Annotated in this window: 51 protein-coding genes and 1 riboswitch (1 of these 52 cut by a window edge); of the genes, 38 read left to right on the top strand and 13 right to left on the bottom strand. The window is 70.7% G+C overall.

The window, feature by feature from the left end:
- Positions 1–162: 162 nt before the first annotated feature.
- Positions 163–663, bottom strand: coding sequence for a transcriptional regulator BldD (bldD, locus tag ACH4TV_RS19440; protein ID WP_019059743.1), 501 nt, complete (start codon positions 661–663; stop codon positions 163–165).
- A 265-nt stretch (positions 664–928) separates the two neighbouring features.
- Between bldD and pyrR the strand changes: the two genes are divergently transcribed.
- From pyrR to metK, 13 genes are all read left to right on the top strand, one after another.
- Complete coding sequence (gene pyrR, locus ACH4TV_RS19445; RefSeq protein ID WP_398399565.1) at positions 929–1,519, top strand: bifunctional pyr operon transcriptional regulator/uracil phosphoribosyltransferase PyrR; 591 nt, start codon at positions 929–931, stop codon at positions 1,517–1,519.
- A gap of 100 nt (positions 1,520–1,619) precedes the next feature.
- A complete protein-coding gene (locus ACH4TV_RS19450) occupies positions 1,620–2,597 on the top strand; it encodes an aspartate carbamoyltransferase catalytic subunit (RefSeq protein WP_164408620.1) in 978 nt (325 codons plus the stop codon).
- 5 nt (positions 2,598–2,602) lie between these two features.
- Positions 2,603–3,889: a dihydroorotase gene (locus tag ACH4TV_RS19455; protein ID WP_398399567.1), complete on the top strand. Its 1,287-nt coding sequence runs from the start codon at positions 2,603–2,605 to the stop codon at positions 3,887–3,889.
- A complete protein-coding gene (locus ACH4TV_RS19460) occupies positions 3,886–4,485 on the top strand; it encodes a hypothetical protein (RefSeq protein ID WP_398399569.1) in 600 nt (199 codons plus the stop codon). Before ACH4TV_RS19455 ends, ACH4TV_RS19460 begins: the two co-directional genes overlap by 4 nt.
- Positions 4,482–5,639 (top strand): glutamine-hydrolyzing carbamoyl-phosphate synthase small subunit, encoded by a 1,158-nt coding sequence (carA, locus tag ACH4TV_RS19465; protein WP_398399571.1) that lies wholly within the window; start codon positions 4,482–4,484, stop codon positions 5,637–5,639. The genes ACH4TV_RS19460 and carA overlap by 4 nt, the downstream gene beginning before the upstream one ends.
- Complete coding sequence (gene carB, locus ACH4TV_RS19470; RefSeq protein ID WP_398399573.1) at positions 5,632–8,940, top strand: carbamoyl-phosphate synthase large subunit; 3,309 nt, start codon at positions 5,632–5,634, stop codon at positions 8,938–8,940. The genes carA and carB overlap by 8 nt, the downstream gene beginning before the upstream one ends.
- A 79-nt stretch (positions 8,941–9,019) precedes the next feature.
- The gene (locus ACH4TV_RS19475) at positions 9,020–10,126 is read left to right on the top strand and encodes a quinone-dependent dihydroorotate dehydrogenase (RefSeq protein ID WP_398399575.1); all 1,107 of its coding nucleotides are present in this window, start codon (positions 9,020–9,022) and stop codon (positions 10,124–10,126) included.
- Complete coding sequence (gene pyrF, locus ACH4TV_RS19480; RefSeq protein WP_398399577.1) at positions 10,123–10,968, top strand: orotidine-5'-phosphate decarboxylase; 846 nt, start codon at positions 10,123–10,125, stop codon at positions 10,966–10,968. Before ACH4TV_RS19475 ends, pyrF begins: the two co-directional genes overlap by 4 nt.
- Before the next feature lie 277 nt (positions 10,969–11,245).
- Entirely contained in the window at positions 11,246–11,569 is a 324-nt protein-coding gene (locus ACH4TV_RS19485; RefSeq protein WP_003977346.1) for an integration host factor, read from the top strand.
- 36 nt (positions 11,570–11,605) lie between these two features.
- On the top strand, positions 11,606–12,199 hold the full coding sequence (gene gmk / locus ACH4TV_RS19490) for a guanylate kinase (protein ID WP_398399579.1): 594 nt from the start codon (positions 11,606–11,608) through the stop codon (positions 12,197–12,199).
- Positions 12,200–12,237: 38 nt separating this feature from the next.
- Positions 12,238–12,510: a DNA-directed RNA polymerase subunit omega gene (gene rpoZ / locus ACH4TV_RS19495; protein ID WP_006382157.1), complete on the top strand. Its 273-nt coding sequence runs from the start codon at positions 12,238–12,240 to the stop codon at positions 12,508–12,510.
- A 129-nt stretch (positions 12,511–12,639) separates the two neighbouring features.
- Entirely contained in the window at positions 12,640–13,842 is a 1,203-nt protein-coding gene (gene coaBC / locus ACH4TV_RS19500) for a bifunctional phosphopantothenoylcysteine decarboxylase/phosphopantothenate--cysteine ligase CoaBC (protein WP_398399581.1), read from the top strand.
- 281 nt (positions 13,843–14,123) lie between these two features.
- Complete coding sequence (metK, locus tag ACH4TV_RS19505) at positions 14,124–15,332, top strand: methionine adenosyltransferase (protein ID WP_398399583.1); 1,209 nt, start codon at positions 14,124–14,126, stop codon at positions 15,330–15,332.
- Between the two features lie 68 nt (positions 15,333–15,400).
- On the opposite strand, the gene ACH4TV_RS19510 is transcribed toward metK, so the two are convergent.
- Positions 15,401–15,694, bottom strand: a complete 294-nt coding sequence (locus ACH4TV_RS19510) for a hypothetical protein (RefSeq protein WP_398399585.1) — start codon at positions 15,692–15,694, stop codon at positions 15,401–15,403.
- Between the two features lie 103 nt (positions 15,695–15,797).
- Here ACH4TV_RS19510 and ACH4TV_RS19515 point away from each other — a divergent pair, with 103 nt between their 5' ends.
- A complete protein-coding gene (locus ACH4TV_RS19515) occupies positions 15,798–17,978 on the top strand; it encodes a primosomal protein N' (protein ID WP_398399587.1) in 2,181 nt (726 codons plus the stop codon).
- 734 nt (positions 17,979–18,712) lie between these two features.
- Here the strand turns inward: ACH4TV_RS19515 and ACH4TV_RS19520 are convergent.
- Positions 18,713–19,273, bottom strand: a complete 561-nt coding sequence (locus ACH4TV_RS19520; protein ID WP_398399589.1) for a hypothetical protein — start codon at positions 19,271–19,273, stop codon at positions 18,713–18,715.
- A gap of 294 nt (positions 19,274–19,567) precedes the next feature.
- Here ACH4TV_RS19520 and fmt point away from each other — a divergent pair, with 294 nt between their 5' ends.
- Together fmt and ACH4TV_RS19530 are read left to right on the top strand one after the other, a co-directional pair.
- Positions 19,568–20,500, top strand: coding sequence for a methionyl-tRNA formyltransferase (fmt, locus tag ACH4TV_RS19525; RefSeq protein ID WP_398399591.1), 933 nt, complete (start codon positions 19,568–19,570; stop codon positions 20,498–20,500).
- Between the two features lie 76 nt (positions 20,501–20,576).
- Positions 20,577–21,995, top strand: coding sequence for an RsmB/NOP family class I SAM-dependent RNA methyltransferase (locus ACH4TV_RS19530; protein ID WP_398399593.1), 1,419 nt, complete (start codon positions 20,577–20,579; stop codon positions 21,993–21,995).
- On the opposite strand, the gene ACH4TV_RS19535 is transcribed toward ACH4TV_RS19530, so the two are convergent.
- On the bottom strand, positions 21,976–24,132 hold the full coding sequence (locus ACH4TV_RS19535; RefSeq protein ID WP_398399595.1) for an MMPL family transporter: 2,157 nt from the start codon (positions 24,130–24,132) through the stop codon (positions 21,976–21,978). The two genes, ACH4TV_RS19530 and ACH4TV_RS19535, sit on opposite strands and share 20 nt — an antisense overlap.
- A gap of 125 nt (positions 24,133–24,257) precedes the next feature.
- Here ACH4TV_RS19535 and rpe point away from each other — a divergent pair, with 125 nt between their 5' ends.
- Together rpe and ACH4TV_RS19545 are read left to right on the top strand one after the other, a co-directional pair.
- Positions 24,258–24,944, top strand: coding sequence for a ribulose-phosphate 3-epimerase (gene rpe, locus ACH4TV_RS19540; RefSeq protein WP_398399597.1), 687 nt, complete (start codon positions 24,258–24,260; stop codon positions 24,942–24,944).
- A gap of 94 nt (positions 24,945–25,038) precedes the next feature.
- Positions 25,039–26,085, top strand: coding sequence for a sugar-binding transcriptional regulator (locus ACH4TV_RS19545; protein WP_398399782.1), 1,047 nt, complete (start codon positions 25,039–25,041; stop codon positions 26,083–26,085).
- An 88-nt stretch (positions 26,086–26,173) separates the two neighbouring features.
- On the opposite strand, the gene ACH4TV_RS19550 is transcribed toward ACH4TV_RS19545, so the two are convergent.
- Positions 26,174–28,426: an MMPL family transporter gene (locus tag ACH4TV_RS19550; RefSeq protein WP_398399599.1), complete on the bottom strand. Its 2,253-nt coding sequence runs from the start codon at positions 28,424–28,426 to the stop codon at positions 26,174–26,176.
- Positions 28,427–28,629: 203 nt separating this feature from the next.
- Here ACH4TV_RS19550 and ACH4TV_RS19555 point away from each other — a divergent pair, with 203 nt between their 5' ends.
- A complete protein-coding gene (locus ACH4TV_RS19555; protein ID WP_398399601.1) occupies positions 28,630–29,046 on the top strand; it encodes a barstar family protein in 417 nt (138 codons plus the stop codon).
- Positions 29,047–29,209: 163 nt separating this feature from the next.
- On the top strand, positions 29,210–30,652 hold the full coding sequence (locus ACH4TV_RS19560; protein WP_398399784.1) for a GuaB1 family IMP dehydrogenase-related protein: 1,443 nt from the start codon (positions 29,210–29,212) through the stop codon (positions 30,650–30,652).
- Positions 30,653–30,736: 84 nt separating this feature from the next.
- On the opposite strand, the gene ACH4TV_RS19565 is transcribed toward ACH4TV_RS19560, so the two are convergent.
- Together ACH4TV_RS19565 and ACH4TV_RS19570 are read right to left on the bottom strand one after the other, a co-directional pair.
- A complete protein-coding gene (locus ACH4TV_RS19565) occupies positions 30,737–31,054 on the bottom strand; it encodes a hypothetical protein (RefSeq protein WP_398399603.1) in 318 nt (105 codons plus the stop codon).
- Between the two features lie 297 nt (positions 31,055–31,351).
- Complete coding sequence (locus ACH4TV_RS19570; RefSeq protein WP_398399604.1) at positions 31,352–34,135, bottom strand: helix-turn-helix transcriptional regulator; 2,784 nt, start codon at positions 34,133–34,135, stop codon at positions 31,352–31,354.
- Positions 34,136–34,401: 266 nt separating this feature from the next.
- Between ACH4TV_RS19570 and ACH4TV_RS19575 the strand changes: the two genes are divergently transcribed.
- Entirely contained in the window at positions 34,402–34,854 is a 453-nt protein-coding gene (locus ACH4TV_RS19575; RefSeq protein ID WP_398399605.1) for an Lrp/AsnC family transcriptional regulator, read from the top strand.
- Positions 34,855–34,984: 130 nt separating this feature from the next.
- On the opposite strand, the gene ACH4TV_RS19580 is transcribed toward ACH4TV_RS19575, so the two are convergent.
- On the bottom strand, positions 34,985–35,725 hold the full coding sequence (locus ACH4TV_RS19580; RefSeq protein WP_398399607.1) for a GntR family transcriptional regulator: 741 nt from the start codon (positions 35,723–35,725) through the stop codon (positions 34,985–34,987).
- Between the two features lie 229 nt (positions 35,726–35,954).
- On the opposite strand from ACH4TV_RS19580, the gene ACH4TV_RS19585 reads away from it, so the two are divergent.
- The 7 genes from ACH4TV_RS19585 to ACH4TV_RS19615 all read left to right on the top strand — a co-directional run bounded on the left by ACH4TV_RS19585 (position 35,955) and on the right by ACH4TV_RS19615 (position 44,273).
- The gene (locus ACH4TV_RS19585) at positions 35,955–37,112 is read left to right on the top strand and encodes an ABC transporter substrate-binding protein (RefSeq protein WP_398399609.1); all 1,158 of its coding nucleotides are present in this window, start codon (positions 35,955–35,957) and stop codon (positions 37,110–37,112) included.
- Entirely contained in the window at positions 37,109–38,005 is an 897-nt protein-coding gene (locus ACH4TV_RS19590; RefSeq protein WP_398399611.1) for an ABC transporter permease, read from the top strand. Before ACH4TV_RS19585 ends, ACH4TV_RS19590 begins: the two co-directional genes overlap by 4 nt.
- Positions 37,993–38,808 (top strand): ABC transporter permease, encoded by an 816-nt coding sequence (locus ACH4TV_RS19595; RefSeq protein WP_398399613.1) that lies wholly within the window; start codon positions 37,993–37,995, stop codon positions 38,806–38,808. The genes ACH4TV_RS19590 and ACH4TV_RS19595 overlap by 13 nt, the downstream gene beginning before the upstream one ends.
- Positions 38,809–38,813: 5 nt before the next feature.
- Complete coding sequence (locus ACH4TV_RS19600) at positions 38,814–39,872, top strand: ABC transporter ATP-binding protein (protein ID WP_398399615.1); 1,059 nt, start codon at positions 38,814–38,816, stop codon at positions 39,870–39,872.
- A 110-nt stretch (positions 39,873–39,982) separates the two neighbouring features.
- On the top strand, positions 39,983–41,440 hold the full coding sequence (locus tag ACH4TV_RS19605; protein WP_398399786.1) for an HAD-IA family hydrolase: 1,458 nt from the start codon (positions 39,983–39,985) through the stop codon (positions 41,438–41,440).
- A 290-nt stretch (positions 41,441–41,730) separates the two neighbouring features.
- Complete coding sequence (locus tag ACH4TV_RS19610; RefSeq protein ID WP_398399617.1) at positions 41,731–42,519, top strand: carbon-nitrogen hydrolase family protein; 789 nt, start codon at positions 41,731–41,733, stop codon at positions 42,517–42,519.
- A gap of 56 nt (positions 42,520–42,575) precedes the next feature.
- Positions 42,576–44,273 (top strand): flavin monoamine oxidase family protein, encoded by a 1,698-nt coding sequence (locus ACH4TV_RS19615; protein WP_398399619.1) that lies wholly within the window; start codon positions 42,576–42,578, stop codon positions 44,271–44,273.
- Positions 44,274–44,487: 214 nt separating this feature from the next.
- Here the strand turns inward: ACH4TV_RS19615 and ACH4TV_RS19620 are convergent, their stop codons facing one another.
- Together ACH4TV_RS19620 and ACH4TV_RS19625 are read right to left on the bottom strand one after the other, a co-directional pair.
- Complete coding sequence (locus ACH4TV_RS19620; protein ID WP_398399621.1) at positions 44,488–45,417, bottom strand: LLM class F420-dependent oxidoreductase; 930 nt, start codon at positions 45,415–45,417, stop codon at positions 44,488–44,490.
- A gap of 128 nt (positions 45,418–45,545) precedes the next feature.
- A complete protein-coding gene (locus ACH4TV_RS19625) occupies positions 45,546–46,220 on the bottom strand; it encodes a DUF5995 family protein (protein WP_398399623.1) in 675 nt (224 codons plus the stop codon).
- 175 nt (positions 46,221–46,395) lie between these two features.
- Here ACH4TV_RS19625 and ACH4TV_RS19630 point away from each other — a divergent pair, with 175 nt between their 5' ends.
- A complete protein-coding gene (locus tag ACH4TV_RS19630) occupies positions 46,396–47,538 on the top strand; it encodes a glycoside hydrolase family 6 protein (protein WP_398399788.1) in 1,143 nt (380 codons plus the stop codon).
- Between the two features lie 20 nt (positions 47,539–47,558).
- Here the strand turns inward: ACH4TV_RS19630 and ACH4TV_RS19635 are convergent, their stop codons facing one another.
- Positions 47,559–48,770, bottom strand: a complete 1,212-nt coding sequence (locus tag ACH4TV_RS19635; RefSeq protein WP_398399625.1) for an MFS transporter — start codon at positions 48,768–48,770, stop codon at positions 47,559–47,561.
- Between the two features lie 151 nt (positions 48,771–48,921).
- Here ACH4TV_RS19635 and ACH4TV_RS19640 point away from each other — a divergent pair, with 151 nt between their 5' ends.
- The gene (locus tag ACH4TV_RS19640; RefSeq protein WP_398399628.1) at positions 48,922–50,112 is read left to right on the top strand and encodes an ROK family transcriptional regulator; all 1,191 of its coding nucleotides are present in this window, start codon (positions 48,922–48,924) and stop codon (positions 50,110–50,112) included.
- Between the two features lie 29 nt (positions 50,113–50,141).
- On the opposite strand, the gene ACH4TV_RS19645 is transcribed toward ACH4TV_RS19640, so the two are convergent.
- Together ACH4TV_RS19645 and ACH4TV_RS19650 are read right to left on the bottom strand one after the other, a co-directional pair.
- Complete coding sequence (locus tag ACH4TV_RS19645) at positions 50,142–50,915, bottom strand: SDR family oxidoreductase (protein ID WP_398399630.1); 774 nt, start codon at positions 50,913–50,915, stop codon at positions 50,142–50,144.
- Positions 50,916–51,011: 96 nt separating this feature from the next.
- Entirely contained in the window at positions 51,012–51,899 is an 888-nt protein-coding gene (locus tag ACH4TV_RS19650; protein WP_398399632.1) for an RNA polymerase sigma-70 factor, read from the bottom strand.
- A gap of 243 nt (positions 51,900–52,142) precedes the next feature.
- Positions 52,143–52,278: riboswitch (FMN riboswitch) on the top strand.
- Between the two features lie 147 nt (positions 52,279–52,425).
- On the opposite strand from ACH4TV_RS19650, the gene ACH4TV_RS19655 reads away from it, so the two are divergent.
- The 8 genes from ACH4TV_RS19655 to ACH4TV_RS19690 all read left to right on the top strand — a co-directional run.
- Entirely contained in the window at positions 52,426–53,028 is a 603-nt protein-coding gene (locus ACH4TV_RS19655) for a riboflavin synthase (RefSeq protein WP_398399634.1), read from the top strand.
- Positions 53,025–53,666 carry a nicotinamide riboside transporter PnuC gene (locus ACH4TV_RS19660; protein ID WP_398399636.1) on the top strand — a complete coding sequence of 214 codons (642 nt, stop codon included), beginning with the start codon at positions 53,025–53,027 and terminating at the stop codon, positions 53,664–53,666. Before ACH4TV_RS19655 ends, ACH4TV_RS19660 begins: the two co-directional genes overlap by 4 nt.
- Positions 53,663–54,958, top strand: coding sequence for a bifunctional 3,4-dihydroxy-2-butanone-4-phosphate synthase/GTP cyclohydrolase II (locus tag ACH4TV_RS19665; RefSeq protein ID WP_398399638.1), 1,296 nt, complete (start codon positions 53,663–53,665; stop codon positions 54,956–54,958). Before ACH4TV_RS19660 ends, ACH4TV_RS19665 begins: the two co-directional genes overlap by 4 nt.
- A gap of 46 nt (positions 54,959–55,004) precedes the next feature.
- Positions 55,005–55,490: a 6,7-dimethyl-8-ribityllumazine synthase gene (gene ribH / locus ACH4TV_RS19670; protein WP_053740326.1), complete on the top strand. Its 486-nt coding sequence runs from the start codon at positions 55,005–55,007 to the stop codon at positions 55,488–55,490.
- Positions 55,491–55,524: 34 nt separating this feature from the next.
- A complete protein-coding gene (locus ACH4TV_RS19675) occupies positions 55,525–55,797 on the top strand; it encodes a phosphoribosyl-ATP diphosphatase (protein WP_006378313.1) in 273 nt (90 codons plus the stop codon).
- A gap of 55 nt (positions 55,798–55,852) precedes the next feature.
- Entirely contained in the window at positions 55,853–56,701 is an 849-nt protein-coding gene (gene hisG, locus ACH4TV_RS19680; protein ID WP_398399640.1) for an ATP phosphoribosyltransferase, read from the top strand.
- 46 nt (positions 56,702–56,747) lie between these two features.
- On the top strand, positions 56,748–57,230 hold the full coding sequence (locus tag ACH4TV_RS19685; protein ID WP_398399642.1) for a PH domain-containing protein: 483 nt from the start codon (positions 56,748–56,750) through the stop codon (positions 57,228–57,230).
- Between the two features lie 201 nt (positions 57,231–57,431).
- On the top strand, positions 57,432–57,671 hold the 5' end (the start) of the coding sequence (locus ACH4TV_RS19690) for a hemolysin family protein (protein ID WP_398399644.1). 1,089 nt of this gene lie beyond the right edge of the window; the window shows 240 of its 1,329 coding nt (coding positions 1–240); the start codon lies at positions 57,432–57,434; its stop codon lies off the right edge, out of view.

Here is a 57,671-nt window from a genome sequence, read left to right on the forward strand (position 1 = left end):
GGGGGTGTTGGGGGGGGCCTGGGGGGGGGCTGGGGAGATTGGGCCCGGGGGGGGCCGGGGGCGCCCCCTCACCCGGCACAACCCCCGGCGGGGTGGCCGGAACCAACAGGTTCCGGCCACCCCGGCGGCACGTTTCTGCTCAACGGCCGGAGGCCGTCGGGCTCAGTTCTCCTCGTGGGAGACGGCGCGGCGCGCGTCCGCGTCCAGGACGCCCCAGCTGATCAGCTGTTCGGTCAGGACCGAGGGCGACTGGTCGTAGATGACGGCGAGAGTGCGCAGGTCGTCCTGGCGGATCGACAGCACCTTGCCGTTGTAGTCGCCGCGCTGGGACTGGATCGTCGCGGCATAGCGCTGGAGGGGGCCCGCCTTCTCGGCCGGCACATGGGCCAGCCGCTCAAGGTCGAGGACGAGCTTCGGCGGCGGCTCGGCGGCCCCGCCCGGCGTGGTGCCCGGCAGCAGCTCCTGCACCGGAACCCCGTAGAAATCCGCCAGCTCGGCGAGGCGCTGTACGGTCACGGCACGATCGCCGCGCTCGTACGAACCGACCACGACCGCCTTCCAGCGTCCCTGGGACTTCTCCTCGACACCGTGGAGGGAAAGGCCCTGCTGGGTGCGGATCGCCCGGAGCTTGGCCCCGAGCTGTTTGGCGTATTCGCTGGACATATAGCTCCCGGACACAGTGTCGACGTGCGGACGAGCCGCGCGGCTGGTGACTCACTGTGAGGTTACGCAGCGTTACTCTTCCCCGTCAAGCCGAACGGTGCGGCCCGGCTCCTCCACCGGAGTCGACATGCGGTTACGGCACACGGGTGACGCATGGCGCCACTGGGGTGATCAGGCGCGTTGCATGTACTGGTACCGTGGATGGCGCAATTCCGACGTCCTTTAATGATCCGTCCTGTGAGGCGGAGAAGGAGGTCCGTTTCCTATGGACTCAGAGCACGACAAGCAGCAGTACGAGGCCGGCGCACGGCCCGTTCTGGAAGCCCCCGACATCGCGCGGGTGCTGACCCGCATCGCCCACGAGATCGTCGAACGCGCCAAGGGCGCCGACGACGTGGTGCTCCTCGGCATTCCGACCCGGGGCGTCTTCCTCGCCCAGCGGCTCGCCGCCAAGCTGGCGGAGATCACCGATCGCAAGATCCCGGTCGGCTCGCTCGACATCACCATGTACCGCGACGACCTGCGTATGCACCCGCCGCGTGCGCTGGCCCGCACCGACATCCCGGGTGACGGCCTCGACGGCAGACTGGTCGTCCTCGTCGACGACGTGCTCTTCTCCGGCCGCACCATCCGCGCCGCCCTCGACGCCCTGAACGACCTCGGGCGCCCCCGCGCGGTGCAGCTCGCGGTCCTCGTCGACCGCGGTCACCGCGAACTGCCCATCCGCGCCGACTACGTCGGCAAGAACCTCCCCACGTCGCTGCGGGAGACGGTCAAGGTCCAGCTCGCCGAGGAGGACGGTCGGGACACCGTGCTCCTCGGTGTGAAGCAGACCGCTCCGGGCGCGCAGAAGTAGCACGCGGGCGTACGTCCCTTTCGTGCGCCCTGCTCCTGCGTCCCCGCCTGCCCGAATTCTCCTGTTCTCGTGCCCTGAACTTCCTTACGGAGCCTGAAAGATGCAGCGTCATCTCATCTCGGCCGCCGACCTCACCCGCGACGACGCCGTCCTGATCCTCGACACCGCCGAGGAGATGGCCCGGGTCGCCGACCGGCCGATCAAGAAACTGCCGACCCTGCGCGGCCGTACTGTCGTCAATCTCTTCTTCGAGGACTCGACGCGGACCCGGATCTCCTTCGAGGCCGCCGAGAAGCGCCTCTCCGCGGACGTCATCAACTTCACCGCCAAGGGGTCGAGCGTCTCCAAGGGCGAGTCCCTGAAGGACACCGCCCAGACCCTGGAGGCCATGGGCGTCGACGCGGTCGTCATCCGGCACGGCGCCTCCGGGGCCCCGTACCGGCTCGCCACCTCCGGCTGGATCGACGCGGTCGTCATCAACGCCGGTGACGGGACGCACCAGCACCCGACGCAGGCCCTGCTGGACGCCTTCACCATGCGGCGCCGACTGGTCGGCCGGGACGCGGGCATCGGCCAGGACCTCGCAGGCAAGCGGATCACCCTGGTCGGCGACATCCTGCACAGCCGGGTCGCCCGCTCCAACGTCGACCTGCTGCACACCCTCGGCGCGGAAGTCACGCTCGTCGCCCCGCCGACCCTCGTGCCGGTCGGCGTCGAGAGCTGGCCCTGCGAGGTCTCGTACGACCTGGACAGCACCCTTCCGAAGTCCGACGCGGTGATGCTGCTGCGCGTGCAGCGGGAGCGCATGAACGCGGCGTTCTTCCCGACCGAGCGCGAGTACTCGCGGCGCTACGGCCTCGACGGTGACCGTATGGCGCGAATGCCGGAGCACGCCATCGTGATGCACCCCGGGCCGATGGTCCGCGGTATGGAGATCACCGCGGAGGTCGCCGACTCTGAGCGCTGCACCGCCATCGAGCAGGTCACCAATGGGGTCTCCATCCGGATGGCCGTGCTCTATCTGCTGCTCGGCGGCAACGAACCCGCCGTCACCCACACCCGTACCGAGGAGAAGTAAGACACATGAGCAAGATCCTTATTCGTGGTGCGCGGGTGCTCGGCGGCGAGTCGCAGGACGTGCTGATCGACGGCGGGACCATCGCCGCCGTCGGCGCCGGTCTGTCCGCCGAGGGCGCTGAAATCGTCGAGGCCGACGGAAAGGTGCTGCTGCCGGGCCTCGTCGACCTGCACACGCATCTGCGGGAGCCGGGGCGCGAGGACTCCGAGACCGTGCTGACCGGGACCCGGGCGGCGGCGAGCGGCGGTTTCACGGCCGTGTTCGCCATGGCCAACACCTTCCCGGTCGCCGACACCGCCGGTGTGGTCGAGCAGGTCTACCGGCTCGGGCAGGAGCACGGCTACTGCGATGTGCAGCCCATTGGTGCGGTGACGGTCGGTCTGGAGGGCAAGAAGCTCGCCGAGCTGGGCGCCATGCACGAGTCGGCGGCCGGTGTCACCGTCTTCTCCGACGACGGCAAGTGCGTCGACGACGCCGTGATCATGCGGCGCGCGCTGGAGTACGTGAAGGCCTTCGGCGGGGTCGTCGCCCAGCACGCGCAGGAGCCGCGGCTGACCGAGGGCGCCCAGATGAACGAGGGCGTCGTCTCGGCGGAGCTGGGGCTCGGGGGGTGGCCCGCGGTCGCCGAGGAGTCGGTCATCGCGCGCGATGTGCTGCTCGCCGAGCACGTCGGGTCCCGCGTCCACATCTGCCACCTGTCGACCGCCGGGTCCGTCGAGATCGTCCGCTGGGCCAAGTCCCGGGGCATCGACGTCACCGCCGAGGTGACCCCGCACCACCTCCTCCTCACCGACGAGCTGGTCCGGACGTACAACCCGGTCTACAAGGTGAACCCGCCGCTGCGCACCGAGCGGGATGTGCTGGCCCTGCGCGAGGCACTCGCCGACGGCACGATCGACATCGTCGCCACCGACCACGCCCCGCACCCGCACGAGGACAAGGACTGCGAGTGGGCCGCCGCCGCCATGGGCATGGTCGGCCTGGAGACCGCGTTGTCAGTGGTCCAGGAGACGATGGTGGACACCGGACTGCTGGACTGGGCGACCGTCGCCGACCGTATGTCCTTCGCCCCCGCGCGCATCGGGCGGGCGACGGGCCACGGACGCCCCGTCTCGGCAGGTGAGCCCGCCAACCTCACGCTCGTCGACACGGCATACCGTGGGTCCGTGGACCCCGCGGGCTTCGCCTCCCGCAGCCGCAACACCCCGTACGAGGGCCGTGAGCTGCCGGGCCGTGTCACGCACACGTGGCTCCGGGGCAAGGCCACGCTCGTCGACGGGAAGCTCGCGTGACATCACTGCCGCAACTGACGTACATCGCCGCCGAACAGAAGTCGGCCGAGGTGACGGACTGGGCCGCCCGGGTGGGCTGGCTGGTCGGGCTCGCGCTCTTCGTCGCGCTCATCTACTGGCTGATGCGCGAGGGCTGGAAGTGGCGCGGCACGCTCCAGGGCGACCTGCCCGAGCTCCCCGTCGCGCCGGACGGGCCCGGCGAGGCGAGACTGACTGTGTTGTCGATGAGCGGGCGCTACCACGGCTCCACCACCGCGGGGCAGTGGCTGGACCGCATCGTCGCGCACGGCCTGGGCACCCGCAGCCGGGTCGAGCTGACTCTGACGGACGCGGGACTGGACGTCGTACGCCCCGGGGCGGCCGACTTCTTCGTCCCGCTGGCGGCGCTGCGCGAGGCCCGGCTCGACAAGGGCATCGCGGGCAAGGTCCTCACGGAGGGCGGCCTGCTGATCGTCACCTGGGCGCACGGCGACCGGCTGATCGACTCGGGGTTCCGCTCCGACACGGCGGCCGAGCACAACCAGTGGGTCGAGACCCTGACCCAGCTGATCGACACAACGGAAAACAACAAGCCGGAAACGGAAGGCGCACGATGACGACCTCCACAAGGGGGACCACCAAGGTTCCCGCCGTACTCGTCCTGGAGGACGGCCGGGTCTTCCGCGGCCGTGCCTACGGGGCCGTGGGGGTGACCTTCGGGGAAGCCGTCTTCTCCACCGGCATGACCGGCTACCAGGAGACCCTCACCGACCCGTCGTACCACCGTCAGGTGGTGGTGATGACCGCCCCGCACATCGGCAACACCGGCGTCAACGACGAGGACCCCGAATCGCAGCGGATCTGGGTCGCGGGCTATGTCGTGCGGGACCCCGCGCGCGTGCCCTCCAACTGGCGCTCCCGGCGCTCCCTGGACGAGGAACTGCGCAAGCAGGGCGTGGTCGGCATCTCCGGCATCGACACGCGCGCGTTGACGCGCCATCTGCGCGAGCGCGGTGCCATGCGCGTCGGCATCTTCTCCGGCAACGCCTTGCCCGACGAAGGCACGATGCTCACCGAGGTGCGCCAGGCCCCCGAGATGGCGGGCGCCGACCTCTCGGCGGAGGTCGCCACCAAGGAGGCGTACGTCGTCCCCGCGATCGGTGAGAAGAAGTTCACCGTCGCCGCCGTCGACCTCGGCATCAAGGGCATGACCCCGCACCGGATGGCCGAGCGCGGCATCGAGGTGCATGTGCTGCCCGCGACGGCGACCGTGGAGGATGTGTACGCCGTGAACCCCGACGGGGTGTTCTTCTCCAACGGGCCGGGCGACCCGGCCACCGCCGACCACCCCGTCGCCGTGATGCGGGCGGTCCTGGAGCGCGGTACGCCGCTCTTCGGCATCTGCTTCGGCAACCAGATCCTGGGCCGTGCGCTCGGCTTCGGCACCTACAAGCTGAAGTACGGCCACCGGGGCATCAACCAGCCCGTGCAGGACCGTACGACCGGCAAGGTCGAGGTCACCGCCCACAACCACGGCTTCGCCGTGGACGCGCCGCTCGACCGGGTCTCCGAGACGCCGTTCGGGCGCGCGGAGGTCTCGCATGTCTGTCTGAACGACCAGGTCGTGGAAGGGCTCCAGCTGCTCGACCGGCCCGCGTTCAGTGTCCAGTACCACCCCGAAGCGGCTGCGGGCCCGCACGACGCCGCCTACCTGTTCGACCGCTTCACGTCGTTGATGAGCACCGTCCAGATGGAGGGCCAGCGTGCCTAAGCGCACCGATATCCAGTCCGTCCTGGTCATCGGCTCCGGCCCGATCGTCATCGGCCAGGCCGCCGAGTTCGACTACTCCGGCACCCAGGCGTGCCGCATCCTGCGCGCCGAGGGCATCCGGGTCATCCTGGTCAACTCCAACCCGGCGACGATCATGACCGACCCGGAGATCGCCGACGCCACGTACGTCGAGCCGATCACCCCGGAGTTCGTCGAGAAGATCATCGCCAAGGAGCGGCCGGACGCCCTGCTGCCGACGCTCGGTGGCCAGACCGCCCTCAACACCGCGATCTCCATGCACGAGCAGGGTGTGCTGGAGAAGTATGGTGTCGAGCTGATCGGCGCCAATGTCGAGGCGATCAACAAGGGCGAGGACCGGGACCTCTTCAAGGGTGTCGTCGAGGCCGTCCGCGCCAAGATCGGGCACGGTGAGTCCGCCCGTTCGGTCATCTGCCACACCATGGACGACGTGATCGGGGGCGTCGAGACGCTCGGCGGCTACCCCGTCGTCGTCCGGCCCTCCTTCACCATGGGCGGCGCCGGTTCCGGCTTCGCGCACGACGAGGAGGAGCTGCGCCGCATCGCCGGCCAGGGCCTGACCCTGTCTCCCACCACCGAGGTGCTCCTGGAGGAGTCCATCCTCGGCTGGAAGGAGTACGAGCTGGAGCTGATGCGCGACAAGAACGACAACGTAGTTGTCGTCTGCTCCATCGAGAACTTCGACCCCATGGGTGTGCACACCGGCGACTCGATCACTGTGGCGCCCTCGATGACGCTGACCGACCGCGAGTACCAGCGCCTTCGCGACATCGGCATCGCGATCATCCGTGAGGTCGGTGTCGACACCGGCGGCTGCAACATCCAGTTCGCGGTCAACCCGGACGACGGCCGCATCATCGTCATCGAGATGAACCCGCGCGTGTCACGGTCCTCGGCCCTCGCGTCGAAGGCGACCGGCTTCCCGATCGCCAAGATCGCCGCCAAGCTGGCCGTCGGCTACACCCTCGACGAGATCCCGAACGACATCACGGAGAAGACCCCCGCCTCCTTCGAACCGACGCTCGACTACGTCGTCGTGAAGGCCCCGCGGTTCGCCTTCGAGAAGTTCCCGAGCGCCGACTCCACCCTCACCACGACCATGAAGTCGGTCGGCGAGGCCATGGCCATCGGCCGCAACTTCACCGAGGCCCTCCAGAAGGCGCTGCGGTCGCTGGAGAAGAAGGGCAGCCAGTTCACGTTCGTCGGCGAGCCCGGCGACAAGGCGGAGCTGCTGGCCGAGTCCGTGCGGCCGACCGACGGGCGCATCAACACCGTCATGCAGGCCGTCCGCGCGGGCGCCACGCCCGAGGAGGTCTTCGAGGCCACGAAGATCGACCCGTGGTTCGTCGACCAGCTGTTCCTGATCAAGGAGATCGCGGACGAACTGGCCGCGGCGGAGCGTCTGAACCCCGAACTCCTGGCCGAGGCCAAGCGGCACGGCTTCTCCGACCAGCAGATCGGCGAGATCCGCGGGCTGCGCGAGGACGTCGTACGCGAGGTGCGGCACGCGCTGGGCGTGCGCCCGGTGTACAAGACGGTCGACACCTGCGCCGCCGAGTTCGCGGCCAAGACGCCGTACTTCTACTCCTCGTACGACGAGGAGACCGAGGTGGCGAGCCGCGAGAAGCCGGCCGTCATCATCCTCGGCTCCGGCCCCAACCGCATCGGCCAGGGCATCGAGTTCGACTACTCGTGCGTCCACGCCTCCTTCGCGCTGAGCGACGCGGGCTACGAGACCGTGATGGTCAACTGCAACCCGGAGACCGTCTCCACGGACTACGACACCTCCGACCGCCTGTACTTCGAGCCGCTCACGCTCGAAGACGTGCTGGAGATCGTCCACGCGGAGTCGCTGGCCGGCCCGATCGCGGGCGTGATCGTGCAGCTCGGCGGTCAGACCCCGCTGGGCCTCGCCCAGGCCCTCAAGGACAACGGCGTACCGGTCGTGGGCACCCCGCCCGAGGCCATCCACGCGGCCGAGGACCGGGGCGCCTTCGGCCGGGTCCTGGCTGAGGCGGGCCTCCCGGCTCCCAAGCACGGCACGGCGACCACCTTCGCCGAGGCCAAGGCCATCGCGGACGAGATCGGCTATCCGGTCCTCGTACGGCCGTCGTACGTCCTCGGCGGGCGCGGCATGGAGATCGTCTACGACGAGACCCGGCTGTCGTCCTACATCGCCGAGTCGACCGAGATCAGCCCCTCCCGGCCCGTCCTGGTCGACCGCTTCCTCGACGACGCCATCGAGATCGACGTCGACGCCCTGTACGACGGCGAGGAGCTGTACCTCGGCGGTGTCATGGAGCACATCGAGGAGGCCGGCATCCACTCCGGCGACTCGGCGTGCGCGCTGCCCCCGATCACGCTGGGCGGCTTCGACATCAAGCGGCTGCGGGCCTCGACCGAGGCCATCGCCAAGGGTGTCGGGGTGCGCGGCCTGATCAACATCCAGTTCGCCATGGCCGGCGACATCCTCTACGTGCTGGAGGCCAACCCGCGCGCGTCCCGTACGGTCCCCTTCACGTCGAAGGCGACCGCGGTGCCGCTCGCGAAGGCCGCCGCCCGGATCTCGCTCGGCGCGACCGTCGCCGAACTGCGGGCCGAGGGACTGCTTCCGGCAACCGGTGACGGCGGCGAACTGCCGCTGGACGCGCCGATCTCCGTCAAGGAGGCCGTCATGCCCTGGAACCGCTTCCGCGACACCTCCGGGCGTGGCGTCGACACCGTGCTCGGCCCGGAGATGCGGTCCACCGGCGAGGTCATGGGCATCGACTCCGCCTTCGGTACGGCGTACGCCAAGTCGCAGGCCGGGGCGTACGGCCCGCTGCCGACGAAGGGGCGCGCGTTCATCTCGGTCGCCAACCGGGACAAGCGTTCGATGATCTTCCCGGCGCGCGAACTGGTCGCCCACGGCTTCGAGCTGCTCGCCACCTCCGGCACGGCCGAGGTCCTCAAGCGCAACGGCCTCAACGCGAAGATCGTCCGAAAGCAGTCCGAGGGCCCCGGTCCCAACGGTGAGAAGACCATCGTCCAGCTCATCCATGACGGCGAGGTCGACCTCATCGTCAACACCCCGTACGGCACCGGAGGCCGCCTCGACGGCTACGAGATCCGTACGGCGGCCGTGGCGCGGTCCGTACCGTGCCTCACGACCGTCCAGGCGCTCGCAGCGGCCGTCCAGGGCATCGACGCCCTCAACCACGGTGACGTGGGCGTGCGTTCACTCCAGGAACACGCCGAACATCTGACCGCGGCCCGCGACTAGCAGCCAGGAGGGGGACACCGGAAACGGTGTCCCCCTCTTCATGAGGCCTCACCGCGAGGCCGTAGCGAGGACACACACCATGTACAAGCTTTTCTTCCGACTGGTCTTCAAGCGGATGGATCCCGAAGAGGCCCACCACCTCGCCTTCCGCTGGATCCGCCTCGCCGTCCGCGTCCCCGTGCTGCGCACCTTCGTCGCCGCCGCCCTCGCACCGCGGTACGAGGAACTGCGCACCGAGGCCTTCGGACTGCGGATGCACGGGCCCTTCGGGCTCGCGGCCGGCTTCGACAAGAACGCGGTCGCGATCGACGGGATGTCGATGCTCGGCTTCGACCACGTCGAGATCGGCACGGTCACGGGGGAGGCGCAGCCAGGCAACCCCAAGAAGCGGCTGTTCCGCCTTGTGCCGGACCGGGCGCTCATCAACCGCATGGGGTTCAACAACGAGGGTTCGCTGGCCGTGGCGGCCCGTCTGGCGAGCCGTGAGGCGGTCTTCAGGACCGTCGTCGGCGTCAACATCGGCAAGACCAAGGCCGTCCCCGAGGACGAGGCCGTCGCCGACTACGTGAAGTCGACCGAGCGACTGGCGGCGTACGCCGACTACCTCGTCGTCAACGTCAGCTCGCCCAACACGCCCGGCCTGCGCAACCTCCAGGCCACCGAGGCGCTGCGCCCGCTGCTGAGCGCCGTCCGCGAGGCCGCCGACCGTACGGTGACCTCGCGCCGGGTCCCGCTGCTGGTGAAGATCGCGCCCGACCTCGCCGACGAGGACGTGGACGCCGTCGCCGACCTCGCCGTCGAACTGGGCCTGGACGGGATCATCGCCACGAACACCACCATCGCGCGCGAGGGACTCGGTCTGACCTCCGAGCCCACCCTGGTGAAGGAGACCGGCGGCCTCTCCGGCGCACCCCTGAAGACACGCTCCCTGGAGGTCCTGCGGCGCCTCTACGCGCGCGTGGGCGACCGGATCACCCTGGTGGGCGTCGGCGGCGTCGAGAACGCCGAGGACGCCTGGCAGCGCATCCTCGCCGGTGCCACCCTCGTACAGGGCTACAGCGCCTTCGTCTACGAGGGCCCGTTCTGGGGCCGGGCCATCCACAAGGGGCTCGCCGCCCGCCTCCGTACGAGCCCGTACGCCACGCTCGCCGACGCGGTCGGCGCCGACGTAAGGAAGACGCGATGACTGTCCTGGACCCCTTCGGCGCCCGCCTGCGCCGCGCCATGGACGAGCGTGGCCCGCTCTGTGTAGGCATCGACCCGCATGCCTCGCTGCTCCACGACTGGGGGCTGAACGACGACGTCGCCGGCCTGGAGCGGTTCAGCCGCACCGTCGTCGAGGCGCTGGCCGGGCGGGTCGCGGTGGTCAAGCCGCAGAGCGCCTTCTTCGAGCGGTTCGGGTCGCGCGGGGTCGCCGTGCTGGAGAAGACGGTCCAGGAGGCGCGGGAGGCCGGCGCGCTGGTCGTGATGGACGCCAAGCGCGGTGACATCGGCTCCACCATGGCCGCGTACGCCGCCGCCTTCCTGGAGAAGGGCGCGCCGCTGTTCTCGGACGCGCTCACCGTCTCGCCGTATCTCGGCTACGGCTCGCTGAAGCCGGCCGTCGACCTCGCGCGCGAGAGCGGCGCGGGACTGTTCGTGCTGGCGCTGACGTCCAACCCCGAGGGCGGCCAGGTGCAGCACGCCGTCCGCGAGGACGGTCTGAACGTCGGCGCGACCATGCTGGCGTACCTCGCAGCGGAGAACGCGGGGGAGCGGCCCATGGGTTCCTTCGGCGCGGTCGTCGGCGCCACGCTCGGCGACCTCTCGTCCTACGACCTCGACATCAACGGACCTCTTCTCGCGCCCGGAGTCGGTGCCCAGGGGGCGTCTCCGGCCGATCTTCCCGGCGTGTTCGGGGCTGCCCTGCGCAACGTGGTTCCGAACATCAGCCGAGGTGTTCTACGTCACGGTCCGGATCCGGCCGCGCTGCGCGACGCCTCGGACCGCTTCGCGGACGAGATTCGCGCCGCTGTCGCGGCCGCCTGAGGTGTTCGCACAGGTCGGCGGAGTCCTCCGATGAGTGACTTCAGGCCGCGTTGAGCCTGAATACATTCTCAAATCCGGGGCAATATGCCCGAAATATCCGACCTGGCGAAGGCTGACCAGGACTTTTCCGCTGTTCTCGCTGACTCTGGCGGACTTGGCCGCTAGTCTCCGACGAGAGTCAACGAGCAAGAGTGTTTGCTCGTAGCTCACCAGGTGTGGGGCGATCAGTTCCTCACCGGTCCGTATCCGACAGTTCGACATCCGAGGTGACGTAGGCGTGGCTCTTCCGCCCCTTACCCCTGAACAGCGCGCAGCCGCGCTCGAAAAGGCCGCCGCGGCTCGCCGGGAGCGGGCCGAGGTCAAGAATCGACTCAAGCACTCCGGCGCCTCCCTTCACGAGGTCATCAAGCAGGGCCAGGAGAACGACGTCATCGGCAAGATGAAGGTCTCCGCCCTGCTTGAATCGCTGCCTGGCGTGGGCAAGGTCCGCGCCAAGCAGATCATGGAGCGACTCGGTATCTCCGAGAGCCGCCGGGTGCGTGGCCTCGGGTCCAACCAGATCGCCTCCCTGGAGCGCGAGTTCGGCAGCACCGGCTCCTGAGTCCTGGCACCCCGGGATTCCTGGAATAATCGCCGCATGGCTGCAACATTCCGGGGGACGACCCCCGAGCCCCCGGACGTACGTCCGCGACTGACCGTGCTCTCCGGCCCCTCAGGGGTCGGCAAGAGCACGGTCGTCGCCCATATGCGCAAGGCACACCCCGAGGTCTGGCTCTCGGTGTCGGCGACGACCCGCAAGCCACGCCCCGGCGAGAAGCACAGCGTCCACTACTTCTTCGTCACCGACGAGGAGATGGACAAGCTGATCGCCAACGGCGAGCTTCTGGAGTGGGCCGAATTCGCCGGCAACCGCTACGGCACACCGCGTGCGGCTGTGCTGGAGCGGCTGGAGTCCGGTGAACCGGTCCTCCTGGAGATCGACCTCCAGGGCGCCCGACAGGTCCGTGAGTCCCTGTCGGACGCCCTGCTGGTGTTCCTGGCTCCTCCCTCCTGGGAGGAGCTGGTGCGCAGACTGACCGGGCGGGGCACCGAACCGCCCGAGGTGATCGAGCGCCGCCTTGAGGCGGCCAAGATCGAACTGGCTGCCGAGCCGGAGTTCGACGAGACCCTGGTCAACACCTCCGTCGAGGATGTAGCGCGCGAGCTGCTAGCCTTGATGGAAGTTGTGTGATCGTTTTCGATCCCATCCCACCTTTCGGAAGGCAGAGCGTGTCCTCTTCCATCTCCACGCCCGAGGGCATCATCAACCCTCCGATCGACGAGCTCCTCGAAGCCACCGACTCGAAGTACAGCCTGGTGATCTACGCGGCCAAGCGTGCCCGCCAGATCAACGCGTACTACTCGCAGCTCGGCGAGGGCCTCCTTGAGTACGTCGGTCCGCTGGTCGACACCCACGTCCACGAGAAGCCGCTCTCGATCGCCCTGCGTGAGATCAACGCGGGTCTGCTGACGTCCGAGGCCGTTGAGGGTCCCGCGCAGTAGTATTTTCAACTTTCGGTTGACTTATCCACAGGCCCGGCAGCGCAGCTGTCGGGCCTGTGGTGTGTCATAGACCCGTACGCCGGTGAGCCGTGGCGTGCGCGTTCCGCGTATCGAGTCAGGGGAGGCCCGGTGGGCAAGCCGAAGGTCGTACTGGGGGTCAGTGGCGGTATCGCCGCGTACAAGGCCTGTGAGCTGCTGCGGAGACTGACGGAGTCGGGCCATGACGTCCGGGTCGTCCCCACCGCCTCGGCTTTGCACTTCGTCGGCGCCGCCACCTGGTCCGCGCTCTCCGGCCACCCCGTCTCGACGGAGGTCTGGGACGACGTCCACGAGGTCCCGCACGTCCGCATCGGCCAGCAGGCGGACCTGGTGATCGTGGCCCCGGCGACGGCCGACACGCTCGCGAAGGCGGCCCACGGCCTGGCCGACGACCTGCTGACGAACACACTCCTCACCGCCCGGTGTCCGGTCGTCTTCGCCCCCGCCATGCACACGGAGATGTGGGAGCACCCGGCCACCCAGGAGAACGTGGCGACACTGCGCCGCCGGGGCGCCCTCGTCATCGAACCGGCCGTGGGGCGCCTCACCGGCGTCGACACCGGCAAGGGGCGCCTGCCCGACCCGGCCGCGATCTTCGAGGTCTGCCGCCGGGTGCTGGCCCGGGGCGTGCGAGAACCCGACCTCGTCGGCCGGCACGTCGTCGTCAGCGCCGGCGGCACCCGCGAACCCCTCGACCCCGTCCGCTTCCTCGGCAACCGCTCATCCGGCAAGCAGGGCTACGCACTCGCCCGTACGGCCGCCGCGCGGGGCGCCCGGGTCACCCTCATCGCGGCGAACACCGGAATGCCGGACCCTGCGGGCGTGGACGTCGTCCCCGTGGGGACGGCCGTCCAACTGCGCGAGGCCGTACTGAAGGCGGTCGCGGACGCCGACGCCGTGGTGATGGCCGCGGCGGTCGCGGACTTCCGCCCGGCGGCCTACGCGGCCGGAAAGATCAAGAAGAAGGACGGGAAGGACCCGGAACCCGTCACCCTGGTCCGGAATCCAGACATTCTCGCGGAGATCTCGACCGACCGCGCCCGCGCCGGCCAGGTGGTCGTCGGCTTCGCCGCCGAGACGGACGACGTCCTCGCGAACGGCCGTACGAAGCTGCGGCGCAAGGGATGCGACCTGCTGGTGGTCAATGAGGTGGGGGAGCGGCGGACCTTCGGTTCGGAGGAGAACGAGGCCGTCGTGCTGGGCGCCGACGGCAGCGAAACCCTTGTGCCGCATGGTCCGAAGGAGGCGCTGGCCGAGATCGTGTGGGATCTGGTTGCCGGTCGCCTGGACTGAATGGTTCATTCGCGCGCAGATCCCTCGTGACTGATCCTTGCTGTCCCCTATGACCCCTCCTGCCCCCTCCCACCTCGTACTTCGGGGCGTGGCGACCCTGGCGTACACCGCTCGGTATTGGACAGAATGCCCGTGCCGCAGGTCACAGCGCTTCCGAGAGGCGAGACGGAGGGGCCGATGACCGGGTGCGACCGATAAACTGTCCTCGGACGACGCCGGGCGCAGCTCCCGACCCGTCCGCCAATGATCAGCCAGCAGCCGCTGCAACCTCAGGGAGCGTTGTGTCCCGTCGCCTTTTCACCTCGGAGTCAGTGACCGAAGGTCACCCCGACAAGATCGCTGACCAGATCAGCGACACGATTCTCGACGCGCTTCTGCGCGAAGACCCCACGTCCCGCGTCGCTGTCGAGACGCTGATCACCACCGGCCTGGTGCATGTGGCCGGCGAGGTCACCACCAAGGCCTACGCGCCCATCCCGCAACTGGTGCGCGACAAGATCCTGGAGATCGGCTACGACTCCTCGAAGAAGGGCTTCGACGGCGCCTCCTGCGGCGTGTCGGTGTCGATCGGCTCGCAGTCGCCGGACATCGCGCAGGGCGTGGACACGGCGTACGAGCAGCGCGTCGAGGGTGATGAGGACGAACTCGACAAGCAGGGCGCCGGCGACCAGGGCCTGATGTTCGGCTACGCGACGGACGAGACCCCGGAGCTGATGCCGCTCCCGATCCACCTCGCGCACCGTCTCTCGAAGCGCCTGTCCGAGGTCCGCAAGAACGGGACGATCCCGTACCTGCGCCCCGACGGCAAGACCCAGGTCACCATCGAGTACGACGGCGACAAGGCGGTCCGCCTGGACACCGTCGTCGTCTCCTCGCAGCACGCGAGCGACATCGACCTGGACTCCCTCCTCGCCCCCGACATCCGCGAGTTCGTGGTGGAGGTCGAGCTGAAGGCCCTCCTCGACGACGGCATCAAGCTGGAGACCGAGGGCTACCGCCTCCTGGTCAACCCCACCGGCCGCTTCGAGATCGGCGGCCCGATGGGCGACGCCGGCCTCACCGGCCGCAAGATCATCATCGACACGTACGGCGGCATGGCCCGCCACGGCGGCGGCGCCTTCTCGGGCAAGGACCCGTCCAAGGTGGACCGCTCGGCGGCGTACGCGATGCGCTGGGTCGCGAAGAACGTCGTCGCCGCGGGTCTGGCCTCGCGCTGCGAGGTCCAGGTCGCGTACGCGATCGGCAAGGCCGAGCCGGTGGGCCTGTTCGTGGAGACCTTCGGCACCCACAAGGTCGACCCGGAGAAGATCGAGGCCGCGATCACGACGGTCTTCGACCTCCGCCCGGCCGCGATCATCCGCGACCTCGACCTGCTCCGCCCGATCTACGCCCAGACGGCCGCGTACGGCCACTTCGGTCGCGAGCTGCCCGACTTCACGTGGGAGCGGACGGACCGGGTGGAGGCGCTGCGGAAGGCTGTGGGGCTGTAAGGGTCCGGATCGCTTTTCAGTAGGTGTGCGAGGCCCGGTGCCCCTCAGGGGCACCGGTCCTTGGCGTGTCAGGTGGTGGGTTCGTCGGCGGGGGCGTTGCTTTCCGGCGGAGTAGGCCCGGCCCCGTTCGTGTGCGGTGGTACGGGTCGGCCGCCGAACCGGCGACGTCTCTCCTCGGCAGTCACGGCGTCCCTGGAAGCGATCGCCATCGCGACCTGGTCGGCGATGAGTGCGCTCTGCGCCTTGTTGATCGACTCCATGAGGCGTGCGGCGAACTCACGTGAAATGGCCCTGCATGCGTCCGAGTAGATGCGGCTGAGGACGGGATACCGGGCGTCGGACGCGTCGACCAGGATCTCCACGGCCGCGTCCGTCCGGTGATGATCTCCCGGTGCGTACGGTGCGGTTGCTTCGGTGGAGACTCGCCGCCGCCCGTTGTCAGTGGCGTTTGGTAAAAATGCAAGCGTGAGCAGCGAGAACGGGCAGGAGCGGGGGAGCGGGGGTGCCGACGGGGTGCCGCCCGAGCAGCTCGCGTTGATTCGGGAGAGTGTGCGGCAGGCCAAGGAGCCGCGGGCCAAGCCGCGGACCTGGCGGGGGGCTGCGCTGGCCAAGGAGTTGTCCGTCGCGCGGGTGCTGGTCGACAAAGGCGTGCTGCATCTTGACCGGTACTTCGACTATGCCGTGCCCGCGGAGCTGGATGCCGACGCGCAGCCCGGGGTTCGGGTGCGGGTCCGGTTCGGGGCCGGGCGGCATCGCGTGCGGGACGGGCGGCGTGAGGGTGGGGGGCTCATCGACGGGTTCCTTGTCGAGCGGCTCGCCGAGTCCGACTACTCGGGGCCGCTGGCCGCGCTGGCGCAGGTCGTGTCGCCCGAGGTCGTGCTGAGCGAGGACCTGCTGTCGCTGGCCCGGGCCGTTGCCGACCGGTACGCGGGCAGCCTTGCCGATGTGCTGCAACTGGCCGTACCGCCGCGGAACGCCCGGGCCGAGAAGGCGTCCTCGGCGGCTGCCCTCCCCGCGCCAGGGGTGCCTGACGCGGGGACCTGGGCGCGGTACGAGCGAGGGGGCGCGTTTCTTGAGGCGCTGGCCTCCGGGGGGGCGCCGCGTGCCGTGTGGAACGCGTTGCCCGGGCCCGAGTGGAGCGAGGAGGTGGCGCGGGCCGTCGGCGCGACGCTCGCCTCCGGGCGCGGGGCGCTCGTCGTCGTGCCGGACGGGCGGGCCGTCGGACGGGTCGACGCCGCGCTGACCGCTCTCCTGGGGAAGGGACGGCACGCGGTGCTCACCGCCGACGCCGGGCCCGAGAAGCGATACCGGGAGTGGCTCGCGGTGCGGCGGGGGGCCGTCCGGGCGGTGGTCGGGACCCGGGCCGCCATGTTCGCGCCCGTACGGGATCTGGGGCTTGTCGCGCTCTGGGACGACGGGGACGACAGCCACAGTGAGCCGCACGCTCCGCAGCCCCATGCGCGTGAAGTGCTGTTGCTGCGGGCCGCGCAGGACAAGTGCGGCTTCTTGCTGGGGAGTTGGAGCTGCACGGTGGAGGCCGCCCAGCTGGTCGAGAGCGGGTGGGCGCGGCCGTTGGTGGCGGGGCGGGAACAGGTGCGGGGGGCCGCTCCGCTCGTGCGGACCGTGGGGGACGGGGATTTTGCCCGGGACGAGGCCGCCCGGGCCGCCCGGTTGCCGTCCCTCGCCTGGCAGGTGGCGCGGGAGGGGCTGCGGCACGGGCCGGTGCTGGTGCAGGTGCCCCGGCGGGGGTACGTACCGCGGATGGCCTGTGCCCGGTGCCGGGAGCCCGCGCGGTGCCGGCACTGTGCCGGGCCGTTGGAGGCGCGGGACGCGGGGGCGCCGTGGTGCGTGTGGTGCGGGCTGGAGGAGACCGGCTGGCACTGTCCGGAGTGCGGCGGGTTCCGGCTGCGGGCGCAGGTCGTGGGTGCGCGGCGGACGGCCGAGGAGCTGGGGCGGGCGTTTCCGGCTGTGCCGGTGCGGACGTCCGGGCGTGAACATGTGCTCGACACGGTTCCGGGGACGCCCGCGCTCGTCGTCAGCACGCCGGGCGCGGAGCCCGTCGCCGAGGGCGGGTACGCGGCTGCCCTGCTGCTCGACGGCTGGGCCATGCTCGGGCGGCCCGATCTGCGGGCCGGGGAGGACGCACTGCGGCGGTGGATGGCTGCTGCGGCGCTGGTACGAGGGCAGGGCGTACGGGGGGAGGGGGCACCCGGAGGGACGGTGGTGGTGGTCGCCGAGCCCACCCTGCGGCCGGTGCAGGCGCTGGTGCGGTGGGATCCCGTCGGACACGCGGTGCGCGAGCTCGCGGAGCGCGCCGAGCTCGGGTTTCCGCCGGTGTCCCGGATGGCGTCGGTGGCCGGGTCGGCGGAGGCCGTCGCCGGGTTCCTCGCGGCGGCCGAACTGCCGCTGGACGCCGAGGTGTTGGGGCCGGTGCCGCTGCCCGTCACGCCGGCCGGGCGGCCCCGCCGGGCGGGGGCACCGCCGCCGGGGGAGCAGTGGGTACGGGCGTTGGTCCGGGTGCCACCGGGGAGCGGCGCCGCGCTGGCCGCCGCGCTGAAGGCGGCGCAGGCCGCGCGAATGGCCAGGGCCGGACGGGGCGGGGAGGAGAGCGTCTGGGTGCGGATCGATCCTCCGGACATCGGGTGAGGATCGGGCGTCCGGTGGAGGCTGGGAACGGGGCGCAGTCGGGGATCGGGTGGGGCTTGGACCGGGGTCTGAGGTGGGGAGTGGGGATCTGGTGGGAGTGGACCGAGTGGCACCGAGGCACCAGGTGGTTGGTGCTGGGTGGGAGGTCGGGACTGGGTCTGAGGTGGGAAGCGCGGACTTGGTGGGGCTGGTCCTGGGCCCGGGGTGGGCCGGGGACCCGGGGCGGTTGGGGCTGGGTATGAAGGTGGAACTTGACTCGGGGCGGGGCGGGGCGGGGCGGGGCGGGGCGGGGCGGGGCGGGGCGGGGAACGGGGAACGGGGATCTGGCGGGACTGGACCTGGGGCAGGCCGGGGGCCTGAGATTTGGTGGGTTGGTTGTGGAGGCGGAACAGGACCTGAGGTGGGATCCGGAGGTCTGGTGGGACTGGCACCTGGGGCGGGCCGGGGCCTGGGATCTGGTGGGTTGGTTGTGGAGGCGGAACAGGACCTGAAGTGGGATCCGGAGGTCTGGTGGGACTGGCACCCGGGGCGGGCCGGGGCCTGGGATCTGGTGGGTTGGTTGTGGAGGCGGAACAGGACCTGAAGTGGGATCCAGGGGTCGGGTCGGTACTGGACCCGGGGTGGGCGCCGGGCGTCGGATGAGGTGGTGGGGGCAAGTCGTTGGGGGCTTGCGTGGCTCTGCCCTCCCGGGTGTGGTGCGGGAGGGCAGAGGGTGAGGTGGGGCGTGGGTTGGGTCAGCCGTTGCGTGGGCCCGGGAATGCGGTGGGCCTGGCCTCGTCGCGGAGGGTCGGGCTGCCTGCCGTCGGCTGGGTCGGCATCGAACGGGCCGCGGGGACCGTCGGCACCGTGGGCATGCCGGTGCCGACGCCGGCGACCGTGCCGACGCTGACCGCGCGGGTGCCCGAGTTCTCCGTGGCGCGTTCGGCCTCGGCGGCTGCCTGGGCGGTGGCGCGGCGGGCGCCGTAACGGCGGTGGACCGCCTGCTTGGTGACCCCGAGCGCGGAGCCCACCGCGTCCCAGGAGAAGCCCAGTGAGCGGTCGAAGTCCACGGCGGCCGTGACGAGGGTTTCGACGCTGTCCCGGAGTTCCTGGGCGAGGCGGACGGTCGGGGCGGGGGCGCGTCCGTAGACGACGAAGCCCGTGGAGGGGCCGGAGCGGCGCGGGCGGTAGACGTTGCCCAGTTGGGCGGTCAGGGTGCGCAGTGCGTCCACCTGCCGGCGGACCCGCTCGATGTCCCGCACCAGCAAGTGCAGGCTTGCCCGAGCCTGGGCGTCGTGGGTTGCGTGGTCGGCCATGAACAAGCCTCTCGAACCGGCGTTGAAAAGGATCGGGCCGCGCGAGGTGCGGCCCGTTGTGGTCAACTCTTTCTTGACCAACGCGATTTTGCGTGAGTGGTCACGGTGCGGGGGCGTAGGGGCATATGCGTACGCCCCCTGGAGTGCGGTGCCCTCCTCTCCCACACACGCTTCCCAGGCACGCTCCACCGGTTGGTTCCGAGCGGCCGGCGCCCCCTCCCTGCTGCGCCCTTCCGCCCGCCATAGACTGGTGCGCTGCCCGCAGAACCCCGTCCGAGAGGCCCCCGCCCACCCATGAGGCTTGTCTTCGCTGGTACCCCCGAGGTCGCCGTTCCCGCTCTGGATGCCCTGATCGGGTCGGGACGGCATGAAGTGGTCGCCGTCGTCACGCGGCCCGACGCCCCTGCCGGGCGGGGGCGCAGGCTCGTCGCCAGTCCCGTGGCCCAGCGGGCCGAGGAGGCCGGCATCGAGGTGCTGAAGCCCGTGAAGCCCAGGGACGAGGCGTTCCTCGCGCGGCTGAGGGAGATCGAGCCCGACTGCTGTCCCGTCGTCGCGTACGGGGCCCTGCTGCCCCGCGTGGCCCTCGACATCCCCGCCCACGGCTGGGTCAACCTGCACTTCTCGCTGCTGCCCGCCTGGCGTGGGGCCGCGCCCGTGCAGCAGTCCATCATGGCCGGCGACGAGATCACCGGGGCCTCCACCTTCCTCATCGAGGAGGGCCTCGACTCCGGGCCCGTCTACGGGACGGTCACCGAGACGATCCGCCCCACCGACACCAGCGGCGACCTGCTGACACGGCTCGCCTTCGCCGGGTCCGGGCTGCTGGCCGCGACCATGGACGGCATTGAGGACGGCACCCTGAAGGCCGTACCGCAGCCCGCCGAAGGCATCACCCTCGCGCCGAAGATCTCCGTCGAGGACGCCCACATCGACTGGTCCGCGCCCGCGCTGCGGGCCGACCGGGTCGTGCGCGGGTGCACTCCCGCGCCCGGTGCCTGGACCGTGTTCCGGGGCGAGCGGCTCAAGCTCATCCAGGTCGCACCCGTGCCCGAGCGCACCGATCTCGCTCCCGGGGTGCTCTCCGTCGGCAAGAACAACGTGTACGTCGGCACCGGGTCGTACGCCGTCGAGCTGCTGTGGGTGCAGGCCCAGGGGAAGAAGCCCATGCGCGCCGCCGACTGGGCACGGGGCGTGCGGATCGCCGACGGCGAGGTTCTCGGGGCCTGACGCCCTCTCTTCCCCGGTCTGACACGACGTACGCTGGAATCCGTACCCCTTTTCCCGTATCCGGAGCACCTTTTTCGTGAGCGAGCAGCCCCGTCGGCCCCACAAGCCCGGCAAGCCCTACCGTCGGCCCCAGAAGGACCCCGTCCGCATGCTCGCCTTCGAGGCGCTGCGGGCCGTGGACGAGCGGGACGCGTACGCCAATCTGGTGCTGCCTCCGTTGCTTCGGGCGGCCCGGGCGAAGGGGGATTTCGACGGGCGGGACGCGGCTCTCGCCACCGAGCTGGTGTACGGGACGCTGCGCCGGCAGGGGACCTACGACGCCGTCATTTCCGCGTGTATCGACCGGCCCCTGCGGGAAGTTGATCCGCCGGTGCTCGACGTACTGAGCCTCGGGGTGCATCAGCTGCTCGGGACGCGCATTCCCACGCACGCCGCCGTGTCCGCCTCCGTCGAGCTGGCCCGGGTCGTCCTGGGCGACGGGCGGGCCAAGTTCGTGAACGCCGTGCTGCGCAAGGTCGCCCAGCACGATCTCGACGGCTGGATCGAGCGGGTCGCGCCGCCCTACGACGAGGATCCCGAGGACCATCTCGCCGTCGTGCACTCGCACCCCCGGTGGGTCGTCTCCGCGCTGTGGGACTCGCTGGGGGGCGGACGCGCCGGCATCGAGGAGCTGCTCGCCGCCGACAACGAGCGGCCCGAGGTCACCTTGGTCGCCCGGCCCGGGCGGTCCACCACCGAGGAGCTGCTCCTGGAGGAGGCCGCGGTGCCGGGGACCTGGTCGCCGTACGCCGTGCGGCTCTCCGAAGGCGGCGAACCCGGTGCCATCGACGCCGTACGGGACGGGCGCGCGGGGGTGCAGGACGAGGGCAGCCAACTCGTCGCCCTCGCCCTGGCCAACGTTCCGATCGACGGGCCCGACAAGGCCTGGCTCGACGGGTGTGCCGGGCCCGGCGGCAAGGCCGCGCTGCTCGCCGCTCTCGCCGCGGAGAGGGGCGCGCTGCTGCTCGCCTCCGAGAAGCTGCCGCACCGGGCCGGGCTGGTCGCGAAGGCACTGAACGGCAATCCGGGTCCGTACCAGGTCGTCGTCGGTGACGGGACCCGGCCGCCGTGGCGGGCCGGCAGCTTCGACCGGGTGCTGATGGACGTGCCGTGCACCGGGCTCGGGGCGCTGCGCAGGCGGCCCGAGGCACGCTGGCGGCGGCGGCCCGAGGACCTGGAGGGCTTCGCGCCCCTGCAACGCGCGCTGCTGACCACCGCGTTGGAGTCGGTGCGCGTCGGCGGTGTCGTCGGCTACGCCACCTGCTCGCCGCACCTCGCCGAGACCAGGGCCGTCGTCGACGACGCGCTCAAGCAGCACCCGCACACCGAACTCGTCGACGCCCGGCCCCTGTTGCCGGGAGTGACCGACCTCGGCGACGGTCCCGACGTACAGCTGTGGCCGCATCTGCACGGGACCGACGCCATGTATCTGGCCCTCATCCGCCGGACCGGGTGACCTCCGGGGTTGGTTCCGGGGGCGTGGCCCCGCCGTCCTCCTTGGCCAGCCGGTGCGGCCACCACACCTTCGGGCCCACGTCCAGGAACAGGGCCGGGACCAGCACCGACCGGACCACGAACGTGTCCAGGACCACGCCCAGGGCCACTGCGAAGCCGATCTCCGCGAACGCCACCATGGGCAGCGTGCCCAGGGCCGCGAACGTGCCGGCCAGGACCAGGCCCGCCGAGGTGATGACCGCGCCCGTCGTCGCCAGGCCCGTCACCACCCCCTTACGGGTGCCCTGGCGGGCCGCCTCCTCGCGGATACGGGTGGTCAGGAAGATGTTGTAGTCGATGCCCAGCGCCACCAGGAACACGAAGACGAAGAGCGGGAAGTCCGTCGACTCGCCCGCGTAGTCGAACAGGTGGCGGAAGGCGAGGGCGCTGATGCCCAGGGCTGCCGCGAACGACAGCACCACCGTGCCGATCAGCAACAGCGGGGCGATCAGGGCCCGGAGCAGGACGCAGAGGATCAGCAGGACGACCGCCAGGACCAGCGGGATGATCAGGATGTTGTCGTGGGTCGTCGCCTCGTCCATGTCCAGCAGGGCCGCCGTACCGCCGCCCACCTGGGCGTCCGCGTCCGGCACCGCGTGCACGGCGTCCCGGACCCGTTCCACGGTCTGCTTCGCGGCCTCGCTGTCCGCGGGGGCGGTCATCGTGGCCTCGAAGAGCACCTGGCCCTCGAAGGCGGGTTTCGTGCCCTCCGGTAGACCGAGGGAGGTCGGGACCACGCCTCGCGTGTCCGCGACCGCCTGGCCGACCTGCTGGGCCTGCGCCTGGTTGCTGATGATGACGAGCGGGTCGCCGCTGCCCGCCGCGAAGTAGCGCGCGGACACCTCCTGGCCGACGATCGAGTCCGGTTTGTCGGTGAAGGCGTCGGCGTTGCTCAGGCCCTCGGCGCGCAGCTGCAGAAGACCGAGGGAGCAGGCCACCAGCGCCGCCGCCGTGATGGCCCAGATCATGCGGGGGCGGGGGACGATGCCCCGGCCCATCCGGGCCCACAGACCGCGTTCGGTCGGGTCGGGCGAGCCGTTGTGCGGGATCACCGGCCAGAAGACCCAGCGGCCGAAGATCACCAGCAGGGCGGGGAAGAGGGTCATCATGGCCAGCAGGGCCACCGCCACCCCGATCGCTGCCACCGGGCCCAGGCCCCTCGTCGAGTTCATCTCGGCGGCCAGCAGCACCAGCATGCTGAGCACGACTGTCGCGCCGGACGCGATGACGGCGGGACCCGCGCGGTGCAGGGCCAGTGCCATCGCCTCGTGGCGGTCCTCGTGCCGGCGCAGCTCCTCCCGGTAACGGGCGACCAGGAGCAGGGCGTAGTCCGTCCCCGCGCCGAACACCAGCACCGTGAGAATGCCGGCGCTCTGACCGTTCACCGTCAGACCCGCGTGCTCGGCCAGGAAGTAGATGAGTGCCTGCGCGGTGAACAGGGCCGCGACCACGCCCAGCAGCGGCACCACCAGCAGGGTGGGGCTGCGATAGGTGAGCAGGAGCATCACGACGACCACGCCCATCGCCGAGAGCAGCAGCGTGGAGTCGATGCCCTCGAACGCCTCGGAGAAGTCCGCCGACGTACCCCCAGGACCCGTGATGTGCACAGACAGCCCCGCCGCTCCGGTACCGGTGGCGGCCCGGACGGAGTCGACGGCGGGGGCGATCCGCTCCCAGCCCTTCTCGTCCATCGTGATGGGGACGAAGATCTGCGCGGCCCGCGGATCGGAGGCACGGTCGTACACCGGCCCCCGGGTCTCCGCGCCCCGGATGCCATGGGCCCGCAGCTTCTCCAGCTGGGACACGTCCTCCGTGATCCGGGCCCGGTCCGCCGCGGTGAGGCCGCTCTCGCGCGCGTAGACGACGATCGCGGGGATCTGCTCCGGCCTGAAGTCCTCGGAGAGATGGAGGACCTGGGTGGATTCCGCCGACCCCGGCAGCCAGGAGGCGGCGTCGTTGTCCTGGGCGTCGGTGAGTTTCTGGGCGAAGGGCGCCGTGAGCAGCAGTACCACCAGCCACAGAGCCAGCACGACCCACTTGGCCCGCCGCCCGCAGACCAGGTGCCCGATTCCCCGGTTGCCCGTCCTGGTCTCCTTCATGGCCACCCCCACAGCCGTGTGCGGGATCTGTCTGCCGTGACCACAGACGACCCGCGGATCGCCCACCACCCTTGCCAGGGCGGACCCGCCCGCGCAACCCCCGGAGGACATGGCAGTCTTGGGGCATGGCCGTGCAGATCAACCCCAGCATCCTGTCCGCAGACTTCGCCCGACTCTCCGAGGAGGCGAAGGCTGTCGAAGGGGCCGACTGGCTTCACGTCGATGTGATGGACAACCATTTCGTACCGAACCTCACGCTCGGCGTGCCGGTCGTAGAATCCCTGGCACGCGCGACGGACACACCGCTGGACTGCCATCTGATGATCGAGGACCCCGATCGGTGGGCGCCGCAGTACGTGGAAGCGGGGGCCGGTTCCGTCACCTTCCATGTCGAGGCCGCCGCCGCTCCGGTACGGCTCGCCCGCGAGATCCGGGCCAAGGGTGCCCGAGCCTCCATGGCCCTCAAGCCCGCCACCCCGATCGAGCCGTACGAGGACCTGCTGCCCGAACTCGACATGCTGCTGATCATGACGGTCGAGCCGGGATTCGGCGGTCAGGCGTTTCTCGACATCATGCTCCCGAAGATTCGGCGCACCCGCGAGTTGATCAGCAAGCACGGTCTTGAGCTGTGGCTCCAGGTCGACGGGGGCGTCGCCGCCTCCACCATCGAGCGCTGCGCCGAGGCCGGCGCGGATGTCTTCGTCGCCGGATCGGCCGTCTACGGGGCCGCGGACCCCGCCGAGGCGGTACGTGCACTGCGCACCCAGGCACAGTCGGCGACCGCCGGAGCCTCCTGGGCGTGCGGCCACTGAGCCAAGGGAACGTGAACGACGTACTTCCGGGCAGATCAAGTACTCCGGATCTGCAAGGATGAACGGCGAGTCCAGAAATGTGAACAGCAGTGATGTGAAGAGCAGTGAGGAGATCGCCGTGTCGGGTATGTCGGCTGGCCGGTCAGCCATGCGGATGGGACCCGCTGAGCTGGTGCAGGCGGCGGCCATGGCCCGCCGCTTCTACCTGGAGGGCAAGTCCAAGATCCAGATCGCCGAGGAGTTCGGCGTCAGCCGCTTCAAGGTGGCCCGGGTCCTGGAGACCGCTCTCGAACGGGATCTGGTGCGGATCGAGATCCGTGTCCCGGCCGAACTGGACGCCGAGCGCTCGGACGCGCTCCGTGCCCGGTACGGCCTCAGACACGCGGTCGTGGTCGAGTCCCCGGCCGAGGCCTCCGAGGAGTCGCCCGATCCCGAGAACCTCGGTGAAGTGGCCGCCGACCTGCTCGGCGAGCTGGTCAACGAAGGTGACGTGCTGGGTCTCGCCTGGGGCCGGTCCACCATCCACATGGCGGCGGCCCTTGACCGGCTGCCGCCCTGCACGGTGGTCCAGCTGACGGGCGTGTACGACGCCGGGACCGCCGAGCGCGGCTCGGTGGAGGCGGTCCGGCGCGCCGCCCAGGTGTCCGGGGGCGACGCGCACCCCATCTACGCCCCGATGCTGCTGCCCGACGCGGCCACCGCCGCCGCGCTGCGCAGCCAGACGGGGATCGCCCGGGCCTTCGAGTACTTCGACAAGGTCACGGTCGCGTGCGTCTCCATCGGCTCCTGGGAGGCCGGTATCTCGACGGTGCACGACATGCTCAGCGACGAGGAACGCGGCCACTACGCGTCCCTCGGGGTTGCCGCCGAGATGTCCGCGCACCTCTTCGACTCCGAGGGCCGCCGGGTCGGCCGTGACCTCGGCGAGCGGTGCATCACGGTCAAGGCGGACCAGCTCCGCCGGGTCCCCGAGGTCGTCGCGATCGCGGGCGGGCAGCGCAAGGCCGGCGCGATCGACGCGGTGCTGCGGTCCGGGCTGGTCACCAGCCTGGTCACGGACACCGCGGCCGCGGACTACCTGATGACGGCGGGTCCGACGCCGAAGCCGGCGCTCAACAGGGCGGATCCGGACGGGATCTGACGGGTGTGAAGGTGCGGGCGATGCCCGGGTCCCCTTCAGGGCCCGGGCATCGCTCTGTTCAGGGGGGATGCGCACGGAACGTACGAACTCATCGGTCGTCCTTTCCGCCCTCCGGGTCCACGTGCGGCAGTATCCGGTCGAGCCAGCCGGGCGTCCACCAGGCGTGAGCGCCCAGCAGCGTCATGACCGCCGGCACCAGCAGCAGCCGTACGACCGTCGCGTCGATGAGCACACTCACCGCGAGCCCCAGGCCGAGCATCTTCACCACCACGTTGTCGCTCACGACGAACGCGGCGAAGACGCTCACCATGATGAGGGCCGCGCAGGTGATCACCCGGGCGGTGATCTCCAGGGCGTGGGCCACGGACGCCCGCGCGTCGCCCGTACGCAGCCAGGCCTCGTGGACGCGGGAGAGCAGGAAGATCTCGTAGTCCATGCTGAGCCCGAAGATGATCGCGAACATCATCATCGGTACGTAGCTCTCGATGGGAACCTTGCCGTTCACCCCCAGCGCGGGCCCGCCCCAGCCCCACTGGAAGACGGCCACGACAACGCCGTACGAGGCCGCGATCGACAGGACGTTGAGCACGGCCGCCTTCAGCGCCACCAGCAGGCCCCGGAAGACGGCCAGGATGATCAGGAAGGCGAGGGCGACGACCACGCCGATGATCAGCGGGAGGCGGCTCGCGACGATGTCACGGAAGTCGACCTGGGCGGCGGTCGTGCCGGTCACATAGCCGTGCGCCGCCGTTCCGGATACGGCCTCGGGCAGGGTGTCGTCGACCAGGCGGTTCGTCAGGTCGGTGGTCGTTTCGCTCTGCGGCGCCGCCTTGGAGTAGACCGTGCCGACCAGGACGTCCCCGTCCTTGGTCGCGGTGAGCGGGGTGGCGGTGGCGGCGCCCGGTACGTCCGTCAGCGCCTTGGACGCCTTCGAGGCGAGGTCGGAGCGCTGGTCGGACGGCACCTTCGTCTGGTCGATGACGATGGTCAGCGGGCCGTTGGAGCCCGGCCCGAACGACTGCGCCATGATGTCGTACGCCCGCCGGTCCGTGAACGACTTCGGATCGGCGCCGTCCCCGATGTGGCCGAGCTGGATGGACAGCACCGGGATCGCCAGCACCAGCACGGTCACGACCCCGCCGGCCAGGAACCACCAGGGGCGCCGCTCGACGCGCTGCGCGTAGCGGTGCCAGGTGCCGTGTCCCTCGGCATCGGCATCGCCGGTCCCGGCCTCGGCGACCGGGTGGCGCACCCGGTAGCGGTCGATACGGCGGCCGATGAGCCCCAGCAGCGCCGGGACCAGGGTGAGGGCGCCCACGACCGCGGAGACCACCGTCACGGCGGCGGCCACGCCCAGTTTGCCGATGAAGGAGACCCCGGAGACGGACAGCCCGGCCAGTGCGACGATCACCGTGCACCCGGAGACCAGGACGGCCCGCCCACTGGTGGCGGTGGCCCGGCCCGCCGCCCGTACCGGATCGTCGCCGTTCATCAGGTTCTGCCGGTGGCGGGTGATCAGGAACAGCGCGTAGTCGATGCCCACGCCGAGGCCGATCATGGTGGCCAGCGTGGGGGAGACCGTGGCGAAGGTGAACGCCGCCGCGAGCAGCCCGAGGGAGGCCAGTCCGCCGATCACGCTGATCAGCGCGGTCAGCAGGGGGATGCCGGCGGCGAGGACGCTGCCGAATCCGACCAGCAGGACGACGATCGCCACGGCGAACCCGATCAGCTCGCTGACCCGGTCGTCGGCGGCGGGCCGGGCCAGCTCGCCCAGCGGTCCGCCGTACTCGACCTGCACTCCGGCCGCCCGCAACGGCTTCACCGAGTCGTCGACGCCGTCGAGGTAGTCGTCGTGGAGGGTGGACGGCTGGACGTCGAAGCGGACGGTGACGTAGCCGGTCTTCGCGTCGCTGGACAGCGGGCCGACGCTCTGATTGCCGGTGGGCTGTGATCCCGGCGGTGGCAGCGGGTTCTGGACGGACAGGACGTGCGGGAGTTTCTGCAGGTCGGCGACCGTCTGGGACATCTGTGTGGACACGTCGGTCAAAGGCTTGGCCGAGTCCCGCAGCACGATCTGGCTGCCGTAGCCGCCGGCTGCCGGATCGTGCTTCTTCAGTACGTCGAGGCCCTGCTGCGACTGGACTCCGGGCAGGGAGAAGTTGTCGGAGTAGTCACCGCCGAAGGAACGCTCGAGGACCTGGAGCGCGGCGAGCGCGACCAGCCAGGCCACGATGACGATCACGAAGTGCCGGGCGCACCACTCGCCAAGCCGACGCAGTCTCCCGCGCGTGTCCTTGCGTCCCCCCGATGCTGGTGCTGGAGTTGCTGTCTGCGATGACATGCGCGGCTCCCGCCGGAGACTGGCCGGTCCTCTTCATTGAACGACTCGCCGATCAACGTGTCCTGTTGGGCGGCTGTCACCCAGGTCCTCGCAGGTTCTCGCCCAGGTTCTCACCCGGGTCCTCGTTGTCATGGGGCGGGAGGTGGGATCTACTACAGCGATGATCACTTCGACTCTCCGCGACTCCTCACGGCGGTACTGAGATGACCGACCACCCGCTCGCCCCGGTGCTCGCGGGCAGCGCGCCCGCCGGTGTCATCTCCTGGCCCGCCGCGCTGCCCGCGGAGCGCGCGCTCGACGCCGCCCGCGAGGCCGGCTGGGAGGCCGTCGACCTCGACCTCGCCGACGTGTCGGACAAGGCCGGGCTGATGACCGCCTGCGCCACCGCGATGCGGTTCCCGGACTGGTTCGGTGCGAACTGGGACGCCCTGGCGGACTGTCTCGTCGACCTGGAGTGGTGGCCCGCGACCCGTGGCCGGCTCCTCCTCGTCCGGAACTGGCAGGCGTACGCGGCGGCCCGGCCCGAGGAGTGGAACACGCTCCAGGAGATCTTCGCCGACGCCGCCGCGCACTGGCGGGAGACGGAGACAGGGCTGGTGGTGGCGATGGTGCTCGCCTGAGGCGGTGGTGGTCCGTCGGAGGATGCCACGAGCGGTCCCGCTGTCCGTCTGGACGATTCGACCAGGCGGTTTCAGGTCACCGGCATGGGACAATGAGGTACGTGCTCTTCCCCCTGGCTGTCCTGTCCGGGGGCCACCTCTGATCGACCGGGATGTGCAGCACGTGCGTTTCCTCAACGACATCCAGCCCCCGTACGACCTGACGTACGACGACGTCTTCATGGTCCCGAGCCGCTCCTCCGTCGGCTCCCGGCAGGCGGTGGACCTCAGCTCCCCGGACGGCACGGGGACGACGATCCCGCTGGTCGTCGCCAACATGACCGCCATCGCGGGCCGCCGTATGGCCGAGACGATCGCGCGCCGCGGCGGGCTCGTCGTCATCCCGCAGGACATCCCGATCGAGGTCGTCGCCGAGGTCGTCTCCTGGGTGAAGAGCCGGCACCTCGTGCTGGACACGCCGATCGTGCTGGCCCCCCACCAGACCGTCGCCGACGCCCTCGCCCTGCTGCCGAAGCGGGCGCACAACGCGGGTGTGGTCGTCGACGCCGAGCAGCGGCCCGTCGGTGTGGTCACCGACACCGACCTGTCCGGTGTGGACCGCTTCACCCAGCTCTCCGAGGTCATGTCGAAGGACCTGCTGCTCCTCGACGCGGACATCGACCCGCGCGAGGCCTTCAACCGCCTCGACACCGCCAACCGCCGGTACGCGCCCGCCGTCGACGCCGACGGCAAGCTGGCCGGCATCCTCACCCGCAAGGGCGCGCTGCGTGCCACCCTCTACACGCCGGCCACGGATGTGAACGGCAGGCTGCGTATCGCCGCGGCCGTCGGCATCAACGGCGATGTGGCCGGCAAGGCCCAGCAGCTGCTCGACGCGGGCGTCGACACGCTTGTCATCGACACCGCGCACGGCCACCAGGAGTCGATGATCGGCGCCGTCAAGCTGGTCCGCGACCTCGACCCGCACGTCCCGATCGCGGCCGGCAACATCGTCGCCGCCGAGGGTGTCAAGGACCTGATCGAGGCGGGCGCCGACATCATCAAGGTCGGCGTCGGACCGGGTGCCATGTGCACCACCCGCATGATGACGGGCGTGGGCCGGCCGCAGTTCTCGGCGGTCCTGGAGTGCGCGGCCGAGGCGAAGAAGTACGGCAAGCACGTGTGGGCGGACGGCGGGGTACGCCACCCCCGCGACGTCGCGATGGCACTGGCCGCCGGTGCGTCCAACGTCATGGTCGGCTCCTGGTTCGCGGGCACGTACGAGTCCCCGGGCGACCTTCAGCAGGACGCCGCCGGGCACCTCTACAAGGAGTCGTTCGGCATGGCGTCGGCGCGTGCGGTGCGCAACCGGACGTCGGAGGAGTCGGCGTACGACCGGGCCCGCAAGGCGCTGTTCGAGGAGGGCATCTCGACCTCCCGGATGTTCCTCGACCCGGACCGCCCGGGCGTCGAGGACCTGATCGACTCGATCATCGCGGGTGTCCGCTCCTCCTGCACCTATGCCGGCGCCAACTCCCTGGAGGAGTTCGCCGAGAAGGCCATCGTCGGCATCCAGAGCGCGGCCGGGTACGCGGAGGGCAAGCCGCTCCACGCGAGCTGGAGCTGACCCGACTCCCTTGCCCACGGCCCCTGTTGTCCACCCCCGTCGGACAACAGAGGCCGTTCGTGGCGGCGCTCTCACGCCGTCGGCCTAGGAGTCGCAGGATCCCGGGTAGTAGCTGTACCCGTCGAGGTAGAGAAGGCTGACGCCGAGTGCCTCCTCATAGCCCACGGCCCATGACGACTGCCAGGGGTCACTCCCGTCCACGTAGAAGGTCATGACGTCCGCCTGGGTGACGACATGCCCGGAGAAGCTGCCGGTCGTGTTCCCCGCCTCGACTTCGCCCGCCGAGGTGAAGACGTACGTCCAGTGACCGTCCGGGGTGTCATTCGCACCGCCGCACCAGACACCCACCACGCTGTCGGGAACGGACCACTCCATCAGGGCCTCGGCTTGCGTGGTTTCCACGATGGTTGCCGGGGTGGTCTCCGGTGATGGGGTGATCACCTCCTCCGTCCAGTCGGGCGGTTCCGGAGGCGCCGGTGAGGAGCAACCACTCGTCGCCACAAGGGTCAGGCCCAGCATCAAGGCGCCGAAGAACCTGGATGCCGAGACCGGCACAGAAGTCGCACGATCCCCCCTACAGATCAGAAACGCCCTGTTCGGCGCGGGTTTCATCTGTTCTGCACGCTACGGAGGAACGGCTGCTGGCACCCCGGTGAAAACCCGGGGGTTCAGCCCCGGGGTGTGCGGCGGGACCCGGCGTCAGCTCTCACCGCCCAGCTTGCCGAACAGCCCCGTCCGTGAGGTGATGCCGAGTTTCGCGTAGGCGTTGGCGAGGTGGTACTCGATCGTCTTGACGCTGAGGACCAGTTCTCGTGCGATGCCACGGTTCGACAGACCCCGCATGGCGAGCCTGGCGACGGTCAGCTCCTGCGCGGTGAGCCCGGCATGACGGGCGCCGGGGCGCGCTGCCGGGCGGCCGCAGCCCGCCAGCTCCCGGGCACACCGTTCGAGATGGGGTGCGGCCTCCAGACGAAGGAAGGTCCGGTGCGCGGCCTGCAGTTCGGCCACCGCTTTCCTGCGTTGGCCGACGCGGCGCAGAAACGTGCCGTAGGAGAGGTGAAGCAGCGCTTCCTCCCAGCACTGCTCTCCCCGCTCGCCCTGCTCTCCCTGCGCGCAGTGGCGCAACCCCGCCCGGAACGCCTTCTCTGCCGCCTCCTGGTCGCCGTACGCCTCCTCCAGGAGGCCCCGGCAACGAGCTGCGGACGCCTGTTCCAGCCAACGACGCCGCTCGGCCGCCCGGATCTCGTACGGGACGAGCACGTCGAGAGCCTCGTCCAGGCGCCCCAGGCGGGTCAGGGATTCGGCCAGAACGGGCCGCCAGGCGACGATCCCGACCTCGTCGAGGCCACTGCGATGAACGATGTCCGGACTCAGGAACGGAGTCAGCTCGGCGACCGCGCGCTCGTCGTCTCCGCGGCCGCTGTGCACGAGGGCGAGTGCCGTCGCGGCGAAGGCGGCGTCATTGACGTCACCGAGAACCTGGGCGTGCCGCATCGCTGTCCTGGCGTGTGCTTCGGCGGCTTCGAAGTCGCCCCGGCCGGCCAGGGGGAACGCCGTACAGGCGTGGACGACCGCCAGGATGGATATCTGGTCGGTGTCCTCGGCCAGCGAGACGGCCTGAGTGCCGTGCGCGACGGCCTCGTCCCACAGCCCTGCCCGGTATTCGGCGTCGGTGAGGAAGCCCAGCGCCACGAGAGCCGCGTACGGCAGCCCGCCGCGCCGGTGCGAGGAGAACGTCTGCTCCAGATCCCGGCGGGCCTCGCACAGCTGTCCGTTCCACAGCTGGAGCATGCCCCGAGCGAGCAGACCGTCCAGCTGCTCCGGGGTGGTACGAGGCCCCGAGAGCGGGAGATGGGCGAGGGACCGCATGCCTTCGTCGTAGTTGCCGGAGATCGCCAGCCCGATGGCCAGGGAGTCACGCAGGAAGGACGACCGCTTCGCCGGTGGGAGATCGAGCCCGCGACGCGCCCAGCTGACAATGCTCGGCGCGTCGCCCTGGATCAGGCACAGCCAGGCCAACTGCTCGGCGGCCTTGCGCAGGGTTTCGGCTCCCGTGGTCGCGTCGCCGCTCTCCCAGCAGGCGGCGAGCCTTCGGCGCGCTTCGTCCAGCCGCCCCGTGGTGAGGGCGAGATGGCCCAGGACGTACTGCTGTTCGGCGTCGGGCGGCATGTCATGGATCGTCGGCTCGAGTTCGGCGGCCTGACTGACATCACCGGCGAGCAGACGGTACTCGACGGCCTGGATCAGACAGCGCTCGCGCAGGCCGGAACGCGTGGACAGCCGGGCGGCGGTCGTCGACGCCGCCGCGGCCGCCGCCCAGGCGCCTGTCTCCGCCTGCCGTGCCGCGAGACGCACGAGTTCCCCGGCGAGGTCCCCGTCCGGCGCGACGGCGGCGTGCACCCGGTGCTGGAGCGCGGCGTACTGATCGTCCGAGCGGGCGGCCGCCAGATGGTGCAGACGGGAGCGCTCGGCCGGATCCAGCCCCCGGTACACGGCTGCCCGCAACAACGGATGCGGGAAGGCGACCCTGAGCATGGCACCGGCCGGATCCTCTTCCAGCAGTTCGTGTCTCATCGCCTCCGCCAGCGCGCCCAGCGAGTCCGGCACGGCGCCCACCTCGGCGGCCTGGTGCAGGGGACTCGACATCCCGAGGACACTGGCGGCTTCGACCAGGTCGCGCGCCGGAGCGCCGCACCGCGCCAGCTGCGCCGTGACCAGCCGCTCGTATCTGCGAGGGGCGGGCAGGACGGCGCTGCCGTCGAGGACGTCCGCGGGAAACTGCTGCAGGAGGGCCTTCGTGTGCAACGGGTTTCCGTGCGTGTGCTCCCGCAGTCGGGCGACCGCCCGGCGGGGAAGGGCCGACGAACCCAGGGCCGCATGGAGCGCGACGATGTCCGGGAGGCCGAGGCCCTCCAGCGTCAGCTGGAGCGTGGCCTCGTCGTGGAGGATGCGGTGCAGCCCCTGCGGGAGCCGGGGATCGTTCACGTCACGCGTCACCAGCAGCGCCAGGACCCGGTCTTGGCGCAGCCGCCGCAGCACGAAGGTGAGTGCGTGCAGCGAGGGTGTGTCCGCCCAGTGGACGTCGTCGATCAGCAGGACGACCGGCGCTCGCCCCTGGTGACCCAGGGCGTCGAGCAACAGGGCGCCGACAGCGATCGGGTCCTGTGCGGCGGGACTGTGCGGTGTGCCGAGGGCCGGCTCCCGCAACGCCTCGGCCGCAGCGGGCAGTTGCGGCACCAGCTGGGCGACGAGTCCGTACGCGAGTTCTGTCTCGAGTTCGTCGCCGCCGGCCTTCACGACTCGGCAGTCCGCGGCGGAACCGGACAGGAAGCGCCGTGCCAGTGAGGTCTTGCCGATCCCGGGGGGACCGTCGACGAGGACGACCTGGGGCGCGCCTCCGGCCGCCGCGTCCAGCCGGTTTCTCAGCTTCCTCAGTTCTTCCGCTCTGCCCATGAACAACGACTCGGGTGTCTGCCGCGGCAAATTCCTGCTCCTCCCCGGCCGAGGCCGAGGACCCGTCAGGCTCGGGCCTCCGACGTCCAGCCGTACGTCCAGCCGTATCCGTACGCCAACACGCGCAGCGGTCGGCAGGGGGTTCTCCGACCCTGGTGTCTTCACTCGACCGAGTGGCTCCGGCGCACGTTCCGTCGCGGACACGGCCGTGGTCGGGCTCGTGGTCTACTTCCTTTACGGCGACCGCCGCGCCCGATTCGAAGCGCCCGCACCATGTGAAAAGTGATGAACCCGCTGTGCTGAACGATCTCGATGAACGCATCGTGCACGCCCTCGCCGAGGACGCCCGCCGCTCCTACGCGGACATCGGGCAACTGGTCGGCCTGTCGGCGCCCGCCGTGAAACGGCGCGTGGACCGGTTGCGGGCGGTCGGGGCGATCACCGGGTTCACCGTGCGGGTGGATCCGGCGGCGCTGGGGTGGGAGACCGAGGGGTTCGTCGAGATCTACTGTCGGCGGAACACGTCGCCGGAGACGATTCAGCGGGGGCTGGAGCGGTATCAGGAGGTGGTGGCCGCGTCCACCGTGACGGGGGAGGCGGATGCGGTGGTGCAGGTGTTCGCCTCTGATATGCGGCACTTCGAGCGGGTGTTGGAGCGGATCGCGGGGGAGCCGTTTGTGGAGCGGACGAAGTCCGTGTTGGTGCTGTCGCCGTTGCTGCGGCGGTTTTCTTCCGGGTCGCCTACGTAGGTGTGGCTGCGGATTCGTTCGCGGGTGCGGGTCCGCTGTGGCTTGTCGCGCCCCGCTGCGGAGCCGCAGATATACACAGCCCCGCGCCCCTATCGGGCGCTTTTCGCCGGCGTTCCTCAGCAAGCCACCCTTACTCCGCTGTTTTCCTCGCCAGGGCGTTGTTGCCGATGGAGTTGAAGACGCTGAAGCTCACCGCGTCGCCGCGGTAGCGGTCGTCGGACCATTCGACCGGGCGGCCCTCCCTCGTCGTGGTGACCCGGCGGACCCGTAGGAGGGGGCTGGTGCGGCGGACGTCGAGGAGTTCGGCGTCCTGGGCGCCTGCTGCCACCGCGTCGATGACGTGTTCGCCGTATGCGAAGACCAGGCCCATGTCCTCGAAGAGGCGTTGGGTGACCGAGGGGCAGTCCGGTTCGATGGGTTCGACGGACGGGGCGATCCAGTCGGCGTAGACCGTGCGTTCCAGGAGGACCGGTTCGCCGTCCAGGCCTCGTACGCGCAGGACGTGCAACACCGGGGTCTTCTCGCGGAGTTGGAGGCGCATCGCGTCCTCTGCCGTGGCGGGGCGGTACTCCTGGTGGACCACCCGGCCCGTCGCCTCGCGGCCCATCGCGCGGGCCCACTGGGCGAAGCTGCGCAGTTCCTCGAAGGTCTGGCTGCGGCGGCTGGCCAGGACCACCCGGCGGGCGCCCTGGCGGGAGCCGATCAGGCCCTCGGCGGTCAGGGCCGCCACCGCCTGGCGGACCGTGCCGCGGGCCACGCCGTAGTGGGTGGCGAGTTCCGTCTCCGGGGGCAGGCGGCTGCCGACCGTGTACTGCTCGCGGTCGATCGCCCGGCGCAGCTCGTCGGCGATCTCTTCGTGGCGTGCCTTCATGCTCCCCCTCCGGGTCCGTCTCTGTGCACAGCGTGACCAGCCTAATCGACATCCACAATCCGTTGACGCCTGATGTGAATGTGCAGGAAATCAGGGGTCAGCGTTTCGCCAGTGTTTACGAGCGCGATACCAGCGGAAGTCGTACTGAGGCCAACTTGTTCAGACAAGTTCTCCGCACTACCAAGTTCTCCGCACCACCTCACCCCTCGTGCGCACCCCTGGAGAGACCGTGACCGTGTCCCTGCCGAGAACAGCCGTCCGCGGCGGCGCCCTCGCCGTCGTCGCCGCACTCGCCCTGAGCGCCTGTGGCGCGGCCCCCGACGACACGTCGACCACCGCGGGCGGCAGGAGTGCCGCCACCGCGACCTCCGCGGCCGACTTCGGCGGCATGGCCCAACTGGTCGCCGCCGCCAAGAAGGAGGGCACGCTGCACGCCATCGCGCTGCCCCGGGACTGGGCCAACTACGGCGCTCTGATCGACGGTTTCCAGAAGAAGTACGGCATCAAGATCGAGGTCGAGAACCCCGACGGGTCGAGCCAGGACGAGATCAACGCCGTCACCTCCCGCAAGGGGCAGGACCGGACTCCCGACGTTCTCGACCTGGGCAGTTCGTTTGCTCTGAGCGCTGCCCAGCAGGGGCTGCTCGCGCCCTACAAGGTCGCTTCCTTCGCTGACATTCCCGAGGGGCAGAAGGACCCTGAGGGGCGGTGGTTCAACGACTACGGCGGCTACATATCCATCGGGTGCGACGCCAAGCGGGTCAAGACCTGCCCCACCTCCTTCGCCGACCTGCTGAAGCCCCAGTACAAGGGCCAGGTCGCCCTCAACGGCAACCCCACCAAGTCCGGTTCGGCCTTCGGCGGCGTGTGGGCGGCCTCCCTCGCCAGTGGCGGTTCCTTCGACGACATCCAGCCCGGCCTCGACTTCTTCGCCAAGCTGAAGAAGAACGGCAACTACACGCCCGTCGAGTCGAGTCCGGCCACCGTCGAGAAGGGCGAGACGCCGATCAGCATCGACTGGGACTACCTCAACGCCGGGTACGCCGACGAGTTCACGTCCAAGGGCGTCGACTGGACGGTGGCCGTGCCCAGCGACGGCGAGTTCTCCCAGTTCTACTCCCAGGCCATCAACAAGGACGCCCCGCACCCGGCCGCCGCCCGGCTGTGGCAGGAGTACCTGTACAGCGCCGAGGGACAGAACCTCTGGCTCAAGGGATACGCCCGGCCGGCCCTGATGACCGCCATGGAGAAGGCCGGCACGCTCGACAAGACCGCCGCCGCCAAGCTGCCCGAGGTCTCCGGTACGCCCTCCTTCCCGACCGAGGCCCAGCAGAGCAAGGCCAAGACCGTGCTGGCCGAGGGCTGGGGCAAGGCCGTCTCCGGATGACCGCCACCCTCACCCGGGTCGACGTGACGCCCGCCGCTTCCGTGAAGCGGCGGCGCCGCGCCCCCGGCTGGCTCGCCGTACTGCCGCTGCTCGCCTTCGTCGCGGTCGCCTTCGGGGTTCCCGCGCTGGCCATGCTGAACGGCGCCTTCACCGTCAAGGACCAGGCCACCGGCGCCACTTCGTACACCACGGCCAACCTTGCCGACTCCCTCCAGGGCGCGTATCTCACCGCCCTGATCGGCAGCGTCAAGCTGTCCGCCGTGTCGGCGCTCCTCGCGACCGTCCTCGGACTGCTGCTCGCCCAGGCCGTGGTGAGCTCCCGGTTCCGGGCGCTGCGCGAGGCTGTGCTCACCGCGTCCGGGGTCCTCGCCAACTTCGGCGGGGTTCCGCTGGCCTTCGCCTTCGTCGCCACGCTCGGCAACTCCGGTGTGCTGACAAGGGAGTTCGGGCTGGCGGACAAGGGCTGGAGCCTCTACAGCTTCTGGGGACTGGTGATCGTCTACCTGTACTTCCTCATCCCGCTGATGGTTCTGACGATCACGCCCGCGCTCGACGGCCTGCGTTCCCAGTGGCGCGAGGCCGCGCAGAACAACGGCGCGACCGCTTTCCAGTACTGGCAGCACGTCGCCCTGCCCGTGCTGCTGCCCTCGCTGCTCGGCGGGTTCGTGCTGCTCTTCGGCAGCGCCTTCGCCGCGTACGCCACCGCCGCGGCCATGGTGGGCAGTTCGGTCCCGCTGGTCACCCTCCAGATCGCCGACGCCATCTCCGGCAACGTGCTCGTCGGCCAGGAGAACGTGGCGCTCGCCCTCAGCCTCGACATGGTCCTGATCGCCGGCCTGGTCATGGCCGTGTACCTGCCCCTGCAACGGAGGAGCGCGCGATGGCTCGCCTGAACCTGTGGCGCTGGGTCGTCCTGGCCGGCGCCGCGGTCTACTTCCTCGTCCCGCTCGCCGCATCGGTGATCTTCACCGTGGATGTGCCGGGCGAGGGCGTCACCTTCGACGCGTACGGCGAGATCGTCGGCGCCGACGGCTTCCTGCCCGGCCTGGTGCTCTCCCTGGAACTGGCCGCCGCCACCATCGCCGTGGTCCTGCTGCTGATGGTGCCCGCGATGGTCGCCCTGCGGCTCGGCGCACCCCGGCTGCGGCCGATCGTCGAGGTGATCTGCTCGCTGCCACTGGTCGTCCCGCCGATCGCGTTCGTCGCCGGGATCTCCACCGTCCTCAAGTGGGGCCCCGAACACCTTTCCCGTACGCCCCTGTTCCAGACCTTCGTCGCCATGCAGAACCCCGACTTCCCCGTCGTCCTCGTCCTCGCGTACGTCGTGATGGCGCTGCCCTTCGTCCACCGGGCACTGGACGCCGGGCTGCGCGCGATCGACGTCCGCACACTGGTCGAGGCCGCCCGCAGCTGCGGTGCGAGCCCGGTGCAGGCACTGGTGACGGCCGTGCTGCCCAACCTGCGCGGGGCGCTGCTCAACGCCTCCTTCCTGACCCTGGCGCTGGTGCTCGGCGAGTTCACGGTCGCCCAGTTGCTCGGCTTCCAGCCGTTCGCCGTGTGGATCTACAGCGTCGGTGGCTCGCAGGCCCAGCTGTCCGTCGCCGTCTCCGTGCTCAGCCTGCTCGTCACCTGGGCCCTCCTCCTCGCGCTCGCCGGGCTCGGCGGGCGTTCCCGAACCGCCGCCGCCAAGGGATGAACCACATGACGCTCGACAAGGCCGCCACCGTCGAATTCCGGGGCCTGCGCCGGGAGTTCGGCCCGACCGTCGCCCTCGACGGACTCGATCTGGACGTCCGGCCGGGGGAGCTGCTCGCGTTGCTCGGGCCGTCCGGCTGCGGCAAGACCACCGCGCTGCGCATGCTCGCCGGGTTCGAACACCCCGACTCCGGCGAGGTGTTGGTCGACGGGGAGGATGTCACCCAGGTCCCGGCCCACCGCCGGGACGCCGGGATGGTCTTCCAGTCGTACAGCCTCTTCCCGCACCTCAGCGCCCTCGACAACGTGGCCTTCGGGATGCGGATGCGCAAGGTGCGTACGTCCGAACGGCGGGTCCGGGCAGCCGAGTTGCTCGACCTCGTGGGCCTCGCCGACAAGGGCGCCAGCTTTCCGCACCAGCTCTCCGGCGGCCAGCAGCAGCGCGTCGCGCTCGCCCGTGCGCTCGCCCTGCGCCCGCGCGTGCTGCTTCTCGACGAACCGCTGTCGGCGCTCGACGCCAAGGTGCGGCTGAACCTGCGCGAGGAGATACGCCGCCTGCAACAGGAACTCGGCATCACCACCCTGTTCGTGACGCACGATCAGGAGGAGGCACTGTCCATGGCCGACCGGGTCGCCGTGATGCGGTCCGGGCGACTCGAACAGTGCGCCGCTCCCGCCGAGTTGTACGCCCGGCCCACCACCGCCTTCGTCGCCGAGTTCGTCGGCACGATGAGCCGGATCCCGGGACGCCTCTCCGGCGGCTCGGTCGAGGTGCTCGGGCAGCGGCTCCCGGTCGACGGCGAGGCGCCGGACGCCGTCGAGGTCGATGTGCTGGTCCGGCCCGAGGCGGTTCGGGTCGCCGCCGACGCGGCGGGCGAAGCGCGGGTCGTGGCCACGGCGTTCCTCGGCGCGGTCACCCGGATCACCGTACGGCTCGTGGACGGCACCGAGGCGAAGGCCGACCTGCCCGCGCACGAGGCCGCCACGCTCGGCGCCGGAGCCGCCGTACACGTGTCGCTGCCGGAGCGGCCGGTGCTGGTGGCCGAGCGCGCGAACCGCCCGTGAATCCGGGAGCCCGTGGATCCGTGAGTTTGCGGGCTCGTGAGTTTGTGAGAGAGAGAAACGTGTCCCCCCACATCCCCCGACGTCCACCAACCCACGGCGGCACCCCCCACCTGCCCCGACTCCCGCTCCAGGCCGTGCTGTTCGACATGGACGGCACGCTCGTCGACACCGAGTGGCTGTGGTGGGAGGCGGTGGAACAGGTCGCCGGCAGAACCCTGACCGAGGCGGACCAGCCGGAGGTGCTCGGCCGGCCCGTCGAGCACACGGCCGGCTGGCTGGCCGCCGCGACGGGCGCGGAGGCCGGACATCTCGCCGCCGAACTGCACCGGGAGTTCGCGGCCCGCGTCCGCACCGGCATCGTGCCCCGCCCCGGCGCGCTCGAACTGCTCGACGCGCTCGCCCAAGCCGGCACTCCCACCGCCCTGGTGACCGCCTCCCCCCGGGCCGTCGCCGACACCGTGCTCCAAGCGCTGGGCGCCGGCCGCTTCGCGGTCTCCGTGACCGCCGACGACACCGAGCACACCAAGCCCGCCCCCGACCCGTACCTCGCCGCCTGCCGCGCCCTCGGCGTCGACCCGGCCGCCTGTGTGGCCGTCGAGGACACCGAGACCGGCGTCAGCTCGGCCGAGGCGGCGGGCTGCGCCGTTCTCGCCGTGCCGTCGCTCGCGCCGATCGAGGCGGCGCCCGGCCGCACGGTACTGACCAGCCTGGCCGGGGTCACGGTCGAGCAGCTGAGCGCCATGGTCACCCCGGAACTCCGGGTGCTGAGCTGGAACCTCTGGCTCGGCGGCACGAAGGTCGACGACCACCGGGAGAAGCAGCTCAAGGTGATCGCCGAGACGGGCGCCGACGTGGTCGGCCTCCAGGAGACGGACGGCACCTCCGCCCAGGAACTGGCCGAGGCACTGGGGTGGCACCACCACCGGGCCGGCCCGAACCTCGGCGTCATCAGCCGGTACCCGATCACCGCCCGGCTCGGTGACCCGGACGTCGGCTTCTACGGGGCGACCGGGGTACGGATCCGGCTGGACGGCGGGCCGGAGGTGGACGTCTGGAGTGCGCATCTCGACTGCGCGCCGTACGGGCCCTACGAGGCTCGCTTCGACGGGCTCGGGGCGGATGAGCTGATCGCCCACGAGAACGGGCGGCTCGGACAGATGCGGGAGATCCTGCGGCGGATCGCCGAGTCCGTCGTCGACGACTCCACGCCCGTCGTGCTCGTCGGGGATTTCAATACGCCCTCGCATCTGGACTGGCCGGGCGTGGAGTGGCCGGTGACGAAGGCGGCGGCGGAGGCGGGGCTGCGGGACTCGTACCGGGAGGTGCACCCGGATCCGGTCCGGGACCCCGGTCATACCTGGTCGCCGGTTCATGTCGAGCACGAGGACGGCAGCGGGCGGGCGGAGCCGCAGGACCGGATCGACTTCGTGCTGCACAACGGGCGGGGGTTGCGAGTGCGGGATTCCCGGGTGGTGGTGAGCGGGGCGGTGCGGGTGTGGCCCGAGGTGGCCGACAACGTCTGGCCCTCGGACCATGCGGCGGTCCTGACGACGTTCGGGCTGAGCTAGGTTTCTTCGCCCCCGCCGCCCCTACCCGTCCCATCCCTGGGGGCTGCGCCCCCAGCCCCCGCTGTCGGCCCTGAACGGGCCTTGTCCTCAAACGCCGGACGGGCTGGAGGTGCCGGCCCGGCGCTGAAAATTGCGGCGGCGGGGGCGAGGACAACGAATCGCCGCCCCGCCCGCATCTCACGCAACGATTCGCCCACCGGTGCGCAACGGCTCCTCCTTGTCCCGCTGATCGCGCCGCCCGTACCGTCTATCCCTGGCCCCCAACCCTTCAGCCCCGGCAAGGACCCCGCATGCGCACCGCCCTGCTCCAGAGCTCCGGCCACCCCGGCTCGGTCGTCGAGAACCTCAAGGTGCTCGACGAGGCCGCGGGCCGGGCCGCCGCCGCGGGCGCCGGGCTGCTGGCCGCGCCGGAGATGTTCCTCACCGGGTACGCGATCGGCGACGGCATCGGCCACCTCGCCGAGCCCGCCGACGGAGACTCCGCCGACGCGGTCGCCGAGCTCGCCTCGCGGCACGGCCTCGCGATCGCGTACGGCTACCCCGAGCGCGACGGCGACCAGGTCTTCAATTCCGCACAGCTCGTCTCCGCCGACGGCACCCGTCTCGCCAACTACCGCAAGACCCACCTCTTCGGCTGCTTCGAGCGCGACCACTTCACCCCGGGCGAGCAGCCCGTCGTACAGGCCGAACTGGACGGTCTCCGGGTCGGTCTCCTGATCTGCTACGACGTCGAGTTCCCGGAGAACGTCCGCGCCCACGCCCTCGCCGGCACCGACCTCCTCCTGGTCCCGACAGCGCAGATGCACCCGTTCCAGTTCGTCGCCGAGTCGGTCGTCCCGGTGCGGGCCTTCGAGAACCAGATGTACGTCGCGTACGTCAACCGGGTCGGCCAGGAAGGGGAGTTCGACTTCGTCGGGCTCTCCACGCTCGCCGGACCCGACGGAGTCGCCCGCACCCGGGCCGGCCGTGGCGAGGAACTCCTCCTCGCCGAGGTCGACCCCGTTCTCCTCGCCGCCTCCCGCGAGGCGAACCCGTATCTCCAGGACCGCCGTCCCGGCCTCTACGGCTCCCTCGTCTGAGCCTTCTCTCCCACCTCTCTCCCTCACCTGCTCCACCCGCAAGGAGTCCGTACCCCATGACGTCCACGGTGCCCACCGCCGTCCAGCACGCCGACGCGCAGCAGCCGCCGATCACCATGTTCGGGCCGGACTTCCCGTACGCCTACGACGACTTCCTCGCCCACCCGGCCGGCCTCGGGCAGATCCCCGCCACCGAGCACGGCACCGAGGTCGCCGTCATCGGCGGCGGGCTCTCGGGGATCGTGGCCGCGTACGAGCTGATGAAGATGGGCCTCAAGCCTGTCGTGTACGAGGCCGATCAGATCGGCGGGCGGCTGCGGACCGTCGGGTTCGAGGGCTGCGACCCGTCGCTCACCGCCGAGATGGGCGCGATGCGCTTCCCGCCCTCCTCCACGGCCCTCCAGCACTACATCGACCTGGTGGACCTGGAGACCCGGCCGTTCCCCAACCCCCTTGCCCCGTGCACCCCTTCGACCGTCGTCGACCTCAAGGGCGAGTCGCACTACGCCGAGACCGTCGACGACCTGCCCCAGGTCTACCGGGATGTCGCCGCGGCGTGGAACAACTGCCTGGAGGAGGGCGCCGACTTCTCCGACATGAACCGGGCCCTGCGTGAGCGCGACGTTCCGCGCATCCGCGAGATCTGGGCGCGGCTCGTCGAGAAGCTCGACAACCAGACCTTCTACGGCTTCCTCTGCGACTCCGAGGCCTTCAAGTCCTTCCGGCACCGCGAGATCTTCGGCCAGGTCGGCTTCGGGACGGGCGGCTGGGACACCGACTTCCCCAACTCGATCCTCGAAATCCTGCGGGTCGTCTACACCGAGGCCGACGACCACCACCAGGGGATCGTGGGCGGCTCACAGCAACTGCCCCTGCGGCTCTGGGAACGCGAGCCGGGGAAGATCCTCCACTGGCCGTACGGGACCTCCCTCGCGTCCCTGCACGTGAACGGCGAACCGCGCCCGGCCGTGACGCGTCTCGACCGCACGGCCGGCAACCGCATCACCGTCACCGATGAGGACGGCGACATCCGCACGTACCGGGCGGCGATCTTCACCGCCCAGTCCTGGATGCTGCTCTCGAAGATCGCCTGCGACGACTCGCTCTTCCCGATCGACCACTGGACGGCCATCGAGCGGACCCACTACATGGAGTCCAGCAAGCTCTTCGTGCCCGTGGACCGGCCGTTCTGGCTCGACAAGGACGAGCACACGGGCCGGGACGTCATGTCGATGACCCTCACCGACCGTATGACACGCGGGACCTACCTCCTCGACGACGGCCCGGACAAGCCCGCCGTCATCTGTCTCTCGTACACCTGGTGCGACGACAGCCTCAAGTGGCTGCCGCTGTCCGCGAACGAGCGGATGGAGGTCATGCTGAAGTCGCTCGGCGAGATCTATCCGAAGGTCGACATTCGGCGGCATGTCATCGGCAACCCGGTCACCGTCTCCTGGGAGAACGAGCCCTACTTCATGGGTGCGTTCAAGGCGAACCTGCCCGGTCACTACCGTTACCAGCGGCGCCTGTTCACGCACTTCATGCAGGACCGGCTGCCCGCCGACAAACGGGGCGTCTTCCTTGCCGGTGACGACATCTCCTGGACGGCGGGCTGGGCCGAGGGTGCGATCCAGACCGCGCTGAACGCGGTCTGGGGCGTCATGCACCACTTCGGCGGGGCGACCGACCCGACGAACCCCGGCCCCGGGGACGTGTACGACGAGATCGCGCCCGTCGAACTCCCCGAGGACTAGGGCGCTTCTGATGGATCTCCGCGGCGTCGCGACGCCCGGCACGCTCCCCCACTGCCTTAAGGGCGTGGGAGGTGCCCCCACTCGCCGCACGGCGCAAAGGGACAGGTGGCTCCGCCACATGTCCCTTCACACCGCACGCCGAGCGCACGCACCGAACGCCGCTCCTTCTCCCACGGAGATCCATCAGAAGCGCCCTAGGCCCTGTCCGGACCGATCAGATACCGGCCGTCCGGGCCGCCGTGTACAACTCGGCGGCCAGGTCCTTGAGTTCGGCGGCGTCCCGCGGGGCGTCGCCGAAGTCGAGGAAGAACTCGTCGAGGCCGATCTCGGCGTGGGCGGCGAGGTCCGTCACGATCTGGTCGATGCTGCCCTGGAAGGGCTGGCGGTCGGCGCCGTCGTACGCCTTCGCCGTGTACGTGACGTTCACCCGCACCGCCGTCTCGATGGGCCTCGTGCGGCCCTTCTCCGCGGCGGCGTCCTTCACCTGCTGCCACTGGGCGGCGAGTTGCTCGACGCCCATGGCGATCGGGTTCCAGCCGTCGCCGCGTTCGACGAGCCGGGTCAGGGACTTCTTGCTGAAGGCGGGCAGGAAGACCGGGATCGGCCGGGCGGGCTTGGGGGCGACCACCGCCGACGCGATCTTCGTCAGGCGGCCCTCGTACTGCACCGGGTCCGGACCCCAGACCGCCCGGCACACGTCGAGGACCTCGTCCAGCACCTGGCCGCGCTCCGCGAACGGCGCCACCCCGGCGGCGGCGTACTCGTCGAGGGACCAGCCCGTGCCGAGGCCCGCCACCACCCGGCCGCCGCTCGCCGCGTCCAACGTGCCGAGCATGCGGGCCAGTTGGAAGGGGCCGTGCAGCGGGGCGACCAGCACGCTGGTGCCGAGGCGGGCGCGCTCGGTGGCCGCGGCGGCTAACGTCAGCGTCACCAGCGGCTCGGCGAGACCGCGGTACGAGTCGGGCCAGGGGACGCCCTCCATGCCGTACAGGCCCTGGGTCGCGGGCTCCGGGAACAGGGCGCGTTCGAACACCCACAGACTCTCGTAGCCGATGGCCTCGGCCGTGCGCGCCACGTCCGGCACGTCCCGTCCGATGTCGTACTGGCGTGTTTGAGGAAGACCCAGACCCAGGCGGACAGCCATGCTCGTGCTCCTTCGCAAGAGATCGCAAGAGATCGCAGGACATCGCGAGAATCGCGAGACGCGCTTTCGCCTTCGAACGTACAACGTTCATACAGGCATGGCGGAGGTCCCGGGCAGGAGTGGCCGGATCAGTCCGGCAGCGGTGTGAGAAGCATGCGGCTCGCGAAGCCGACCGCCGCGTCGAGGCGATCGGTGAATTCCTCGGCGACATCGGGCAGTCGGCGCAGCGCCCACAGCGCGCGGGCCGCCGACCAGGTGGCCGCCCGAGCCCGGTCCATGCTCCACGAGCCGAGCAGATGGGTGAGCGGGTCGGCGATCTGGAGAAGGTCGGGGCCCGGCATCAGCTCTTCGCGGATGCGCTCCTCCAGCGAGACGAGTAGATCGCCCACGTGCTCGAACTCGTCCTCCAGGTCGGCCGGTTCGCAGTCGAGCGTACGACAGGCGTCCACGACGGCGAGCGCCAGATCGTGTCCGATGTGCGCATTGATGCCCGCGAGCGCGAACTGCAACGGCCGTACGCCGGGATGGTGGCGGAACTGGAGGAGCGGGCGCCAACAGGAGGGGGCGTGGTCTTCCTCGGCGACCCGCAGATACAGCTCGGCGAACCGCACGTCCAGGGTGATCGCCGCCTGCGGATCGGGGAACACCCCGCGCTCCAGACGGTGGTCGACGGCCTCCGTGACGGCGAGGTAGACGCGGTTGAAGACCGCCAGCCCGTCACGCGGCGGCAGGTGTGCCTCCAGCGCACGCATCCGCGAGACGACCTGGTCGACAGGAGTGGTGAACTGTTCCCATTGCACCATGAGGGCAGGGTCCCAGTCCTAGGCTGGCGGACGTGCCGCCGGGCCGGACGCTTCCCCAGAACGGGGGAACGCGCCCACCGCGGCACAGGAGGGGGAACCGTACGTGTCAGGCTTGCGCGCCCAGCGACTGGCCTCGCGCCGGGCCGAACGAAGGCGCGCCGCCCGGCGTTCCGTCATGGTCGCCGCGGCCTCGGTCGTGGTCGCCGTGGGCACCGCCACGGGGCTGCTCTCCGGGCTCGACAACGGCGGTGGTTCCGACGAGGCCAGACCCGAGGTGACCAGCTCGCCCCTGCTCGCCCCGCTGCCGGCCGTGCCGTCGGCCTCGCCCACGCCGAGCGCCTCGACGTCGCCCTCCCCGTCCGCCCGTACGACGGAGGCGAGGAAATCGAGCCGCACGCCCTCCGCCTCGCCCACGAAGACGGCGACGGAGCCGGAGAAGAAGCAGCAGCCCGCGTCCGTCAGCCTCTACCGGCACCCCGAGTCCCAGGTTCTCGACTGGGTCCGCGACCACCGTGACGATCCGCGCCGCCCGGTCATCGAGGCGGAGATAGCCGACCGCCCGGCAGCGGTCTGGTTCGCCGACTTCACCCCGTCGACGATCGCCTCCCGCGTCCGCGCCGTCACCGCGGGCGCGGCGGACGCCGGCCGGGTCCCGGTGCTGGTGCCGTACGCCGTACCGGACCGCGACTGCGGCGGGGCGTCCCAGGGCGGCGCACCCGACCTCGGGGCGTACGACGGCTGGATCGACGCGTTCGCGGCGGGCCTCGGCTCCGGCGAGGTCATCGTGATCCTGGAGCCCGACTCGATCGCCCTGTCCGACTGTCTGTCGACCGGCGCCCGCACCGCCCGCTTCGCCTCACTGGCCCGCGCGGGCCGCGTCCTCAAGGCCGCGAACCCCGACGCCCGCGTCTACTACGACGCGGGCCACTCCGGCTGGAACGCCCCCGCCAAGCAGGCGGACCAGCTCCGCCAGGCGGGCGCCGCCTCGGCCGAGTCCTCCGACGGCGTCTTCAGCAACGTCTCCAACTTCCACCGCACGGCCGACGAGGTCGCGTACGTCCGGCAGATCCTCGACGCCCTCGGCGGCCCCGCCGGTCTCGGTGCCGTGATCGACACCAGCCGCAACGGCAACGGCGCCCCGGCCGACGGCGAGTGGTGCGACCCGGACGGGCGGAAACTCGGACAGGCGCCGACCACCGCCACGGGCGAGGCGCGGATCGACGCCTATCTGTGGGTCAAGCTGCCGGGGGAGTCGGACGGCTGCAAGGGCACACCCGGCACGTTCACCCCGTCGTACGCCTTCGAGCTGGCGCGCTGAGTCCACCCACGGCGATCGGTTCAGGGCCTCGGGCCGGGAACCGCTTCGCTCGGCGTCCCGACCTTCGGGCGCTCCCGGTCGGCGGTGCGCAGCACGCCCGCGAACCCGGCGAGCCCGCACGACAGCACCGTGACCAGCCCGAACGACACCACCAGACTCGTGGCCTGGGCCAACGTGCCGATCGCGCTCGGTGCGACGAGGCCCGAGGTGTACGTGATGGTCGCGACGCCCGCGATGGCCTGACTGGGGTTGGGCCCGCTGCGGCCCGCCGCCGCGAAGCACAGCGGGACGACCACGGCGATGCCCAGACCGAGCAGCGCGAAGCCCGCCATCGCCGTGGCGGGATGCTCCGCGACGACGATGAGCAGACCGCCGAACACGGCGAGGACGCCGCCCATGCGGACCGTACGCACCGAGCCGAAGCGGTTCACGACCGCGTCGCCGACGAGCCGCGCCAGCGCCATGGTCAGCATGAAGCCGGTCGTGGAAGCCGCCGCGAGACCGTCCGAGGTGCCCAGCTCGTCCCGCAGGTACACCGCCGACCAGTCCAGGCTCGCACCCTCCGCGAACACCGCGCAGAAGCCGACCGCGCCGATCAGCAGCGCCGACTTGGGCGGCAGCGCGAACCTCGGGGGCGCCTCCTCGTCCTCGGTGGGCTGTAGATCGAACACCCAGCGGCAGACGTACGCGCCGATGAGCGTGAGCGTCACCGAAGCCAGCGCGTGGTGGACACGTGCGTCCGAGCCCAGGTGCGCCGCGAGCGTGCCGCCTGCCGCGCCGATCAGGGCGCCCGCGCTCCACATGCCGTGCAGGCCGGACATGATCGACTTGCCCAGCCGGTTCTCGATCTCGACGCCCAGCGCGTTCATCGCCACGTCCCCCATGCCCGCCGTGGCGCCGTAGACGAACAGGGCCAGGCAGAGGGTGGGCAGGTTCGGCGAGAGGGCCGGCAGGACCAGGGCCAGGGTCCAGAGCGAGATCAGGCCGCGCAGGGCGGCGCGGGCGCCGAAGCGGTGCGTGATGCGGCCCGCGAGCGGCATCGCGAGGGACGCGCCGAGCGCGGGGAACGCGAGCGCCAGCCCCAGCTGGCCGGCGCTGACCCCGGCGTGGTCCTGGATCCAGGGCACGCGGGTCGCGAACGAGCCGGTGACGGCGCCGTGCACGGCGAAGACCGCGGCCACGGCGTACCGGGCGCGCTTCACCTCGTGTCGGTCGTACAGCACTGCACCCATTCTGCGGCCCCTCCCCGGTCGGCTCCCGCGCTTGCGTCACGGAGGCTTCCGTCGCGCGCTGCCGTAAACTATCAGGAAGCCTGCCTGATAGATAGCGAGATATCGGCCGTCCGCACCGGGAACGGCCCCGCCGATCTGGAAGGATCTCGGCATGCCCGCATCCCCGAGCACCGCCCGGGCCATCAACGACCGGCTCGCCCTGCGTCTGCTCCAGCAGGAAGGCCCGTTGACGGCCGGACGGCTGAAACAGCTCACCGGCCTGTCCCGCCCGTCCGTCGCCGACCTCGTCGAACGCCTCACCGCCGCCGGACTGGTCACCGTCGTGGGGGAGTCGGGCGAGCAGCGGCGCGGACCGAACGCGAAGGTGTACGGGATCGTCGCCGGCCTCGCGCACCTGGCCGCCCTCGACGTCCGTACCGAAGGCGTCTCCGTCGTCGTCGCCGACCTGCTCGGCGAGGTGCTCACCGAGGCGTCCGTGCCCATCGGGGACGACACCGGCACCGGTCCCGCGGTGGAACAGGCGGTCGCCCTCGTCGAGCGGGCCGCCAAGGAGGCCGGGGTCGAGCAGCTGTACACGGTCGGGATCGGCGCCCCCGGCCTGATCGACCCGGCGACCGGCGAACTCCGGGACTCCACGGGCCTGCCCCAGTGGCACCGCACGCTGGTCGCCGCGCTCCAGGAACGGCTTCCCGAGGCCCGCGTGATCGTCGAGAACGAGACCAACCTCGCCGCCCTCGCCGAACAGCGCGACGGCGCCGCCCGCGACCGGGACACGTTCGTGCTGCTGTGGCTCGGCCACGGCACCGGCGCGGCCGTGGTCCTCGACGGCACCCTGCGCCGGGGGGCCTCCGGCGGCACCGGCGAGATCGGCTTCCTGCCGGTGCCGGGCACGGCCCAGCTGCCGTCGGCGACCGACTGCGAGGGCGGCTTCCACTCGCTCGCCGGAGCGGTGGCGATCACCGAACTGGCGGACACGCACGGCCTGGTGGCCGACGCCGACGCCCACGAGCCCCACGCGGCGGCGCTGGTCCGGACCGCCGTGGCGACCCCCGGCACCCCGGCCCACGCCCGCTTCCTCGACACCCTCGCCGACCGTGTCGTCATCGCCGCCGCGTCCGTCGTCGCCGTCCTCGACCCGGGGTGCGTGGTCCTGGGCGGCGAGATCGGGCGGGCGGGCGGTGACGTACTCGCCGCGCGCGTCGAGGAGCGGCTGGCCCGGATGTCACCCCTCCCGGCGGAGGTGCGCGCGAGCACGCTGGGCGGCGGAGCGGTACTGCGCGGCGCGTTGCTCATGGCACGGGAGGACGCCCAGGAGGAGTTGTTCGGGCCGTCGGCCAGGTAGGGGGGTGGGGAGCCGGATGTCCGAGCGGCTCAGCGCTGCTCCGCCGTCCCGGCGGACCTCCCCCGGCCGCCGAACCGCGCCGCCAGATACTCCTCGAACGTCCCCTTCCCCACGGCCCGCCCCGGAGTGAGGTGCCCGCCGCTCCTGAACGCCCGGTACGCGCGCCCCGCGAGCCGTACGCCCAGCACCGGACGCCGTTTTCCGCTCGCCCGCAGATACGCCCGGGCCAGCTCGGGGAACGTCCGCACCTCCGGCCCGCCCATGTCCTCGACGCGTCCCGCCGGAGCGCCCGTCGCCAGCTCGGCCAGCCGGTCGGCGACCTCGGCGACCTCGATGGGCTGGTCGCTCATCCCGGCCGGCACCGGCATCACCGGCAACCTGGCGAGCCCGCCCAGCAGTTGGGCGACCAGATCGTGGAACTGGGTCGTCCGCAGCACCGTCCGGGGCAGCCCCGACTCCTCGATCAGCTTCTCGACGGCGAGCTTGGCCCGGTAGTAGCGCAACGGGACGACGTCCACACCGACGATCGAGATGTAGACCAGGTGCGGCACACCCGCCCGGCGTGCCGCCGCGATCAGGTTGCGGGCCGCCTGTTCGTCGCCGCGCGGGCTGCTCGCGCAGTGCACGATCGTGTCCGCCCCGGACACGGCCGCATCCAGCACCGCGCCGCCCTCGCGCAGATCGACGGCGTACGGCTGGGTGCGCCGGCTGAGCACCCGTACCGTACGGCCGTCCGCGCGCAGCCGTTCGGTGACGAGCCGGCCGAGGGTGCCGGTGCCGCCGGTCACCAGGATCGTGGTCATGCCGTTTCGGTCCCTTCGGGAGTCGGCCGCGCCCTCCTGGCACGCCCTACGTCAACGGGGACCGCACAGCCCGCGCGAATGTGACATCGCCTGCGGTCACGGAGGAGTGAGCTGGCGGCGTACGAACACCAGCTTGTCCGGGTTCACCACCGCCCGCGCGCCCGTGACCAGGCCGTCCCGCAGCTCGAAGGAGAGGACGGTGAGCAGTGTGCCGTCCGCCCACGCGGCCACCGCGGTCGCGCCGTTGATCTCGGCCGTCGTGAGGTCGATGCCCCGGGCCAAGCCGTCGAGGGCGCCGGCCAGGAAGCGGAGCACCTTGTCGCGGCCGTCGATCGGACGGCGGGCCGCGGTGACCTTGCCGCCGCCGTCGCTGTACCAGGTCACGTCCGCCGCGAGCAGCTTCTCCAGGCCGGCCAGATCGCCGTCGCGGGCCGCCGTCAGGAACGAGGTGACCAGCTCCGCCCGGCGTTCGGGCTCCGGTTCGAAGCGGGTCTCCGGCTCGCCGACCCGCCGTACCGCCCGCCGGTACAGCTGACGGCAGTTGGCCTCCGTCAGGTCCAGCGCGTCCGCGATCTCACGGTGGCCGTACGCGAAGGCCTCCCGGAGCACGTACACGGCCCGTTCGGTCGGGGTGAGCCGCTCCAGCAGGACCAGCAGGGCGAACGACACGGCGTCGCGCTGCTCGGCCGACTCCAGGGGGCCGAGCATGCCGTCCGAGGTGAGCACCGGCTCCGGCAGCCAGGGGCCGACATAGCGCTCGCGGCGGGCACGAGCGGAGGTCAGCCGGGTGAGGCAGAGGTTGGTGACGACCTTGGCGAGCCAGGCGCCGGGCATCTCGATGGCCGTACGGTCGGCGCCGCTGAAGCGGAGATACGCGTCCTGGACGGTGTCCTCGGCCTCCTCGGCGGAGCCGAGCATGCGGTAGGCCAGGCCGAACAGCCGGGCGCGGTGGGACTCGAACTCGTCGGCGGGCGCGATGGTCACGCCTCCCACCCTGCCAGAGCGCGCCGAGGGACCGGCGGCGGGCAAGGGCCGTCGTCACCGCCGCCGGTCCGGCTCCGACGCTAAGAGGTCTGGACCATGACGGTCAATAGGTATGGACCAATCGTCATGCTTGATCGCCCGCCTCCCGCCCGCCACTTATTCCCCGCGGGCCTTGTGAGTCAGTCCACACAACTCACCCGCATGGACCACGGCCCGGCGTGGCACACTGGCCTGTAACAGAAGCAGCGCACTCCGGGGTCGGTGAAAGTCCGAACCGGCGGTTACAGTCCGCGACCCGTCCGCTTATTTTTTGGTGGCCGGTTGACCAGGTGAAATTCCTGGACCGACGGTTAAAGTCCGGATGGGAGGCAGTGCGCGGCGGGCGGGCATTCGTGCGCGCCGCCGTACCGCTCGGCCGTGGGTCGAGCTCCGTCCGGCGTCGCTCCCGGTGTCCCTGCCCGTTCACAGCTGTCGTCATCGACAGGCCCCGGAGTCCGTGCCCCAAGAGGCAGGGAGGACCCGGGAAGTGTTCACCGGAATCGTCGAAGAGCTGGGCGAAGTCACGGCCGTCGAGAACCTCGGCGATGCCTCCCGTTTCCGGCTCCGTGGCCCCGTGGTCACCGAAGGCGCCCGCCATGGCGACTCCATCGCCGTCAACGGTGTGTGTCTCACCGTCGTCGAGCACGAGGGCGACGAATTCACCGCCGACGTCATGGCGGAGACCCTGAACCGCTCCAGCCTGGGCGTCCTCGCCGTCGGCTCCCGCGTCAACCTCGAACGCCCCATGGCCCTGGGCGCCCGCCTCGGCGGGCACATCGTGCAGGGCCACGTCGACGGCACGGGCACGGTCCTCGAACGCAAGCCGTCCGAGAACTGGGAGATCGTCAAGGTCTCGCTCCCCGCCGACCTCACCCGCTACGTGGTCGAGAAGGGGTCCATCACCGTCGACGGCATCAGCCTCACCGTCGTAGACGCAGGCCCCGACTACTTCACCGTCAGCCTCATCCCCACCACCCTCGACCTGACCACGCTCGGCCGCAAGCAGCCCGGCGACCCGGTCAACCTCGAGGTCGACGTCATCGCCAAGTACGTCGAGCGCCTGCTCGGACCACAAGGGGCGGCGAAGTGAACTGGCTGAACACCGAGGCGTTCACGCTCCTCGACCAGCACATCCTGTGGTCGGACATGATCGGCAACATCTTCGGCCTGATCGCCCTCGCCCTCGGCTGGCGGCGCTCCATCTGGAGCTGGCCCGTGCAGTTCCTGTCCGGCCTCGTCCTCTTCGGCGCCTTCTTCGGCCATCTGACCGGCAGCGCAGGCAAGCAGGTCGTCGTCATGCTCGTCGCCGGCTGGGGCTGGTGGCAGTGGAACCGCAGCAAGGGGCAGTCGGCGGACGGTCAGATCGTCCCGCGGTTCGCCAGTTGGCGTGAACGCGCGGCCATGATCGGCGCCGCCGCCGTCGGCACGGTCGCCGTGGCCCTCCTCTTCAAGGCCTACCCGACCCTGTCCTGGGACCCCTGGCCGGACGCCTACATCTTCGTCGGCACCGTCGTCGCCATGTACGCCCAGGCGCGCGGCATGGTCGAGTTCTGGTTCGCCTGGCTCCTCGTCGACCTCGTCGGCGTCCCCCTCAACTTCGCCAACGGCTACGCCTTCTCCGGCTTCGTCTACGTCATCTACGGCGCGCTCGTCCTGTGGGGCATGCGCGACTGGTGGCTGCGCTCCCGCAAGGACACGCGGCCCGTCCTGGAAGGAGCGCCCGCATGACCACGGCACCGATCCTGTACAGCACGGACAACATCGAGGACTGGTCCCTCGACCCGATCGAGCAGGCCATCGCGGACATCGCCGCCGGCCGCCCGGTCGTGGTCGTCGACGACGAGGACCGGGAGAACGAGGGCGACCTCGTCATCGCCGCCGAGAAGGCGACCCCCGAGATCATCGCCTTCATGATGAGCGAGTGCCGCGGCATGATCTGCGCCCCCATGGAGGGCGACGAGCTGGACCGGCTCGAACTCCCGCAGATGGTGCAGAACAACACCGAGTCGATGCGCACCGCGTTCACGGTCACCGTCGACGCCTCGCCCGCGCACGGCGTCACCACCGGCATCTCCGCCTCCGACCGCGCCACCACCCTCCAGTTGCTGGCGAGCGGCACGGCACAGGTCGACGACTTCATGCGCCCCGGCCACATCTTCCCGCTGCGCGCCAGGTCCGGCGGCGTGCTGGTCCGCAACGGCCACACCGAGGCGGCCGTCGACCTCGCCCGCCTCGCGGGGCTGCGACCGGCCGGCGCGATCGTTGAGATCGCCGGCGAGGACGGCCGGATGCTGCGCCTGCCCGAGCTGATCCCCTTCGCCCGCAAGCACGGCCTGACGATCATCTCCATCGAGGACCTGATCGCCTACCGCAAGAGCGCCGAACCCACCGTCCGCCGCGAGGCCGAGACCCAACTCCCCACCCGCTTCGGCACGTTCACGGCGTACGGCTACCGCTCCACCGTCGACGGCGTCGAGCACGTCGCCCTCGTCCACGGCGAGATCGGCGCCAACGAGGGCGAGGACGTCCTGGTCCGCGTCCACTCCGAATGCCTCACCGGCGACGTCTTCCACTCCCTGCGCTGCGACTGCGGCCCTCAACTGGAGACCGCCCTCGAACGCATCAGGGACGAGGGCCGGGGAGTGGTCGTCTACCTGCGCGGCCACGAGGGACGCGGCATCGGACTGCTGTCCAAGCTCCGGGCGTACGAGCTCCAGGAGCAGGGGCACGACACCCTCGACGCCAACCTGGAACTCGGCCTGCCCGCCGACGCCCGGGACTACGGCGCAGGCGCGCAGATACTCCAGGACCTCGGCGTCCGCAGCGTGCGCCTGATGACGAACAACCCCGACAAGACCGACGCGCTCGTCCGCCACGGCCTCAAGGTCAGCGGCCGCGAGCCGATGCCCGTACAGGCGGGCGAGCACAACCTCACCTACCTGCGCACCAAGCGGGACCGGATGGGACACGACCTGCCCTGGCTGGACGCGGCCCCCGTGTCCCCCTGCGGCAACCAGTAGAGAACGCTGTAGACCCTCGTACAGATCGCCAAGGAGAGACGAGAACGTGAGCGGCAAGGGTGCACCCGAACTGTCCGTACGCAACTGCGGTGACCTGCGCGTCGCCGTCATCGCCGCCCAGTGGCACGAGAAGGTGATGGACGGTCTGGTGGACGGCGCCCTGCGCGCCCTGCACGACCTGGGCATCGATGAGCCGACCCTGCTGAGGGTCCCCGGCAGCTGGGAGCTCCCGGTCGTCGCCAAGGTGCTGGCCGGGCGGGGCTACGACGCGATCGTCGCCCTCGGCGTCGTCATCCGTGGCGGCACTCCCCACTTCGAGTACGTGTGCCAGGGCGTCACCCAGGGCCTCACCCAGGTCTCGGTCGACACCGGCGTCCCCATCGGCATGGGTGTGCTGACCTGCGACACCGAGGAACAGGCCCTCGACCGCGCGGGCATCGAGGGCTCCAACGAGGACAAGGGACACGAGGCGGTGACGGCGGCCGTGGCGACGGCGGCCACCCTCCGCTCAGTATCCGAACCCTGGCGCTAGGGGGTGCCCTTCACCGCGTAATGTGGGGGCCACTATGTCCAATAAGACGTTCGAGGAGCTCTTCACCGAGCTCCAGCACAAGGCCGCCACGGGCGATCCCGCCACTTCCCGCACCGCAGAGCTGGTCGGCAAGGGCGTCCATGCCATCGGCAAGAAGGTCGTCGAAGAGGCCGCCGAAGTCTGGATGGCCGCCGAGTACGAGGGGAAGGAAGCAGCCGCCGAGGAGATCTCGCAGCTGCTCTACCACGTCCAGGTGATGATGGTCGCCCGCGGAATCTCGCTGGACGACGTGTACGCCCACCTGTAAGTCTCGCCCCACCCACACACCCCCTGTCACGCCTCACGCAAAGGAAGCCGACCTCATGCTGCGCATCGCCGTCCCCAACAAGGGTTCCCTGTCAGGACCTGCGGCGGACATGCTGCATGAGGCCGGCTATCAGCAGCGCCGCGAGTCCAAGGAACTGCGGATCGTCGACCCGGAGAACGAGGTGGAGTTCTTCTACCTCCGCCCCCGTGACATCGCGATCTACGTCTCCTCCGGCCGCCTCGACATCGGCGTCACCGGCCGCGACCTGCTCATCGACTCCGGGGCCAACGCCGAGGAGATCCTCCCGCTCGGCTTCGCCCGCTCCACCTTCCGCTTCGCCGGCAAGCCCGGCACGGCGGCCGGCATCGGCGACCTGGCAGGCATGACGGTGGCCACCTCGTACGAGGGAATCGTCGCCAAGCACCTCGCCGACCACGGCGTCGACGCCTCCGTCGTGCACCTCGACGGCGCCGTCGAGACCGCGATCGAGCTGGGCGTCGCCGAGGTCATCGCGGACGTCGTCGAGACCGGCACCTCGATGCGCAACGCGGGCCTGGAGGTGTTCGGCGAGCCCATCATGAAGTCCGAGGCGATCGTCATCCGCCGGGTCGGCGCCGAGACCGAGGAACCCAAGGTCCAGCAGTTCCTGCGCCGCCTCCAGGGCGTCCTGGTCGCCCGGACGTACGTGATGATGGACTACGACTGCCGCGTGGAGCAGCTGGAGAAGGCCGTCGCCCTGACGCCCGGTCTGGAGTCCCCGACCGTCTCACCGCTGCACAACGAGGGCTGGGTCGCCGTCCGTGCCATGGTCCCGGCCAAGGAGGCCCAGCGGATCATGGACGATCTGTACGACATCGGCGCCCGTGCCATCCTGACCACGGCCATCCACGCCTGCCGTCTCTGAGACACACGAAGCGACAGACACCGTGACCGACAGGGACCGTACGACGATGCCGAATCCGCCCACCGCCCCCGTGCCGCCGGCGCTGCCCGCGCTGCCCGTCACTTTCCGGCCGGGCCGCACCCGGGCCGTGCTCGTCACCGCGGGCGGCGCGATCTTCGTCGTCATCACGACGGTCGCCCTGCTCCTGGAGAAGCTCGGCCCCGGCGAGCGTCTCAGCTTCGTCTTCACCGGCGCGCTGCTGTCCTCCGTACTCCTGCTGCTGTCCCGGCCGAAGGTCGTCGCCGACGAAGCAGGCGTGACGGTCGTCAACATCACGAGCAAACGGCGTCTGGCCTGGGCGGAGATCCTCCGGGTGAACCTGCGTCCGGGCGATCCGTGGGTGTTCCTCGACCTCAGCGACGGTACGAGTCTGCCCGCGCTCGGCATCCAGCCCGGCATCGCCAAAGAGCGTGCCATCGCGGACGCGCGCACCCTGCGGGCGCTCGCGGAGGCACGGTCCTCAGGGCATCCCGAGCAACATCAGGGCTGACTCAGGGCCGTCCACCCTGCCGCACAGGGCCCTGTCTTGATTAATCTGTTGGCGGAGGCGTTTTCGTGCGCCTCCGCCTCTGATGTTCCCCCCGGTCTTCAGAGGCCCCCTGCTACCCGAGGAGTGACTCCCTCCAGCGATGGACGGATCGTCCTGTAGTACCTGCGCCGCCCCCTTCCGACATATCGAGGCGGCGGCATCATGACCACCCCCCTGCTGCTCCTTGCGGCGGCTTTCCTCCTGATCCTCGCCAATGGCTTCTTCGTCGCTGCCGAATTCGGCCTTGTCACGGTCGAGCGGCCGGACGCGGAGAAGGCCGCCGCAGAGGGCGACCGACGAGCCCGTACGGTCGTCGAGTCCCTCAAGGAGCTGTCCTTCCAGCTCTCCGGCACCCAACTCGGCATCACCATCACCTCCCTCGTCGTCGGCATGCTCGCCGAA

The sequence above is a fragment of the Streptomyces sp. NPDC020898 genome, from assembly GCF_044333925.1.
Classification (GTDB): Bacteria; Actinomycetota; Actinomycetes; order Streptomycetales; family Streptomycetaceae; genus Streptomyces.

Bases quoted from the DNA above. Each gene is read 5' to 3' on its own strand.
- bldD (WP_019059743.1), bottom strand. From the start codon at position 663: ATGTCCAGCGAATACGCCAAACAGCTCGGGGCCAAGCTCCGGGCGATC.
- pyrR (WP_398399565.1), top strand. From the start codon at position 929: ATGGACTCAGAGCACGACAAGCAGCAGTACGAGGCCGGCGCACGGCCC.
- ACH4TV_RS19450 (WP_164408620.1), top strand. From the start codon at position 1,620: ATGCAGCGTCATCTCATCTCGGCCGCCGACCTCACCCGCGACGACGCC.
- ACH4TV_RS19455 (WP_398399567.1), top strand. From the start codon at position 2,603: ATGAGCAAGATCCTTATTCGTGGTGCGCGGGTGCTCGGCGGCGAGTCG.
- carA (WP_398399571.1), top strand. From the start codon at position 4,482: ATGACGACCTCCACAAGGGGGACCACCAAGGTTCCCGCCGTACTCGTC.
- ACH4TV_RS19475 (WP_398399575.1), top strand. From the start codon at position 9,020: ATGTACAAGCTTTTCTTCCGACTGGTCTTCAAGCGGATGGATCCCGAA.
- pyrF (WP_398399577.1), top strand. From the start codon at position 10,123: ATGACTGTCCTGGACCCCTTCGGCGCCCGCCTGCGCCGCGCCATGGAC.
- gmk (WP_398399579.1), top strand. From the start codon at position 11,606: ATGGCTGCAACATTCCGGGGGACGACCCCCGAGCCCCCGGACGTACGT.
- ACH4TV_RS19520 (WP_398399589.1), bottom strand. From the start codon at position 19,273: ATGGCCGACCACGCAACCCACGACGCCCAGGCTCGGGCAAGCCTGCAC.
- fmt (WP_398399591.1), top strand. From the start codon at position 19,568: ATGAGGCTTGTCTTCGCTGGTACCCCCGAGGTCGCCGTTCCCGCTCTG.
- ACH4TV_RS19535 (WP_398399595.1), bottom strand. From the start codon at position 24,132: ATGAAGGAGACCAGGACGGGCAACCGGGGAATCGGGCACCTGGTCTGC.
- rpe (WP_398399597.1), top strand. From the start codon at position 24,258: ATGGCCGTGCAGATCAACCCCAGCATCCTGTCCGCAGACTTCGCCCGA.
- ACH4TV_RS19550 (WP_398399599.1), bottom strand. From the start codon at position 28,426: ATGTCATCGCAGACAGCAACTCCAGCACCAGCATCGGGGGGACGCAAG.
- ACH4TV_RS19555 (WP_398399601.1), top strand. From the start codon at position 28,630: ATGACCGACCACCCGCTCGCCCCGGTGCTCGCGGGCAGCGCGCCCGCC.
- ACH4TV_RS19580 (WP_398399607.1), bottom strand. From the start codon at position 35,725: ATGAAGGCACGCCACGAAGAGATCGCCGACGAGCTGCGCCGGGCGATC.
- ACH4TV_RS19590 (WP_398399611.1), top strand. From the start codon at position 37,109: ATGACCGCCACCCTCACCCGGGTCGACGTGACGCCCGCCGCTTCCGTG.
- ACH4TV_RS19595 (WP_398399613.1), top strand. From the start codon at position 37,993: ATGGCTCGCCTGAACCTGTGGCGCTGGGTCGTCCTGGCCGGCGCCGCG.
- ACH4TV_RS19600 (WP_398399615.1), top strand. From the start codon at position 38,814: ATGACGCTCGACAAGGCCGCCACCGTCGAATTCCGGGGCCTGCGCCGG.
- ACH4TV_RS19610 (WP_398399617.1), top strand. From the start codon at position 41,731: ATGCGCACCGCCCTGCTCCAGAGCTCCGGCCACCCCGGCTCGGTCGTC.
- ACH4TV_RS19615 (WP_398399619.1), top strand. From the start codon at position 42,576: ATGACGTCCACGGTGCCCACCGCCGTCCAGCACGCCGACGCGCAGCAG.
- ACH4TV_RS19620 (WP_398399621.1), bottom strand. From the start codon at position 45,417: ATGGCTGTCCGCCTGGGTCTGGGTCTTCCTCAAACACGCCAGTACGAC.
- ACH4TV_RS19625 (WP_398399623.1), bottom strand. From the start codon at position 46,220: ATGGTGCAATGGGAACAGTTCACCACTCCTGTCGACCAGGTCGTCTCG.
- ACH4TV_RS19630 (WP_398399788.1), top strand. From the start codon at position 46,396: ATGGTCGCCGCGGCCTCGGTCGTGGTCGCCGTGGGCACCGCCACGGGG.
- ACH4TV_RS19635 (WP_398399625.1), bottom strand. From the start codon at position 48,770: ATGGGTGCAGTGCTGTACGACCGACACGAGGTGAAGCGCGCCCGGTAC.
- ACH4TV_RS19640 (WP_398399628.1), top strand. From the start codon at position 48,922: ATGCCCGCATCCCCGAGCACCGCCCGGGCCATCAACGACCGGCTCGCC.
- ACH4TV_RS19645 (WP_398399630.1), bottom strand. From the start codon at position 50,915: ATGACCACGATCCTGGTGACCGGCGGCACCGGCACCCTCGGCCGGCTC.
- ACH4TV_RS19665 (WP_398399638.1), top strand. From the start codon at position 53,663: ATGACCACGGCACCGATCCTGTACAGCACGGACAACATCGAGGACTGG.
- ACH4TV_RS19675 (WP_006378313.1), top strand. From the start codon at position 55,525: ATGTCCAATAAGACGTTCGAGGAGCTCTTCACCGAGCTCCAGCACAAG.
- hisG (WP_398399640.1), top strand. From the start codon at position 55,853: ATGCTGCGCATCGCCGTCCCCAACAAGGGTTCCCTGTCAGGACCTGCG.
- ACH4TV_RS19685 (WP_398399642.1), top strand. From the start codon at position 56,748: ATGCCGAATCCGCCCACCGCCCCCGTGCCGCCGGCGCTGCCCGCGCTG.